General features: G+C 61.6%; 43 protein-coding genes, 2 tRNA genes, 3 rRNA genes and 1 riboswitch (2 of these 49 running past the window's edge). Of the genes, 19 read left to right on the forward strand and 29 right to left on the reverse strand.

Annotated elements, in window-relative coordinates; all coding sequences use genetic code 11:
• The 8 genes from HV822_RS06490 to HV822_RS06525 all read right to left on the reverse strand — a co-directional run.
• A protein-coding gene (locus HV822_RS06490) for an ABC transporter substrate-binding protein (protein ID WP_238872926.1) crosses the window boundary here: on the reverse strand, positions 1 to 232 show its start. It extends 770 nt beyond the left edge of the window; only the first 232 of its 1,002 coding nucleotides appear in the window; it begins with the start codon at positions 230 to 232; the stop codon falls past the left edge of the window.
• Positions 233 to 274: 42 nt separating this feature from the next.
• Positions 275 to 1,123 (reverse strand): creatininase family protein, encoded by an 849-nt coding sequence (locus tag HV822_RS06495; RefSeq protein WP_238872927.1) that lies wholly within the window; start codon positions 1,121 to 1,123, stop codon positions 275 to 277.
• Positions 1,123 to 1,596: a RidA family protein gene (locus HV822_RS06500; RefSeq protein ID WP_238872928.1), complete on the reverse strand. Its 474-nt coding sequence runs from the start codon at positions 1,594 to 1,596 to the stop codon at positions 1,123 to 1,125. Before HV822_RS06500 ends, HV822_RS06495 begins: the two co-directional genes overlap by 1 nt.
• 25 nt (positions 1,597 to 1,621) lie before the next feature.
• Positions 1,622 to 2,557, reverse strand: a complete 936-nt coding sequence (locus HV822_RS06505; RefSeq protein WP_238872929.1) for a PDR/VanB family oxidoreductase — start codon at positions 2,555 to 2,557, stop codon at positions 1,622 to 1,624.
• Between the two features lie 109 nt (positions 2,558 to 2,666).
• Positions 2,667 to 3,290, reverse strand: coding sequence for a TetR family transcriptional regulator C-terminal domain-containing protein (locus HV822_RS06510; protein WP_238872930.1), 624 nt, complete (start codon positions 3,288 to 3,290; stop codon positions 2,667 to 2,669).
• A 181-nt stretch (positions 3,291 to 3,471) separates the two neighbouring features.
• Entirely contained in the window at positions 3,472 to 5,139 is a 1,668-nt protein-coding gene (locus HV822_RS06515) for a BCCT family transporter (RefSeq protein WP_238872931.1), read from the reverse strand.
• 239 nt (positions 5,140 to 5,378) lie between these two features.
• Positions 5,379 to 6,032, reverse strand: coding sequence for a TetR family transcriptional regulator (locus HV822_RS06520; protein ID WP_238872932.1), 654 nt, complete (start codon positions 6,030 to 6,032; stop codon positions 5,379 to 5,381).
• Positions 6,033 to 6,046: 14 nt separating this feature from the next.
• A complete protein-coding gene (locus HV822_RS06525; RefSeq protein WP_318035916.1) occupies positions 6,047 to 6,235 on the reverse strand; it encodes a hypothetical protein in 189 nt (62 codons plus the stop codon).
• Between the two features lie 108 nt (positions 6,236 to 6,343).
• Here HV822_RS06525 and HV822_RS06530 point away from each other — a divergent pair, with 108 nt between their 5' ends.
• The 3 genes from HV822_RS06530 to HV822_RS06540 all read left to right on the forward strand — a co-directional run bounded on the left by HV822_RS06530 (position 6,344) and on the right by HV822_RS06540 (position 8,629).
• Positions 6,344 to 7,339, forward strand: coding sequence for an amidoligase family protein (locus HV822_RS06530; protein WP_238872933.1), 996 nt, complete (start codon positions 6,344 to 6,346; stop codon positions 7,337 to 7,339).
• Positions 7,336 to 8,007 carry a gamma-glutamyl-gamma-aminobutyrate hydrolase family protein gene (locus HV822_RS06535; RefSeq protein WP_238872934.1) on the forward strand — a complete coding sequence of 224 codons (672 nt, stop codon included), beginning with the start codon at positions 7,336 to 7,338 and terminating at the stop codon, positions 8,005 to 8,007. The genes HV822_RS06530 and HV822_RS06535 overlap by 4 nt, the downstream gene beginning before the upstream one ends.
• Before the next feature lie 298 nt (positions 8,008 to 8,305).
• Positions 8,306 to 8,629: a hypothetical protein gene (locus HV822_RS06540; RefSeq protein WP_238872935.1), complete on the forward strand. Its 324-nt coding sequence runs from the start codon at positions 8,306 to 8,308 to the stop codon at positions 8,627 to 8,629.
• 322 nt (positions 8,630 to 8,951) lie between these two features.
• On the opposite strand, the gene recD is transcribed toward HV822_RS06540, so the two are convergent.
• The 6 genes from recD to HV822_RS06570 all read right to left on the reverse strand — a co-directional run bounded on the left by recD (position 8,952) and on the right by HV822_RS06570 (position 22,246).
• A complete protein-coding gene (recD, locus tag HV822_RS06545) occupies positions 8,952 to 11,015 on the reverse strand; it encodes an exodeoxyribonuclease V subunit alpha (protein WP_238872936.1) in 2,064 nt (687 codons plus the stop codon).
• Positions 11,005 to 14,640: an exodeoxyribonuclease V subunit beta gene (gene recB / locus HV822_RS06550; RefSeq protein WP_238872937.1), complete on the reverse strand. Its 3,636-nt coding sequence runs from the start codon at positions 14,638 to 14,640 to the stop codon at positions 11,005 to 11,007. Before recB ends, recD begins: the two co-directional genes overlap by 11 nt.
• Positions 14,637 to 18,119: an exodeoxyribonuclease V subunit gamma gene (recC, locus tag HV822_RS06555; protein ID WP_238872938.1), complete on the reverse strand. Its 3,483-nt coding sequence runs from the start codon at positions 18,117 to 18,119 to the stop codon at positions 14,637 to 14,639. Before recC ends, recB begins: the two co-directional genes overlap by 4 nt.
• 242 nt (positions 18,120 to 18,361) lie before the next feature.
• A complete protein-coding gene (locus HV822_RS06560; RefSeq protein WP_238872939.1) occupies positions 18,362 to 19,711 on the reverse strand; it encodes a glutamine synthetase family protein in 1,350 nt (449 codons plus the stop codon).
• A gap of 151 nt (positions 19,712 to 19,862) precedes the next feature.
• Positions 19,863 to 21,101 (reverse strand): saccharopine dehydrogenase family protein, encoded by a 1,239-nt coding sequence (locus HV822_RS06565; protein WP_238872940.1) that lies wholly within the window; start codon positions 21,099 to 21,101, stop codon positions 19,863 to 19,865.
• A gap of 47 nt (positions 21,102 to 21,148) precedes the next feature.
• Complete coding sequence (locus HV822_RS06570) at positions 21,149 to 22,246, reverse strand: carboxynorspermidine decarboxylase (protein ID WP_238873560.1); 1,098 nt, start codon at positions 22,244 to 22,246, stop codon at positions 21,149 to 21,151.
• A 376-nt stretch (positions 22,247 to 22,622) separates the two neighbouring features.
• Between HV822_RS06570 and HV822_RS06575 the strand changes: the two genes are divergently transcribed.
• Entirely contained in the window at positions 22,623 to 24,587 is a 1,965-nt protein-coding gene (locus tag HV822_RS06575) for an alkyl/aryl-sulfatase (protein WP_238872941.1), read from the forward strand.
• Positions 24,588 to 25,284: 697 nt separating this feature from the next.
• On the opposite strand, the gene HV822_RS06580 is transcribed toward HV822_RS06575, so the two are convergent.
• The 7 genes from HV822_RS06580 to tyrS all read right to left on the reverse strand — a co-directional run bounded on the left by HV822_RS06580 (position 25,285) and on the right by tyrS (position 33,077).
• Positions 25,285 to 25,893: a porin family protein gene (locus HV822_RS06580; protein WP_238872942.1), complete on the reverse strand. Its 609-nt coding sequence runs from the start codon at positions 25,891 to 25,893 to the stop codon at positions 25,285 to 25,287.
• A 248-nt stretch (positions 25,894 to 26,141) separates the two neighbouring features.
• Positions 26,142 to 26,257: ribosomal RNA gene (rrf, locus tag HV822_RS06585) — 5S ribosomal RNA — on the reverse strand.
• A 137-nt stretch (positions 26,258 to 26,394) separates the two neighbouring features.
• Positions 26,395 to 29,283, reverse strand: a 23S ribosomal RNA gene (locus HV822_RS06590).
• A gap of 277 nt (positions 29,284 to 29,560) precedes the next feature.
• A tRNA-Ala gene (locus tag HV822_RS06595) sits at positions 29,561 to 29,636 on the reverse strand.
• 24 nt (positions 29,637 to 29,660) lie between these two features.
• Positions 29,661 to 29,737: transfer RNA gene (locus tag HV822_RS06600), tRNA-Ile, on the reverse strand.
• A gap of 66 nt (positions 29,738 to 29,803) precedes the next feature.
• A 16S ribosomal RNA gene (locus tag HV822_RS06605) occupies positions 29,804 to 31,342 on the reverse strand.
• The 16S, 23S and 5S rRNA genes sit together here with 2 tRNA genes alongside, the layout of an rRNA operon.
• 511 nt (positions 31,343 to 31,853) lie before the next feature.
• Complete coding sequence (gene tyrS / locus HV822_RS06610; RefSeq protein ID WP_238872943.1) at positions 31,854 to 33,077, reverse strand: tyrosine--tRNA ligase; 1,224 nt, start codon at positions 33,075 to 33,077, stop codon at positions 31,854 to 31,856.
• Between the two features lie 231 nt (positions 33,078 to 33,308).
• Here tyrS and HV822_RS06615 point away from each other — a divergent pair, with 231 nt between their 5' ends.
• Both HV822_RS06615 and HV822_RS06620 read left to right on the forward strand, forming a co-directional pair.
• Positions 33,309 to 34,739, forward strand: coding sequence for a peptidoglycan DD-metalloendopeptidase family protein (locus HV822_RS06615; protein WP_238872944.1), 1,431 nt, complete (start codon positions 33,309 to 33,311; stop codon positions 34,737 to 34,739).
• On the forward strand, positions 34,739 to 35,839 hold the full coding sequence (locus tag HV822_RS06620; protein ID WP_238872945.1) for an anhydro-N-acetylmuramic acid kinase: 1,101 nt from the start codon (positions 34,739 to 34,741) through the stop codon (positions 35,837 to 35,839). The genes HV822_RS06615 and HV822_RS06620 overlap by 1 nt, the downstream gene beginning before the upstream one ends.
• Here the strand turns inward: HV822_RS06620 and erpA are convergent, their stop codons facing one another.
• The 4 genes from erpA to argC all read right to left on the reverse strand — a co-directional run bounded on the left by erpA (position 35,840) and on the right by argC (position 38,496).
• Positions 35,840 to 36,193: an iron-sulfur cluster insertion protein ErpA gene (gene erpA, locus HV822_RS06625; RefSeq protein WP_238872946.1), complete on the reverse strand. Its 354-nt coding sequence runs from the start codon at positions 36,191 to 36,193 to the stop codon at positions 35,840 to 35,842. It lies immediately after the preceding gene.
• A 67-nt stretch (positions 36,194 to 36,260) separates the two neighbouring features.
• Complete coding sequence (locus tag HV822_RS06630; protein WP_238872947.1) at positions 36,261 to 36,692, reverse strand: bactofilin family protein; 432 nt, start codon at positions 36,690 to 36,692, stop codon at positions 36,261 to 36,263.
• Positions 36,692 to 37,354, reverse strand: coding sequence for a DUF6776 family protein (locus HV822_RS06635; protein WP_238872948.1), 663 nt, complete (start codon positions 37,352 to 37,354; stop codon positions 36,692 to 36,694). The genes HV822_RS06630 and HV822_RS06635 overlap by 1 nt, the downstream gene beginning before the upstream one ends.
• A gap of 107 nt (positions 37,355 to 37,461) precedes the next feature.
• Complete coding sequence (argC, locus tag HV822_RS06640) at positions 37,462 to 38,496, reverse strand: N-acetyl-gamma-glutamyl-phosphate reductase (RefSeq protein ID WP_238872949.1); 1,035 nt, start codon at positions 38,494 to 38,496, stop codon at positions 37,462 to 37,464.
• Positions 38,497 to 38,668: 172 nt separating this feature from the next.
• Here argC and hemJ point away from each other — a divergent pair, with 172 nt between their 5' ends.
• Positions 38,669 to 39,061, forward strand: coding sequence for a protoporphyrinogen oxidase HemJ (hemJ, locus tag HV822_RS06645; RefSeq protein WP_238873561.1), 393 nt, complete (start codon positions 38,669 to 38,671; stop codon positions 39,059 to 39,061).
• Here the strand turns inward: hemJ and HV822_RS06650 are convergent.
• Positions 39,058 to 40,539 carry an AAA family ATPase gene (locus HV822_RS06650; protein WP_238872950.1) on the reverse strand — a complete coding sequence of 494 codons (1,482 nt, stop codon included), beginning with the start codon at positions 40,537 to 40,539 and terminating at the stop codon, positions 39,058 to 39,060. The genes hemJ and HV822_RS06650 overlap by 4 nt on opposite strands.
• 113 nt (positions 40,540 to 40,652) lie before the next feature.
• Between HV822_RS06650 and HV822_RS06655 the strand changes: the two genes are divergently transcribed.
• Positions 40,653 to 40,991: a histidine triad nucleotide-binding protein gene (locus HV822_RS06655; RefSeq protein WP_238872951.1), complete on the forward strand. Its 339-nt coding sequence runs from the start codon at positions 40,653 to 40,655 to the stop codon at positions 40,989 to 40,991.
• A gap of 35 nt (positions 40,992 to 41,026) precedes the next feature.
• Entirely contained in the window at positions 41,027 to 41,671 is a 645-nt protein-coding gene (gene coq7, locus HV822_RS06660; protein WP_238872952.1) for a 2-polyprenyl-3-methyl-6-methoxy-1,4-benzoquinone monooxygenase, read from the forward strand.
• Here coq7 and HV822_RS06665 read toward each other — a convergent pair.
• Positions 41,659 to 41,934 (reverse strand): DUF1145 domain-containing protein, encoded by a 276-nt coding sequence (locus HV822_RS06665; protein WP_238872953.1) that lies wholly within the window; start codon positions 41,932 to 41,934, stop codon positions 41,659 to 41,661. The genes coq7 and HV822_RS06665 overlap by 13 nt on opposite strands.
• Positions 41,935 to 42,043: 109 nt before the next feature.
• On the reverse strand, positions 42,044 to 42,466 hold the full coding sequence (locus HV822_RS06670; protein WP_083728081.1) for an OsmC family protein: 423 nt from the start codon (positions 42,464 to 42,466) through the stop codon (positions 42,044 to 42,046).
• Between the two features lie 179 nt (positions 42,467 to 42,645).
• On the opposite strand from HV822_RS06670, the gene crp reads away from it, so the two are divergent.
• The 3 genes from crp to HV822_RS06685 all read left to right on the forward strand — a co-directional run bounded on the left by crp (position 42,646) and on the right by HV822_RS06685 (position 45,711).
• Positions 42,646 to 43,290: a cAMP-activated global transcriptional regulator CRP gene (crp, locus tag HV822_RS06675; protein ID WP_238872954.1), complete on the forward strand. Its 645-nt coding sequence runs from the start codon at positions 42,646 to 42,648 to the stop codon at positions 43,288 to 43,290.
• 338 nt (positions 43,291 to 43,628) lie between these two features.
• Complete coding sequence (locus HV822_RS06680; protein WP_238872955.1) at positions 43,629 to 44,981, forward strand: adenosylmethionine--8-amino-7-oxononanoate transaminase; 1,353 nt, start codon at positions 43,629 to 43,631, stop codon at positions 44,979 to 44,981.
• 4 nt (positions 44,982 to 44,985) lie between these two features.
• Positions 44,986 to 45,711: a 16S rRNA (uracil(1498)-N(3))-methyltransferase gene (locus HV822_RS06685; RefSeq protein WP_238872956.1), complete on the forward strand. Its 726-nt coding sequence runs from the start codon at positions 44,986 to 44,988 to the stop codon at positions 45,709 to 45,711.
• Positions 45,712 to 45,714: 3 nt separating this feature from the next.
• Here the strand turns inward: HV822_RS06685 and HV822_RS06690 are convergent, their stop codons facing one another.
• Positions 45,715 to 47,883 carry a putative bifunctional diguanylate cyclase/phosphodiesterase gene (locus HV822_RS06690; protein WP_238872957.1) on the reverse strand — a complete coding sequence of 723 codons (2,169 nt, stop codon included), beginning with the start codon at positions 47,881 to 47,883 and terminating at the stop codon, positions 45,715 to 45,717.
• Between the two features lie 302 nt (positions 47,884 to 48,185).
• Here HV822_RS06690 and HV822_RS06695 point away from each other — a divergent pair, with 302 nt between their 5' ends.
• The 7 genes from HV822_RS06695 to HV822_RS06725 all read left to right on the forward strand — a co-directional run.
• Positions 48,186 to 48,425, forward strand: a complete 240-nt coding sequence (locus tag HV822_RS06695) for an exodeoxyribonuclease VII small subunit (RefSeq protein WP_238872958.1) — start codon at positions 48,186 to 48,188, stop codon at positions 48,423 to 48,425.
• Positions 48,422 to 49,309 (forward strand): polyprenyl synthetase family protein, encoded by an 888-nt coding sequence (locus HV822_RS06700; protein ID WP_238872959.1) that lies wholly within the window; start codon positions 48,422 to 48,424, stop codon positions 49,307 to 49,309. Before HV822_RS06695 ends, HV822_RS06700 begins: the two co-directional genes overlap by 4 nt.
• 93 nt (positions 49,310 to 49,402) lie before the next feature.
• Positions 49,403 to 51,289 (forward strand): 1-deoxy-D-xylulose-5-phosphate synthase, encoded by a 1,887-nt coding sequence (dxs, locus tag HV822_RS06705; protein WP_238872960.1) that lies wholly within the window; start codon positions 49,403 to 49,405, stop codon positions 51,287 to 51,289.
• Between the two features lie 36 nt (positions 51,290 to 51,325).
• Positions 51,326 to 51,522: riboswitch (cobalamin riboswitch) on the forward strand.
• A 126-nt stretch (positions 51,523 to 51,648) separates the two neighbouring features.
• Positions 51,649 to 53,454: a TonB-dependent receptor domain-containing protein gene (locus tag HV822_RS06710; protein WP_238872961.1), complete on the forward strand. Its 1,806-nt coding sequence runs from the start codon at positions 51,649 to 51,651 to the stop codon at positions 53,452 to 53,454.
• A 173-nt stretch (positions 53,455 to 53,627) separates the two neighbouring features.
• Positions 53,628 to 55,067: a Wadjet anti-phage system protein JetA family protein gene (locus HV822_RS06715; protein WP_238872962.1), complete on the forward strand. Its 1,440-nt coding sequence runs from the start codon at positions 53,628 to 53,630 to the stop codon at positions 55,065 to 55,067.
• Positions 55,051 to 55,725 (forward strand): DUF4194 domain-containing protein, encoded by a 675-nt coding sequence (locus HV822_RS06720; RefSeq protein WP_238872963.1) that lies wholly within the window; start codon positions 55,051 to 55,053, stop codon positions 55,723 to 55,725. Before HV822_RS06715 ends, HV822_RS06720 begins: the two co-directional genes overlap by 17 nt.
• Positions 55,725 to 57,671, forward strand: the 5' portion of a protein-coding gene (locus HV822_RS06725; RefSeq protein ID WP_238872964.1) for an ATP-binding protein. The gene runs 1,689 nt beyond the window's last position; the window shows 1,947 of its 3,636 coding nt (coding positions 1-1,947); it begins with the start codon at positions 55,725 to 55,727; the stop codon falls past the right edge of the window. Before HV822_RS06720 ends, HV822_RS06725 begins: the two co-directional genes overlap by 1 nt.

A 57,671-nucleotide genomic window follows, 5' to 3' on the forward strand; every position in this document is an offset into this window, starting at 1 on the left:
CGGAGTTCACCTGCGGCCCGCCCATGCGAATGGTGACATCCAGCCCCTTGTCCGCGTAGAGCCCGTCGGCCAGCGCCTGATAGAAGCCACCGTGCTCGGCCTGGGCGTACCAGTTGGTGATAAAGGTGACCGGGGTCGCCGCCTGCGCGCTGGCGCCGCCTGCGGCTGCCAGCAGCGCGGCCAGCGTTGCGATTCGCTTGGCCCGGTTACGCGTGTTACCTGTTGCTTGCATGACTCATCTCCTGTCGCTTGAACGTTATGAACCTGACAAAACTCAGCTACGTGACTCGATGTGACCGCGGTACTGGCTGCGGCCCCAGGTCTCCACCTCGCGCTCAACCCAGCGCGCCTGATGTACTTCAGTGATGGCCTGTGCCCACTGGCTGCTCAGTTGCTCCAACAACTGCGCGCCCTGCTCCGGGGTCGCGCCGGTCGGGTTGCCAATCACCCCCGACGGCCCAAAGTCACGCGCGGTCCAGGCCGCGGCAGGCCGTGTGGCGGACAGCGTCGGACAGGGGAATGGCGGTGGGTAATGCGCCTCGGCGCGCTCCATGCGCAGGGTCTCGGGCGCCAGCTGCATCAGCAGCGCGGTCTCGCCGTGGCCGGCGTGCATGCCTAGCTGTCGCTCCTGCTCAGGCATGAAGCTGCTATCAAACTTCACGCTCCAGGCCGAGCGCGGTATGACCATAAAATCGCCGTGCCGCAAACGCAGCTCGCGCGCGGCCATCTCCAGCGGCTGCGGCTGGCCACCGTGGGCATTGACCATGATCAGCTTGCGAAAGCCGGCGCGATAAACCGACTCGCCAATTTCCTGAATGGTGTGCAGCAGCAGCTCGCCGGTCAGCGTGACGGTGCCGGGAAAATGCAGGTGCTCATCCGACTTTCCGTAGGTAATAGCCGGCAGCGCGTAGGCCGGAATCTCGGCCGGTAGCCGCTCCAATGCCTTGCCAACCACACCCGCAGCAACAATGGAGTCCACCGCGCAGGGCATGTGCGGCCCGTGCTGCTCAATCGCGCCGACCGGCAGCACGATGACGGTGTTGGCTTTGTCGGGCAGCGCGTCGATATCGGTCCAGCTCAGGTACGGCAGAAAGCGTTCTGCGGGGGTATAACCGTGCAGCATCATGACTCCTTGGTGCCGCCCAGCGGCAGGTAGGCGGTGGCTTCCACTTCGATCAGGATGTCCTCGGTCGGCAGCATCGCGCTGACCTCAACGACCGTCGAGACCGGCGGCTCACCGGGGAAGAAGGTACGACGCACAGCGCTGTACGCCGGAAAGTGGTCGAGGTTGCGGAAGTACTGCACCAGCTTGAACACGTCGCTCATCTGGCCGCCCTCGCGCTCGATGATCTGGCGAATCGCATCCAGCACATACCAGCTCTGCGCCAGAATCGGCCCCTGCTTGATATCGCTGGAAAACTCGCCGGTGCGGCCCAGGCTGTCGGCAATCTCGCCTGGAATATCGTCAAAGCCGCGGACGATCAGTCGGCGCGCCGGATCAACCGCAATCACCCCCGACAGAAAGATAAAATCGCCCACCCGCTTGGCGGCGGCGTAACGCGCCAGCGGCGCGCCGTTGGTTGCATCGTTGCTCATCATTCACTCCTGAAACGCAAAGGGTTCAAAGCGCCAGCGTCATACGCGGCGAGCGGCAACTGCCGCAGCAGACTGCGATGTATTCGCTGCGGTCCTCGTCATCCAGGCACTGGTCGCCGTGCAGCGGCTCGCCGTCGCTCCAGGCCACCACGCAGCTGCCACAAATGCCCTGCTCACAGTTGGTCTCCGGCGCAACGCCAGCCTGGCGCAATGCCGCGAGCATGGAGCCGCCGGCCGGCACGTCGATGTCCAGCCCGCTGTCGCTCAAGTGCAGCTGAAAGCCGGCTTGCACGCTGGTCTCACTGCCGACAAAGGCCTCTTCGTGCCACTGCTCGGCAGGTAGGCCAGCGCACTGTTCGCGTACCCGTGCCATCAGCCCTTGGGGGCCGCAGCAGTAGACGTGGGTCTGAGCCGGTAGCCCCGCCAGCAGAGCATTCATGTCCAATGTCTCGCGGGGGTTGCGCACCAGCTCGACCGGCCAACCAGAAGCAGCCAACTGCTCGATAAAGGGTGAGCTGCCCGTGCTGGATACCGCCACCACGAAGCTGAACGGCAACCCCTGCGCCGCCAGTTGGTGCGCCATGGCCATCAGCGGGGTCAGCCCCACGCCGCCACCCACCAGCAGGTGGTGCGCAGCCTTCGGCGCCAGCGCAAACAGGTTGTTGGGCGCACTGGTCGGCAACTCGACACCAATGCGCGCCAGCGCGTGCAGCGCCTGCGAGCCACCGCGCCCCGACGTCTCGCATTTCACGGCGATCTCGTAATGGCTCAAATCAGCGGGGTTACTGCACAGCGAGTAAGCACGGCAATGCTGCTCGTTGATCTGAATCTGCAGGTGCGCACCGGCCTCGAACGGCGGCAGTGACTCTCCCGTCGGGTGCTGCAGACGCAGACGCATGACATCCGAGGTGAGCATCTCGCAGGCGGCAATGCGCAGCGGGTTGAACTGGACTGAAAACATACATTGACCAAATAGACTGTACACTTGGTCAAACTAACTGCATAACGCATGCCAGCGGAATACCGCAGGGCTATTTCTAACGTTATTCAGGGTCGGAGGATGGGGAAAATCAGGTGCTCAGACCGGCACCGGAGAGCACAAACTGTACAAGCTCCTGCTCGATTTTCTGGCGGGTTTGCGGCGCCGTCAGCGGCGACTCCAGTAGCATCTCTGCCTGCAGGGTGTAGTCGGAGTAATACTGGGTCAACGCCCAGATATGCATGATCAGCAGGCGGCCGTCGAGCGGGCGCAGCGCGCCGTCGGATACCCAGCTGTTGATCTTCGCAACCTTGGCATGCGTTGCCTCCATGGCGCCCGGCCAGTAGTTCTCCAGCCGCGCCCCGCCGCTCAGCACTTCCATGGTGAAGATCCGCGAAAGCTCCGGGTTTTCCAGCGCGTAGTTCAGCTTGACCCGCACAAACTCGCTCAACGCCTCGCGCGGCGTCAGCTCCGGCTCGGCGCCAAACACGAAGAAGTTGCGCCAGCTCTCCAGCACCATGCTCAGCACCTGCGAGTAGAGCGCTTCCTTGTCTTCGATGTAGTAGTGCAGTTGCGACTTCTTGAGCTGCGCACGTTCAGCGATCGCCTGGGTCGATGCCCCCTGAAATCCGTGCTGACTGAACTCGGCAATCGCCGCATCCAGAATCTTGCGCATGATTTCCTGGCGGCTCTGCTTGGAGCGCTCCGTTCGCATATCTACTTTTGCCACAATTGCACCATTTCAGTGAATAACCGTCGCCCGACGCGCCATCAGAAGGCGCGCTCTAGCCGGGGCCGCGCGGGCGAGCCTTATCCTACCCTGCGCGCCTGATACAAACAAAAAAGGCCAGTCTTCCACCTGGAAGACCGGCCTTATGCAAGAGGTTGCCAAGCCCTTAACGCGGCTCGGTCATCAACCCCTTGATGATGGCGATACAGCCCACCAGCAGTACGATGGTGAATGGCAGGCCGGTAGATACCGACATCGCCTGCAAGGCGGCCAGGCCGCCGCCCAGCAACAATGCGATGGCTACCACGCCTTCGATGATCACCCAGAACACCCGCTGCGGCACCGGCGCATTGACCTTGCCGCCAGCGGTGATGGTGTCAATCACCAGCGAGCCGGAGTCCGAGGAGGTTACAAAGAACACGATAACCAGAATGATGCCGACAAAGGAGGTGATCGCCGTCAGCGGCAGCTCACCGAGCATCACGAACAGCTTGAGCTCCAGGGCTGCGTCCTGCACACCGGTGAATCCTTCGGTGATGAACTGGCCGATGGCGGTACCGCCGAACGCGGTCATCCACAGTACCGATACCAGAGACGGCACCAGCAGCACAGCGATCAGGAACTCACGTACAGTGCGACCGCGGCTGACGCGCGCGATAAACATGCCGACGAAGGGCGACCAGCTGATCCACCAGGCCCAGTAGAAGGCGGTCCAGCCCTGGGTAAAGTTGGCGTCTTCACGACCTATCGGGTTGGACAGCGCCGGCAGGTTGGTTACATAGGCCAGCAGGTTGTCGAAGAACCCGGCGGCAATCGCCAGGGTCGGGCCAACAATGATGACAAAGCCCATCAGCAAGATGGCCAGCACCATGTTGATCTCAGACAAACGCTTCACGCCCTTGTCCAGCCCGGCCACAACCGAGAGCAGCGCAATGCCGGTAATGCCGACGATCAGCAGCACCTTGGTGACGTTGCCAGAGCCCAGATCGAACAGATAGTGCAAACCCGCCGTCGCCTGCTCGGCGCCAAACCCCAGAGAGGTCGCCAGACCAAACAGGGTGGCAAACACCGCCAGGGTATCGATCACGTGGCCCGGCCAGCCCCAGACTCGCTCACCCAGGATCGGATAGAAGATCGAGCGAATGGTCAGCGGCAGCCCCTTGTTGAAGGAGAACAGCGCCAGCGCCAGTGCCACTACCGCGTAGATCGCCCAAGGATGCAGACCCCAGTGGAAGATGGTCGCAGCCATGCCAAGACGCTCGGCAGCAGCCACATCCCCCGCAGCGCCGCCCAGCGGCGCCCAGTCGGTGCGCAGTCCGTCCTCACCAACGCTGACGCCACCCAGCGAGGTTGAGAAATGCGACATCGGCTCGGATACGCCGTAAAACATGAGGCCGATGCCCATACCGGCAGCAAACAGCATGGCAAACCAGCCGAGATAGCCGTAATCAGGCTTGGCATCCATACCGCCGATGCGCACCTTACCCAGCGGCGAGACGATCAGCCCCAGACACAGCAGTACAAAGATATTGGCAGCGCCCAGGAAGAACCAGGCCAGGTTGCCGGTCAGCCAGTCGCGCAGCGCAGTGAACAGCGGTGCGACTTCAGCCTGCAGCGCCAGGGTAATCACCACAAACAGCACCACACTCAGCGCCGAGATGGTGAACACCTTGCCGTGGATGTCCAGGTTGAAAACAAAACTGCCAGAAATGTTGTCCTGACCAATAACGTAATCAGTATCGATCAGATTAGCCTCGCCGGTCGGTGCCGGGATGCCGTCGTGGCCGCTCGGGTCGGCCGCTTGGTCGTGATCATGCAATGGTTCTTTCGCCATCTGTATGCTCCGATGCTGCATTGCAGTTGCAGGCTAATGCCCGTTGACGTGCCACCAGCGCCCAGACGCGGTCCGGCGGCAACGATTGAAACCCCCAGGGGGTATTGAAAATGCACCTTGCGGTGCGCGGCGATGACATCGTTTTATGCCTCCGCAATCATGCTGTGGCCGATGTTTTTAGTGTCAAAGCCCGCTAATGATAGCCAGTTGCCGGGTATTAGTGAAATTTCCGGGCCGACTCAGGGCCTTAATTCACCGCGCTGATGCAGCGCCACGGCACCGGTAAAGAGCATCATGACCTGCTCTTCGGCCTGGCTTAGAATCTCGCTGCGCCGGGCCGGCTCACCCAGATAATCGAGCGATTGAAAGAGCATGTTGCGGTTGACCATACCGGCGATACGACGCACCTGCTGCGCCGAGACCTGCAGCGGCATCAGGCCCAGTGCAAGGATGTCTTCGGCCATATCGTCGGCAAACTCGTCCATCTGCCGCTGCAACTCGTTGCGCAACGCCAGCGACGGCCCATGCAGCTCGCGCACCGCAATCAAAACCCGTGAACGGTTGGCGTACGCATAGTCGAAGTACAGGCGCAGCGTTTGCCGACAAACCGCTTGCCCCTTGCTCACGCCGTTTTCACCGGCGCCTTGCTCCACCTCATTGGCGGCCTGGTGCCGGAGCGCCCGCAGCGCGGCACGCAGCTCACCCTCGGACTGGCGCAACAGCTGCAGGCCAAGGTCTTCCATGTCGCGAAAATGGCGGTAGAAGGTATTGGGGTTGAGACCCGCCTCGCGGGCCAGCTCACGCAAGCCCAAGCTGGTCAGACAGCGACTGTTGGCTGCCAGGCGCTCGGCGGCGTCCAGCAGCGCCCGTTTGCCTGGTGGGTCTGCGTGCATGTCCAGGCGGCAGTTTAAGGTGCTGAGCGCAAGATAGTGAGCACTTGGCGCGCGGTCATCCCATAACTGTCCATCAGTGCCTTGAGCTCCTCATTAAAGGCCAGCTCTTGCTGCAAGCCACTGTCCTTCTTGAGTTTTTCAAGGTGTTCCAACTGCGCAGCCAACTCACGTTCAGCAGCGCGAAACTCCGAAAGCTTGCTCATGTCATACCTGTGTGTAAAAAGGAAGTAACGAGGATTCTACACCAGCGGCGCCCAGATCATGCACCGATCACCGCCAGCGCCGCTGCAAACGCCGCAGGAGAGAGGCCCATGCCCACCATCACCATGCCACCGCGCACCCACACCAGCGACGGCGTTCTGCGCCGCGTTGGCATCGAGCTGGAAATGAACGGCATCGATATCGACCGCCTGAGCCAGCTGGTCGCCAGCACAGGTAACTACCAGATTGAGCAACCCGGCCGCTACGAACGCCGCCTGACGGGCGATGACGCCGGCGACTGGGTGGTCGAGCTGGACTCCAGCCTGGTCAAGCGCCTGGGCCGCAAGCCCCGCCCCGACGATCCGCGCTCAGCCGAGCTGATGAGCTCCGCCGAGGACGCCCTGATGTGGGTCGCCGAAGCGCTGGTGCCCGCCGAGCTGGTCAGCCCGCCGCTGCCGTTGGACCGGCTGGATGGCGTCAACGCGCTGATCGCACGACTGCGCGAGGCTGGCGCCAAGGGCACCGGCGACCGCCTGACCAACGCCTTTGGCATGCAGTTCAACCCGGAGATTCCGGACGACCGCGCCGACACCATCACCGCCTATTTGAAAGCCTTCCTGTGTCTGTATGACTGGCTGGCCGAGCGCACCGAGGTGAACCTGGCGCGGCGTATCACCACCTACGTGGACCCGTTCCCGGCCGCCTACGTCAAACGCGTCACCTCGCCCGAATACTGGCCCGAGCAGGCCCAACTGATTGATGACTACCTGGAGCACAACCCGACCCGCAACCGCGCACTGGACATGCTGCCGCTGTTTCGCCACCTTGACGAGGAACGCGTGCTGGCCCGCGCTCCGGACCCGCTGATCAAGGCGCGCCCCACCTTCCACTACCGTCTGCCCGACTGCCGTATCGACGAGCCCGGTTGGGACATGACCCCCGCCTGGAATGACTGGTTGCAGATTGAGCGACTAGCCTGCGATCTGGAACGCCTGCAGCGCTGCTGCGAGGCGTACCAGCAATGGCTAGATCAAGGGCTGGGCAGGCTGTTGGACAGCTGGCCACGGCAGGTTGAACGGGACTGGCTCAGCAGCGACGCGCCATGAACCGCCCGCGCATTGCCATTACCGGCCCCCGACGCGGGGCCTTCGGGCCGCGCTTTCTGGTAGCCCGTGCAATCCGCTACTACGGCGGCGTGCCCATCCAACTGGAACCGGGCGACGAGCGCCGTCTGCCACGCTATGACGGCGTAGTGGTGACCGGCGGTCACGACATCGACCCGGTGTTGTATGCCGCCGAGCCCGAGGTCAAACCGCGCTATGACACCGCCCGCGATGCCCTCGAAACGGCAGTCATCGACGACGCCCTGCACCGCGGCCTGCCGCTGCTGGGCATCTGCCGGGGAGCGCAGTTGCTGAATGTACGCTGCGGCGGCAACCTGTTTCAGGACCTGCGCTCACGTCGCAAGCTGACCTCACACCGGCGCACCATCTTGCCACTGAAAACCCTCTGCGTAGATGCCGGCAGCCACCTCGCGCGCCTGCTGGGGGTGCAGCGCGCGCGCATCAACAGCCTGCACAACCAGGCCATTAACCAGCTTGGCGAGGGTCTGGTGGTCAGCGCGCGCGACCTGGACCAGATCACCCAGGCTATCGAAGCGCCCGGCCGGCACTTTGTCATGGGCGTGCAATGGCATCCGGAGTTTCTGCTGTTTTTGCCGCGCCAACGCCGCTTGTTCAAGGCGCTAGTGTCGGCAGCGCGGGAGCTGGGTTAGCGCTTCAAACCGCAGCAGAAAACGCGAAACCAGCAACAGCGGCGTCGCGCCCCTTGCAACAACAGCCTGCACGATAACCGCTCAATACGAGGCCTCCTCCACGCTACCACGCGGCAACAAAGATATCGACTCGCCAGGGCAACCTGCTCCTGCACGTTTGTCGATATCGGCCAGCCCCCATAAACTGGTCAACCAGGCGCGTCGACGGGCTGAGCAAAAAGGGCGCGGTCGCATCTCTCATCTGCCGCCCCCATCGCCACGCAACTGCGCCGCCTTTTCCCTTTAAACCGGAGTACCCGTGTCTGTCGATCCGTTGAAAACCCTGTCCGACCTGGTCAGCGACGCCCACACACAGATTCAAGCGGCGCATCAGCACATCAACCCTGTGGTGGAGGTGCGCCAGAGCATGCGTGATGTCGGCATCCCCGCTGATGTGCTGACCCTGGACTGCCTGCGAACCCAGCGGCGCATCACCCTTATCCTGCATGACCAACACCCGGGCGTGGTGCTCTACCAGTTCGTCACCCGGGAGGAAGAGGTTGGCGGTGAATTCAAGCAGATGCCGCTAGCAGAGATGCGCAGCCAAACACTGTTTGACTGGATGCAGGATTATTTCGCCTGAATTGAACCAGGGTCTGTTGCCGTTTCGTTTGCCCGCCTGCCGGGAACCCCGTTTTGGCTAGACAAGGCGAAGGGAGTGCAATCGCTCTAGATAAGCGACCGACAGCGCCTGGCCCTGCGGGTGGCGCCGGTGCCTTGTACAGCCGTCCCCTTGAAACCCGAGGTAGCCGAGCGAGCCATCAGATTGCCCTGTTCGAGGGGCAAGTCATCCAGCTACAAGAACTACCGCGCGTGCTATCTGCCGGAACAACTGATCGTGCGTAACCTGGAACAGCTCATGAATCCGGTCGAGCCCGCCAGCAGACTGCATGAACGGCATGTGATCAGTTGGCTGCCGCGCCCAAATCCAGCCCGCTGATGCGCCGCACCGGCGTTTGCACCGCCGCCTCCAATACACCGGGCCGGCTTTCCAGCAAGCTGAAGTGTTTACTGGCGCGGGTAATGGCGGTGTAGACCAGCTCCTTGGTCAGCACCGGGTTACGCGCCTCGGGCAGCACCAGCACAGCGTGCTCGAACTCCGAGCCCTGAGATTTGTGCACGGTCATGGCAAACACGGTTTCCACATCCGGCAGGCGACTGGGCAATACAAAGCGAATGCCGCCCTTGCCATCGTTACGCGGGAAGGCGACGCGCAGCGCCTCAGTCTCCACCTGACCGGCGTGCAAGGCGGGCTCACGAATGCGTAGGGCAATGCCGATATCGCCGTTCATCAAGCCCAGGCTGTAATCGTTGCGGGTGACCAGCACCGGGCGGCCTTCGTACCAAAGCTTGTCGGCACGCAGCAGGCCGCGGCGGGTCAGCAGGTCAGCGACGCGCTGGTTGATCCCCTCAACGCCCCAGTCCCCTCGGCGTACCGCGCAAAGCAACTGAAAGCGATCAAAGGCGCTCAGCACGGCGGCAGCCCAAGCCTCCCAGCACAGATCATCAGCAGGTACATCTGCCCCCGGGCGCTGCGCCCTGAGTGTGCTCAGATAAGCGCCATAGCCCGGCAGCGCGCCTTCACCGCCCAACACCAATGCGCTGAACACCGGGTCGTTGCTGCCATTCAGGCGGCGACTCTGAATGTCGTCAAATTTGCCGCGTTGCAGCAGGTCGCGTGCGGCGGTGGCGTCGCAGCGATTGACCGCGCGGGCCAGCTCACCGATGCCGCTGGCAGCGCCAAAGCGGTGAGAATGACGCAGCATGGCGGTCTGCTGCTCCAGCAGATGGGTCGCCTCATCACCGGCCTGCAAGCCCGCCTCCATCACTGACTGACCAGTGACCTGCTGCAACCACTCCAGCGTAGCCCGCGAGTAGCACCCGGCATCGGCACGTCGACACAGATCGCCCAATACCGCGCCTGCTTCAACCGAGGCGAGCTGATCCTTGTCTCCCAGCAATACCAGTCGCGCCTGCGGCGGCAGCGCGGCCAGCACATTGGCCATCATTTCCAGGTCAATCATCGAGGCTTCGTCCACCACCAGCACATCCAGCGCCAGCGGGTTGCCCGCGTGATGACGAAAATGGCGGCTGTCCGGCAGGCTGCCGAGCAACCGGTGCAGGGTGCTGACCTCGGTCGGAATGGCATTGCGCACCGCGTCGTCGACCGGCAATGCTCCTACTTGCCTGCCGATGGATTCGGTCAGCCGCGCGGCGGCCTTGCCGGTCGGTGCGGCCAGGCGGATACGCAGCGGCTTGCCGGCCTCAACCGCTGGGGTCTGCAGCAGCGCCAGCAGCCGCACCACCGTGGTGGTCTTGCCGGTGCCGGGGCCACCGGTGATGATGCTGAAGCGCCCGCGCGCGGCCAGCGCGCAGGCGATGCGCTGCCAGTCAGGGTTCTGCTGACTGCCGGCAAACAGGGCATCCAGCCGCGCGGGCAGATCCTCAGCCACAGGCAGCGGTTGCTGCAGGCGCTGATGCAGGCTCGAGACCACGTGCCGCTCGTGCTGCCAGTAGCGGCGCAGATACAGGCGTTGGCCAACCAGCACCAGCGGGCAGCTACCCTGCTCCGGCTGCTCGCTATCAACTACCCGGCTGGCCCGCAGCGCCGCGCACCAGCTCTCCAGCGTGACGCCCGCCAGCACCGCCGAGGGTAACGGTGTATCAAGCAGACTTTCGCCCTCCGGCGGCAATGACAGGGCAAAGTCCGGTTCGGCCAGCGTCGCGGCCAGATCCAGGCAAACATGCCCATGGCCCAATTGGTGACTGACCAGCGCCGCCGCCAGCAGCACCGCCGGGCCGGTGTCCGGCGCCTGCTCCAGCAGAAAGCCGGCGAAGGCACGATCCAGCGCCCGCAACCAACCGTTGGCCTGCCAGTCATCCAGTAATTGCAGCAGCGCGGTTGCGCTATCGAGCTGCGCGGCGGAACGGTCGAGTGTGCCGAGCAGATCCAGTTGATCACCCTGCATGGTCAATCTCCTCAACCGGCTGACCGGCAAACAGGCGGTCCAGCGCTTCAATCAATTCGCGCGGCGGGCGCTGGTGGCAGATGCCGCCGTTCTCGGCGTCGACGCCGCGGACAAACCAGTAGAGCGCGCCGCCAATGTGGCGGTCGTAGTCGTAATCGGGCAACCGCGCCCGCAACTGGCGGTGCAGCGCCAGCAGGTAGAACACGTACTGCAGATCGTAGCGGTGCTCCAGCAGCGCACGGCTCATGGCCGCCTCGCTGTAGTCGGCCGGGGTCGCACCCAGCCAGTTGGATTTGTAGTCGAGCACGTAATAACGCCCTTCATGCTCCAGCACCAGATCGATATAGCCCTTGAACAGACCATTCAGACGATCACGCTGCAACGCCGGACGCGGCAGGCCATCCAGCGTCATCGCCGTGACCAGGCGATCGACCTGCTGCACGTCCACTTTGCCCGCCGCAAACATAAAGGCCATCTCGCTCTGGTAGCGCGATTGCGGCAGTTCCCCCAGTGCCAGCGTCGTATCCGGCACCAGTCCAGGACGCTGCAGCAGTTGAACCAGCCAGTCGCTCAGGCATTCACTCCACTCGCCCCAACCACGGCGCTGGCAGCGCGGCGCCAGCCAACGGCGGCAACGCTCGGCATCTTGCAAGGCCGCGAAGCCCTCCTGTGCCGCCAAATCCAGCAGGCCGTGCAAAAAGGTGCCGGGCTGCGGGCCACGCGGGAAGCGGTGAATGGTTGCTTGCTCGCCACGGCGCAGCGGCACAAAGCGACTCTGGCGCTCGTCGTCGGCAATCCACTCGGCCAGCGCACTGTCGGTACTCTCGCCGCTGAGCGCCAGCGCACTGTAGGAGCCGATCCACCAGGAATCAAAACGCCCATGGGATGGGCTGCGGGCATCGACCAGCGCCGGGCCGTCATCCAGCAGCTGCAAGCGGTCGTCACGCGGCCCGGGGGCGGCCTGCAGCGCGACCACCTCGCCGTCCGGCTGCCAGCGCGCCAGCCAGTCTTTCAACTGGCCAGACGATTCCAGCGTCGCGCCGCCACCGAGCAGCCAGGCGATCGCGCTGTGATGCAGTACCGACTGCTTGTTGTTGCCGCTCTTGAGATCGGCCATACCCAACCAGCAGGCGTGGCAGGCGCGCGTCAGCGCTACATAGAGCAGCCGCAGATCTTCACCGAGACGCTCGCGGTCGGCCTCGGCCACCTGATCGGCATCCGGCTTCAGTACCCAGCCGTCGCTCAGGCGCAGCGGCTGATCGGCCCGCACCGGGCGACTCAGGCAAATGAACGGCAGAAATACCAGCGGATACTCCAGACCCTTGGACTTGTGAATGGTCACCACCTTGACCAGCTCGGCGTCGCTTTCCAGCCGCAGCACCTGTTCGTCACCTGCGCCCTCGTCAGCGCGGCGGATCAGCTCGGCCAAGTGGCGGATCAGCGCCTGCTCACCATCCAGCTCGCGGGCCGCGCGTTGCAGCAGTTCGGCCAGATGCAGCAGGTTGGTCAGCGCTCGCTCGCCATCGTCCTGCTGCTGCAACCGGGCAGGCAGCGCAAAGTCGTGCAGCAGCCGGTGCAACATCGGCAGCACACCCTGGCGCTGCCAGATGCGTCGGTAATCGCGAAACTGGTCGACCCGTTGCTCCCACAGGCGCTCGTCCTGGTTCAGCTGATCCAGCGCCTGCCAGTTAAGGTGCAGGCTGTGGCTGGCCAGCGCCGCGCGTAGCAGACGGTCGTTGCCCGGCTCGGCACAGGCGCGTAACCAGCGCAGCACATCCTGCGCCTGCTGGGTGGCCAGCACCGAATCCTTGTCAGACAGATACACACTGCGTACACCGCGCGCGGCCAAGGCATCACGAATCAGCTGCGCCTCGCGGCCGGTACGTACCAGCACCGCCATATCGGCCGGGCGTACCGGCGCAAACGGTTGGTCGCTGCGCGCAAAACCGGCGCTGCCCTGCTGCCCGGCCTGCAGCAAGGCGGTCATCTCGCTGGCACAGCGCTCGGCCATTTCCCGCCGATAGGTATCGCCCGTCAACGGCTCTTCCGACTCCAGCAGCCAGGCGGTCAGGGCCGGCGCCCGTTCCCCCTGGTAGCTCCACACTTCGCTGCGTCCGCGCGCCTGCACCGGCAGAAACGGCATAGGGTTGTCATTGCCCTGGCGGAACAGGAAGGCGCCAGCAGCAAAGTGCTGCTCGGCCTGCTCAAATACCCGGTTCACCGCCGCGACCATCGGCTGGCTGGAGCGGAAGTTGGTATCCAGATTCTCATGCCGCCCGGCGGTGTCGCCACGGGCCCGCAGGTAAGTGTGAATATCCGCGCCGCGGAAGGCGTAGATCGCCTGTTTGGGGTCACCGATCAGCAGCAGCGCGCTGTCCTGGTCATTTTCAGCCACCCGATAGATACGGTCGAAGATGCGGTACTGCAGCGGGTCGGTATCCTGAAACTCGTCGATCAGCGCGACCGGAAACTGCTGCCGGATGACGTCCGCCAGCCGGTCGCCGTTGGGGCCCTGCAGCGCGGCATCGAGCCGGGTCAGCATATCGTCGAAGCCCATCTGCGCACGGCGGCGCTTTTCCGCCTCGAAGCGCACCGACATCCAGTCCGCCGCGTGACGCAGCGCATCACTCTCGGGATTGGGCAACGCCGCCAGTGCCTCGCGCAACTGCGGCAAGCCGCGCAGCGCCGGATGATCGGGCACATCGCCCTTCTTCCAGGCCTCGCCGAGGCCGTCTTCGCTGAGCCGCGCCCAAGCCGCCGCCGGCAACTCCAGCTTCACCTGCTCCGGCGTCAGCGCCCATTGGCGCAGGGTCGCGAACCAGGGTGCGTAATAGCGCTTCTGAATCTTGCGCTTGTCGACCACTCCCTGCTCAACCGCCTGATCCAGCAGCACTTCCAGGCTGTCCGCCCACTCGGCACACGGGGCCTTGAGTTCAGCCAGCTGCGCATCGCGCTGGGCCAGTGCCTGGTCCAGCAGCGCTTGCAACGCCGTTGCCGGTTCTGCGGATGCGGGGTTGAACAGCAGCCGTGTCTTGCCAAGCAGCGTATCGGGCTGCTGCCAAATCTGCTGCACCCAGCTGAGCGCGGCACCGCGCAGGTGATAGCAATGCAAGCGCCAGTAATCACGCGCCACCTCGGCCAGCAGGTCGCGCTGGTCGGTTTCCAGCGTCTGGGTAAACAGGCTGCCGCTGTCAAAGGCGTGTTCGCGCAGCATGCGCTGGCACCAGCTGTGAATGGTCGAGACCGCGGCCTGATCCATCCACTGTGCGGCGATATCCAGCTTGCGCGCGGCGCTGGGGTGCTCGGCTTCGGGGATATCCGCCAGCAGGCCGGAGAGAATCGGGTCCGGCTCACTCAGTTCGCCACGAAACGCCTGCGCGCCCTCGACCAGCCGTGCGCGGATGCGGTCGCGCAGCTCCTGGGTGGCGGCTTCGGTAAAGGTTACGACCAGCACATCCGGCGGCAGCAGTTCACGACTGAAAGCGCTGTCGCCCTCGCCGTGGCCGAGCACCAGCCGCAGGTAGAGAGCTGAGATGGTAAAGGTCTTGCCGGTACCGGCACTGGCCTCAATCAGGCGGCTGCCGCGCAGCGGGCAGCGCAGGGCCAGAGGGCGTTGATTGCTCATGCCTCGCCCTCCCCGGCCACGGTAATCATCAGCCATTGATCCTCAATTGCCTGCGCCAGCGGTTGATAGAGTGACTGCGCCCAGCCGATAAACTCGTCGCTCGCCTGCAGGCTGGCAAAGTCGGGATAGCTGCGCTGCAGGGCCGGGCTGCCGTCCACCTCGCCACTGCTAAAGTCGTTGCCCTCAAAACAGAGTTTGGCAGCACCGAGGCGCTTCTCCTCCTTGCCTTCGGTCAGCCAGGCAAAGGCGGTTTCCACCGCCACCGGCAGCGGTCGCTTCAGGCCTTGGAGGTAGCCAAGCAGCCAGTCATTCACGATGCGCCCGGCACGTTCTTGCTCCAGCGGTAGCAGTTGAATGCTGGCATCGGCGCTGATCAGGCCGGTGGTGAGGCGATGCCCCGAGGCCGCCGCCAGCACATGCTGACACAGCTCACTCAGCAGCTTGCGCCAACGCGGCACGCCTTTTTTTCCGAGCAGCTTGCCGGTCACCAACTGCACCCGCATCAGCCCATCCAGCTGGGCGCAGCGGCGCACGCCAGCGAGCCAGCTGACCACCTCAATCTTCGCTTCCGCCGTACTAGCCGACGCCTGCAACGGCAGTGGATACTCCAGCGGCTGATCCCACAACAGCAGCTGCTCACGGAAGCGCTCCAGCTGACCGCCTAGCGGCTCGACCAACTGGGCCAGCGTCAACGCACCAAAACCGGCCAGCGGCAGGCTGCCGCGCTGCTGCAGACGGCTCGCCTGCTCCAACAGCAACGCTTGCCAGTCATCCTGCAGGTCAGCCTGCTGCACCTGCTCCAGCAGCCACTGGCTGAGCTGATGTTGTTGCAGGCCGTCGAGCGCAAAGGGCTCATCGTCTTCGGTGTTGCTTTGCTGTTCCTGCAACCAGACTTTCAGCCGGGCGGCAAAGAAGTGCTCGACCGGATTACGCAAGAAGCGTTGCAGCGCCAGCAGCTCAATGGGCGCCTCCAGCGTGACCGGCGCCAGCGGCTGGTCTGCATCATCGCCAGCATGGGAGTCGTGCAGCTGACGCCACTCGCTGGCGTAACTGAACAGCGCGGAATCGGCGCTGAAATAGGCGCGACTGAAGGGTTGCAGCGGATGCTCAACGGTCAGCGCGTGCAACAGGTCAGCGCCATCCGCCGTGTGCCAACCAGCGGCCAAATGGTCGCGCAGTTGGCCGATCAGCACCGACGGCGGCCGTTCGCTGTTGTCGCGAATGCTGCGACCCACCCAACTGATATGCAGCGCATCGCGGGCCGAGAGCAGTGCTTCCAACAGCAGGTAACGGTCGTCTTCGCGCCGCGAGCGATCGCCGGGGCGGTAGTCCTTGCCCATCAGGTCGAAATCCAGCGGCGGCTGCGCGCGCGGATAGTCGCCGTCGTTCATGCCCAAGAGGCAGATACGTTTGAACGGAATGGCGCGCATCGGCATCAGCGTGCAGACGTTGACCGCACCGGCGAGAAAACGCTGGCTGAGCTGGCTCTGGCCCACTCCGTCAAGCCAGGCCTCGGCCACCACATTAAGCGGCAGCGCGACATCCAGCGCAACGCTGTCGCACAGCTCCAACCAGTCGGCCAGCCCTTCGTGCAGTTGCGCCAGCAGCAACTGATCACGGTCGCTGTCGGCGACAAAAAAGTCGTCCAGCAACTGTCGCAGGCGTTCGCCCCAGATCGTCGGCAGGGCCGCATCGGCCAGCTGGGTTTCGTGGCGGTCGAGTGCATCCAGCAGGCCGTTAAGCGGACCGATCAGCGCGGCATCCAGCCCGCCGATTTCGTCATAGGGTTCGATTTGCTGCCAGGCATCGGCACCGCCGCTGGCGTAACCCAGCAGCATCCGGCGCAGGCCAAAACGCCAGCTGTTGGCTTCCAGGCCCGCAGGCAAGCCCAACTCAGCGCGGCGTTGCTGGTCCAGCCCCCAGCGGATGCCTGCGCCCTCGATCCAGCGTTGTAGGGTCGGCAGGTCAGCCTCGCTCAGACCAAAACGACTGCGCAGCGCTGGCACGTCGAGCAGATCGAGCACTTCGTTGACCGGCAGTCGGCTGTCGGGCAAACGCAGCAAATGCTCCAGTGCAATCAGCAGCGGTTCCTGACCGCGCTGGCCCTGATCGGCCAGGGTAAAGGGAATCGCCCGCGGGTCGTCACCGCTGTGCTGGCCGAACACTGCCTGAATGTGCGGCGCATACAGATTGACGTCCGGCACCATGACGATGATGTCGCGCGGCTTGAGATCCGGGTCAGCAGCAAAGGCGGCGAGCAGTTGATCATGCAGTACTTCCACTTCGCGCTGGGGGCTGTGCGCCAGATGAAAACGAATGGATTGATCTTGCGAGGTATCAACCGCTGGCCACAATGCGCGAGACTCGACCAGCGGTCGCAGCTGCAGAATGTCCTGCTGCAGTTGCTGCAGCAGCGTATCGCCAGAAGGCGCTTCAAACAGGTCAACCCGGCCACCGGCTATGTCGGCAAAACGCGCCTCGTAAGTGGCGAGCTCATCGTGCTGATCGAGCAGGTTGATGTAGTCGCGGCCCTGCTTGCCCCAGGCGGCCAGCAGCGGATGAGCGTGCTGATGCAGAGTGCTCTCGTCCAACTGCATCGGGCTGCCCGGCCGCCGTTGCTGACGGCGGTATTCGTGGCGCAGCAGGTCCTGATCGGCAACGATATCGCCCCAGTGGTACTCGCAGGGGTTGAGCACGCAAAGCAGTACCTGAGAAAAACGCCCGATCACCGCCAACGCCTCGAGCGTCTGCGCGGGTAGCGATGAAATACCAAATACGATCACCCGTCGCGGCAGGCTGGCCGGTCGGCTGTCACAGTCGAGCAGGTGCTGGACAAAACGCGGATGGATGCCCGCCCGGCTGTCACTCAGGCGCTCAGCCCCCACGTCCGCCAGCACCGCGCGCCAGAGCGCCGGCTGCCAGCGTTCCTCGTCATCCAGCGGTCGCGGACCGGTGCGCGCCAGCCCGATATGGTCGCGCCCGGCGGCCCAGTCGTTCAGCCAGTCGGCGCGGTAGACCTGATACTGGTCGAACAGGTCGGCCAGCCGCACCGCCAGCTGGTAGCGCTTGCGGCAGTCGTGGTCATCGGCGAGAAAGCGTTTGAGCGGGGCAAAATCAGGCTGGTCTTGCAGCGCGGGCAGCAAGCGCATCAGCCGCCAGGTCAGCGGTAGTTTGTCGAGCGGGGATTGCTCGGGCACGCTGTCGCGGCCCAGTACGCCGCGGTAGCTGTCCCAGAGAAAGCGCGCCGGCAACTGCACATCCAGCGCCGCCGCAATGCCGCAGCCGCCCTGCGCAGGGTCGGCGGCCAGCGCCATCTGCAGCCATTGGGCGATGCCGTTGCTCTGCACCAGGATGACTTCGTTTTCCAGCGGCGCCAGCGGGTGCGCCCGCATCCAGTCCACCGCCAGCTCGCGCAACGTCTCCAGGCGGTTGCCGTGGATGATCATCAAACCGGGGGCGAGGCTGTTGGCGTCCTGCATGTGAGCTCCTGCTTTGGAAACAGCCGCCAGTCTATCACCGGGCTGCGACGGTTAGCGTCGCAGCTTACACCGCAAGTGGTTGAGAAGCGTTGGCGAGGCAGGCAGCGCAAGGCAAAGATCGCCGAGAAGCGATCGGAGTCGCGCTCGACTTTACGGATTGTAAATGAGCACTTCGATCGGACTCGCGCCTGAGGCGATTTTTAACGCAGCGATGGCAACGCAGGTAGCTTCTCAGCGACTTGCTAAACCTGGCTGCCGAGGAAGCGCCTCTCCCACGGCGTAATTTCATCCATATAGCTCTGCAGCTCCATCCGCTTGCTGGCAAGGTAGCCGTCGACAAACTCGGCGCCGAACAGCTCGCGCGCCAGGGTGCTGCGATCCAGGCGCTGAATGGCGTCGTGCAAGGTACCAGGCAAGGTCAGCTCATCGGGTGCTTCAAACTCGCCCTGCGCCGGTGCCGACGGCTGGCACTGGTTGTCGATACCGTACAACCCCGCAGCCAGTGACGCAGCCACGCTGAGATAGGGGTTGGCGTCGGCGCCGGGCAGGCGATTTTCAACCCGGCGCGCTTCCGGGCCGCTGGCCGGAATGCGCAGGCCAGCCGAACGGTTGTCGTGCGACCAGCACAGGTTGTTGGGCGAGGCGTAGGCATGGCAGAAGCGCTGGTAGGAATTGACGTAAGGAGCCATCAGCAACGTCAGCTCGCCCATGCAGTGCTGCAGGCCGCCGATAAAGTGCTCAAACGTCGCTGTCGCCTCGCCGCTCGCCGTTTCGGTAAAGATATTGTTGCCGTTGCCCTGCTCCACCACGCTCTGGTGGATGTGCATCGAGCAGCCCGGCACCCGCGCCAGCGGTTTGGCCATGCACACGGCGATCAGGCCGTGCTTGAGGGCGACCTCGTGCAGCGCGTGCTTGAACAGGAAAGTCTGGTCGGCAATCAGCAGCGGATCACCGTGCACAAAGTTGATCTCGTACTGACTGACACCCATCTCGTGCATGAAGGTGTCACGCGGAATACCCAGCGCCGCCATGGTGTCGGTCAGCTCATCAAAGAACGGCCGCAGCCCGCTGCTGGTGCTGACACTGAAGGCGCCGTAGCCGGCTTCCCGGCGGCCGTCTAAACCCACCGGCGGCTGAAACGGCTGGGTGTCGTCACGGTTCGGCTCGAACAGGAAGAACTCCAGCTCGGTCGCCACCACCGGCGCCCAGCCGCGTTCGGCATAACGCTCGACAATGCGACTTAGCAGCGCCCGCGTCGACAGCCCGGACAGCTGGCCGTCCAACTCCACCGCCTCGCAGATCGCCAGTGCACGCGGGCGTGCCGTCCAGGGCAAGCGATGGACCTGCTCCAGCACCGGGCGCAGCACCAGATCACCATCGTCACTGCCGTAGTACCGCGCGTCCGGGTAGCCGCCCATCACGCACTGCAGCAGCACGCCGCGCGCCAGCTGCAAGCGGCGGTCATCCAGAAAACCGTCTGCGGTCATCACCTTGCCACGGGGAATGCCGTTCAGGTCGGGGGTGACACACTCGACGTCGCCAACGCCAGCCAGGCGTTCGGCAAGAGAATCAAGGGATGCGGGGGCGTTCATTGAGCACTACCTGTGTTTGTTCATGCCGATATGGCGATGCCGGATCATACCCCATACAAGCCGCAACGACTCAAGCACCAACACGCACCGTGCCGACCCTGAACGCAAAAAGGCCAGCGCGAACGCTGGCCTTTTTATTTACCGCATCGACTCAGAAACTCAGAGCGCGATCGCCCTGCTCATCCTTGATGCGGGTGGGCAGGCCCATTTCGTTCAGCAGATTGATGAACGGCTTGGGGTCCAGCTCTTCGACGTTGACCATCTTGCCGGCATCCCAGGCGCCCTGCGCGATCAGGATGGCAGCAGCAACCGGCGGCACGCCTGCGGTGTAGGAGATGCCCTGGCTACCGACTTCGGCGTAGGCTTCGGCGTGGTCCGCTACGTTGTAGATGAACACTTCCTTATCCTTGCCGTCCTTCTTGCCCTTGACCACATCACCGATGCAGGTCTTACCGCTGTAGTCGGGAGCCAGCGACGACGGGTCGGGCAGTACCGCCTTGACCACTTTCAGCGGAATCACTTCCAGACCTTCGGCGGTGGTCACCGGCTGCTCGGACAGCAGGCCGAGGTTTTTCAGCACGGTGAACACGTTGATGTAGTGCTCACCAAAGCCCATCCAGAAACGCACGTTCGGCACGCCCAGGTTCTGCGACAGCGAGTGCACTTCATCGTGACCGGTCATGTAGCTGGTCTGTGAGCCGACAACCGGCAGATCGTCGGTGCGCTTGACCTCGAACATCTTGTTGCTGGTCCACTGGCTGTTCTGCCAGGACCACACCTGTCCGGTGAACTCACGGAAGTTGATTTCCGGATCAAAGTTGGTTGCAAAGTACTTGCCGTGGCTGCCGGCGTTGATATCGATGATGTCGATGTCCTCGACGCTATCGAAGTACTCGTTCACAGCCACCGCAGCGTAGGCATTGACCACGCCCGGATCAAACCCCACGCCAAGCACGGCGGTAATGCCCTTCTCAGCGCACAGCTCCTTGCGCTTCCACTCGTAGTTGGCATACCACGGCGGCGTTTCACAGATCTTGTCCGGCTCTTCGTGAATGGCGGTATCCAGGTAAGCCGCACCGGTTTCGATGCAGGCCTGCAGTACCGACATATTGATGAAAGCCGATCCGACATTGATCACCAGTTGCGACTGTGTCTTGTCAATCAACGCCTTGGTGGCCTCGATATCGAGAGCATTCAGGGCGTGGGCTTGCAATTCACCGGCAACCTTGAGGCTGCCCTTTTCCTTTACGCTGTCCACAATCGCCTGACACTTCTCGGCGGTACGCGACGCGATATGGATGTTACCCAGCACGTCATTGTGCTGGGCGCATTTGTGTGCGACCACCTGGGCCACACCACCGGCACCAATAATCAGAACGTTTTTCTTCATTTCTCTTCCTCGAAACGCCTCCTTGGAAAGGCTGGGTAGGTTGTGCCTCAGGAGAGGCTGTCCAGGTAATCCTGGAATCCGAACTCGCGCACCAGTTTCACCGACCCATCAAGTTCCTTGATCGCAATGGCGGGCATGTTCACGCCGTTGAACCAGTTCTTCTTGACCATGGTGTAACCGGCCGCATCAATAAAGGACAGGCGGTCGCCGATCTTCAGCTCGCTGTCAAAATTGAATTCGCCGAAGATGTCGCCAGCCAGGCACGACTTGCCACACACCATGTACTGGTGCGGGCCATCGCAGGGCTCCATCTTGGCCTCCTGACGGTAGATCAGCAGATCGAGCATATGCGCTTCGATCGAACTGTCGACCACGGCCAGCTGCTTGCCGTTATAGAGGGTGTCGAGCACAGTCACTTCGAGGGAAGTGCTCAGGGTAATGGCGGCCTCGCCGGGCTCCAGGTAAACCTGAACGCCGTAGCGCTCGGAGAATGCCTTGAGGCGGGCGCAGAAACGATCCAGCGGGTAACCCTCGCCGGTAAAGTGGATACCGCCGCCCAGACTGACCCAGCTCACCTGTTCAAGCAGGTGGCCGAAACGCTCTTCGATCTGTCCGAGCATCTGGTCAAACAGCCCAAAGTCGCCGTTCTCGCAGTTGTTGTGGATCATAAAGCCGGAAATCAGCGGCAATACCGCCTCAATCTTGGCAGCATCCCACTCGCCTAGACGGCTGAATGGGCGCGCCGGGTCAGCAATCAGAAAGTCCGAGCTGCTGACGCCGGGGTTCAGACGCAAACCACGCACCGTGTTGGCAGACGCCTCACGAAAGCGGGTCAGCTGGCTGATGGAGTTGAAGATAATCTTGTCCGAGTGCGCCAGGACTTCGTCGATCTCGTCATCGGCATAGGCCACACTGTAGGCATGGGTCTCCCCCGGAAACTTGATCTTGCCAAGCTTGACTTCGTTCAGGGAGGAAGAGGTGGTGCCGTCCATGTACTGACTCATGAAGTCGAACACGGACCAGGTAGCAAAGCACTTGAGTGCGAGCAGCGCCTTGGCTCCGGAGTGTTCACGCACGTAAGCGATCTTCTCCATGTTGCGCTCAAGCTTGCTCTTGTCGATGAGATAGTACGGCGTCTTGATCAATTCGGTCATACCCTCCAGCTGTCAGCGCCCGGTGACCGGGCAAGTGAAAGCGCGAAATTATAAATTAACCCACCCTAGGGAAGCACTGATTAATTCCACCTGCCCTCCGGCCGTCCGGCCACGCAGCTGCACGCTTGAGCCCTCGCAGGGGGCGCGCGGGATTAGCCACCGCGCACCTCTATCGATAGAAAAACCACCGACTCAGCCTACAACGGCAATGCTTCAGTTTCACGTCACCAACCAATTACATGCACATTACGCATAGAAATAAGAGTAAAAATGCATTGGAAATATAGGAGCTATGCTTTTTATAGTGACTGCAGCCGCTTAAAGCGGTTTCCGACAACAACAATGCCGCTCCAGCAGGGAGTCTCAAATGCGCTCACGTCATCTAATTACCGGCGCGCTGGCCACCGCCATCAGTCTGGCCGCCAACGCAGCTCAAACCCCCAACCCGGCAACTGCCACCACCGCGAGCGCCAACAAGGCGGTGCTGGAGCAGCTACCCTTTGCCGACCAGCAAGCCTTTGACGATGCACGTCGCGGCTTCATCGCCCAACTGCCCGACGGCAAGGTCACCAACCCCGATGGCTCTGTTTCCTGGGACATGAGCCAGTACGCTTTCCTCGATCAGGACACAGCCCCCGAGACCGTCAACCCCAGCCTATGGCGCCAGGCTCAGCTTAATGCGATTCACGGCCTGTTTGAGGTTACCGAAGGCATGTACCAGATTCGCGGTATGGATCTGGCCAACATGACCATCATCGAGGGTGACACCGGTCTGCTGATTATCGACCCTCTGATGTCGCCCTCAACCGCCAAGGCGGGCCTGGAGCTTTACTACCAGAACCGCCCGCGCAAGCCAGTGGTTGCCGTGCTCTACACCCACAACCACGTCGACCACTGGGGCGGCGTCAAGGGTGTCGCCAGCAACGAAGACGTCGCCGCCGGCAAAACACGCATTTACGCACCGGCCGGCTTCATGGAGCACGCGGTCTCCGAGAACGTCATCGCCGGCGCGGCCATGAGTCGCCGCGCCGTTTACCAGTTTGGCGCCATGCTGCCGCCGGGCGAACGCGGTCACGTCGATACAGGTCTCGGTAAGGCGCTGTCGATGGGTGAGCGTTCGCTGATCGCCCCGACCGACACCGTGCCAGACGATGGCGAGCTGACCATCGACGGTATCCGTGTGCAGTTCCAGATGGCCCACGGCACCGAAGCCGAATCGGAAATGATGATGTATTTCCCCGACTTCAAAGTGTTGAACACGGCGGAAATCACCAGCCAGCACATGCACAACGTCTACACCATCCGCGGCGCCGCCGTACGTGATGCCAGTGCCTGGGCGCGCTACATCGATCTGGTGCTGGCGCGCTTCGGTGACGAAGCCGACATTCTGGTGGCCCAGCATCATTGGCCGGTCTGGAACCAGGACGATATCAAGCGCTTCCTGTCGGTACAGCGTGACATGTACAAATACCTGCACGACCAGTCGGTGCGCATGATCAACAAAGGCTACCTGCCGGGCGATATCGCCGAACAGATTGCCCTGCCGCAAAGTCTGGATCAGCAATGGTATGCGCGTGGCTACTACGGCACCCTGCGCCATAACGCCAAGGCCATCTACCAGCGCTACATGGGCTGGTACGATGCCAACCCGGCCAACCTAAACCCGCTGCCGCCAGTGCAGAATGCCGCCAAAACCATCGAGTACATGGGCGGCGCCGACAAGGTGATTGAACAGGCCCGCAAGGATTACGAGAACGGTGAGTACCGCTGGGTGGCCAGCGTGATGAATCAGGTGGTGTACGCCGATGCCAGCAATCAGGCCGCCCGCGAGCTGGGCGCCGATGCCCTGGAGCAGCTTGGTTACCAGGCAGAAGCAGGCACCTGGCGCGGCGCCTATCTGATGGGTGCTCAGGAACTGCGCAACGGCACCCTGCCTCCTACCGTCGGCTCACTGTCTCCTGACGTTCTGCAGGCGCTCGACACCGGCATGTTCTTCGACCTCATGGCCGTTCGCCTCGACGCCGCCAAGGCCGAAGGCAAGCACCTTGTGATCAACTGGCAGCTGACCGACACCGAGGAGAACTACCGCCTCAACCTGGAACACGCCACGCTGACCTACCGCGCCGACGTGCAGGATGACAACGCGCAGGCCACCGTCAGCATGACGCGCAGCACCCTGGACCAGATCCTGTTGAAACAAACCACCTTCCCCGACGCGGTGAAGGCGGGACAGATCAAGATCAGCGGCGAACCAAACGCCTTCTTCGGCTTGCTGCAAATGGTGGAAGTGCCCTCTGGCGACTTCCCGATCGTGACTCCGGTCAGTAACTGACCTTTCGCCCCGCTCGCCGCCTGGCGCGCGGGGCTTTTTTCAGGGCAACTGCAACGCATGCAGCAGTCGCTCAGCAAAACAAGTTCGCCGCCCATTCAGATCAAACAGGTTAGACGCCAATAGCCAACTTTCCGGCTAGCAGCGCTTCGTGCCGGCCTGCTCGGTTGCCGAGGCTTCGCCCAGGCAACAGGCACCGTCTGCCCCTCCTCGCCATCGCTGCCATTGGCATGATCGTCCGCGACCAGTGCCGCAGTATCAACGCCGCACGACAGCGCATCCATACTGGCCACCACAACTCGATCACAGCGCCCGACGCTATACTGGTTGATCAACTCTATATCATCGTTGACCTGCACAACCAGGACACTGATGCGGTACTTGTCGCCCCACCTATTCATCCGCTTGGATGCATCTATATATCCACGAAATCCGGGCGGCGTAGATGCGGCAGGTGAGCTTGAAACCGTCCTTGTAAGCAGGCTAGAACCCTACCTCTACCGCACCGCCGAAGGCACGCGCTGCAGCCGCGTACATATCTGACGTTCGCTTTCAGCCGCTAGTCTCTGACTCAAGCACTGTGCGGGTGCGCCTGGCCGGCAACCACTACGCTGAGGCGTTAAGCCAACGGATGCGCAGGCCTGAAAGCAAACAGGGGAAGCCGAAGCTTCCCCTGCTGTTGGCCAGCCCTACAAGATACTCAGAAGCTGTAGCGCAGCCCTGCCGACATCAGGTCAAGGTCGTAGTAGTCGGCGACATCGCGATAGCGTTCAAACTCGGCAACCACAGCGAGGCTTTCGGTGAAGTTGTAACCCGCACCCACACCCCAGGACCAAATCCACTCCTGATCAGAGGTGCTTTGGACGTCTACTCCACTGAAAGTGAAGTCGCCTTCCGTTTCCAAGCGATGATAGCCAAGCTTGGCAAACAGGCTAAACGCATCCAGCGGCAGCGTGAGCACGCCATTCAAGCCATAACCTTCGGTTGCCACAGTTGTCCGCGCCACATCAACACCATCGGTTGCCGTGTATACCGCTTCACCTAAATCCAGGTACTCGGCTTCAAACGCGAAATACTGGTTGAGCTTGAGGCCTGCGCCAATCTTCCAGGCAGTGTCCTTAGTGTCTAGAGAAGACGTCGCCACACCCGGGGCTACGCCCCAGTAGTTATCAATATCACTTTTCGGCAGGTCCGCATCAGATTGCCCAACACTGGCAAAAATATAAGGCTGAGCCTCCTGAGCCAGAATTACCGGTGACACAGAGGAAAAGCCAACCAAAGCCGCTGCCAGCCATGTTTTTTTAAACATCTTCGAGTTTCCTTTTGCAACGCGCCGCCCTCATGGCGGCAGTCCTTTAGCCGAGGCAGTCCTGCCCCGGACGGCGCATCCTAAAGCGGAAACCATTAATGCGCCATCGCCCATCTGTGCAGGAAATGGCGTTTGCATCACAACGCCGGAGAAGAATGGAGGGCCGCAGTAGAGCCGCTCGGCAATACGTTTCTTGCGCACAAAGAAAAACACCCTGATCATTACTGATCAGGGTGTTTGGTATAGGTGCTTGACGATGACCTACTCTCACATGGGGAAGCCCCACACTACCATCGGCGATGCATCGTTTCACTTCTGAGTTCGGGATGGGATCAGGTGGTTCCAATGCTCTATAGTCGTCAAGCAATTTGTTGCTGCCCGCAGTGCGTGCAGCTTAAAAAGCTTGGATGTGTGACAGAAGCTAAGGTATTTGCAATCTCGCAAGTTCGCGAAGTTGTTTGATTCTGTTGGCTCGATAACACCAGATTGCTTGGGTGTTATATGGTCAAGCCACACGGGCAATTAGTATTGGTTAGCTCAACGCCTCACAGCGCTTACACACCCAACCTATCAACGTCGTAGTCTTCGACGGCCCTTTAGGGGAGTCAAGCTCCCGGTGAGATCTCATCTTGAGGCAAGTTTCCCGCTTAGATGCTTTCAGCGGTTATCTTTTCCGAACGTAGCTACCCGGCAATGCGTCTGGCGACACAACCGGAACACCAGAGGTTCGTCCAACCCGGTCCTCTCGTACTAAGGTCAGCCCCTCTCAAATCTCAAACGTCCACGGCAGATAGGGACCGAACTGTCTCACGACGTTCTAAACCCAGCTCGCGTACCACTTTAAATGGCGAACAGCCATACCCTTGGGACCGGCTTCAGCCCCAGGATGTGATGAGCCGACATCGAGGTGCCAAACACCGCCGTCGATATGAACTCTTGGGCGGTATCAGCCTGTTATCCCCGGAGTACCTTTTATCCGTTGAGCGATGGCCCTTCCATACAGAACCACCGGATCACTAAGACCTACTTTCGTACCTGCTCGACGTGTTGGTCTCGCAGTCAAGCGCGCTTTTGCCTTTATACTCTACGCACGATTTCCGACCGTGCTGAGCGCACCTTCGTACTCCTCCGTTACTCTTTGGGAGGAGACCGCCCCAGTCAAACTACCCACCATACACTGTCCTCGATCCGGATAACGGACCAGAGTTAGAACCTCAAAGTTGCCAGGGTGGTATTTCAAGGTTGGCTCCACGCAGACTGGCGTCCACGCTTCAAAGCCTCCCACCTATCCTACACAAACAAATTCAAAGTCCAGTGCAAAGCTATAGTAAAGGTTCACGGGGTCTTTCCGTCTAGCCGCGGATACACTGCATCTTCACAGCGATTTCAATTTCACTGAGTCTCGGGTGGAGACAGCGCCGCCATCATTACGCCATTCGTGCAGGTCGGAACTTACCCGACAAGGAATTTCGCTACCTTAGGACCGTTATAGTTACGGCCGCCGTTTACCGGGGCTTCGATCAAGAGCTTCGCCGAAGCTAACCCCATCAATTAACCTTCCGGCACCGGGCAGGCGTCACACCCTATACGTCCACTTTCGTGTTTGCAGAGTGCTATGTTTTTAATAAACAGTTGCAGCGGCCTGGTATCTTCGACCGACATGGGCTTACGCAGTAAATGCTTCACCCTCATCGGCGCACCTTCTCCCGAAGTTACGGTGCCATTTTGCCTAGTTCCTTCACCCGAGTTCTCTCAAGCGCCTTGGTATTCTCTACCTGACCACCTGTGTCGGTTTGGGGTACGATTTCTAGTTACCTGAAGCTTAGAAGCTTTTCCTGGAAGCATGGCATCAACCACTTCGCGTTCAAAAGAACACTCGTCATCAGCTCTCGGCCTTAAGCGCCCGGATTTACCTAAGCACTCAGCCTACAACCTTAAACACGGACAACCAACGCCGTGCTGGCCTAGCCTTCTCCGTCCCTCCATCGCAGTAACTAGAAGTACGGGAATATTAACCCGTTTCCCATCGACTACGCCTTTCGGCCTCGCCTTAGGGGTCGACTCACCCTGCGTCGATTAACGTTGCGCAGGAACCCTTGGTCTTCCGGCGAGGGAGTTTTTCACTCCCTTTGTCGTTACTCATGTCAGCATTCGCACTTCTGATACCTCCAGCCAACTTCTCAATTGACCTTCACAGGCTTACAGAACGCTCCTCTACCGCTCATCATAAGATGAACCCGTAGCTTCGGTGTATGGTTTGAGCCCCGTTACATCTTCCGCGCAGGCCGACTCGACTAGTGAGCTATTACGCTTTCTTTAAAGGATGGCTGCTTCTAAGCCAACCTCCTAGCTGTCTAAGCCTTCCCACATCGTTTCCCACTTAACCATAACTTTGGGACCTTAGCTGACGGTCTGGGTTGTTTCCCTTTTCACGACGGACGTTAGCACCCGCCGTGTGTCTCCCGTGCTGACACTCACTGGTATTCGGAGTTTGCATCGGTTTGGTAAGTCGGGATGACCCCCTAGCCGAAACAGTGCTCTACCCCCAGTGGTGATACACGAGGCGCTACCTAAATAGCTTTCGAGGAGAACCAGCTATCTCCGAGCTTGATTAGCCTTTCACTCCTATCCACAAGTCATCCGCTAACTTTTCAACGGTAGTCGGTTCGGTCCTCCAGTGCCTGTTACGGCACCTTCAACCTGCCCATGGATAGATCGCCCGGTTTCGGGTCTATACCCAGCGACTAAACGCCCTATTAAGACTCGGTTTCCCTACGCCTCCCCTAGACGGTTAAGCTCGCCACTGAATATAAGTCGCTGACCCATTATACAAAAGGTACGCAGTCACAGAACAAGTCTGCTCCCACTGCTTGTACGCATACGGTTTCAGGTTCTATTTCACTCCCCTCACAGGGGTTCTTTTCGCCTTTCCCTCACGGTACTGGTTCACTATCGGTCAGTCAGGAGTATTTAGCCTTGGAGGATGGTCCCCCCATGTTCAGTCAACGTTTCACGTGCGCCGACCTACTCGATTTCACAGCTAAGAGCCTTTCGTATACGGGGCTATCACCCACTATGGCCGCACTTTCCAGAGCGTTCTACTAAACTCAAAACTGCTTAAGGGCTGGTCCCCGTTCGCTCGCCACTACTTGGGGAATCTCGGTTGATTTCTTTTCCTCAGGGTACTTAGATGTTTCAGTTCCCCTGGTTCGCCTCACACACCTATGTATTCAGTGTGTGATACCCAGCTTATGCTGGGTGGGTTTCCCCATTCAGAGATCTCCGGATCAAAGGTCATTTGCCACCTCCCCGAAGCTTATCGCAGGCTATCACGTCTTTCATCGCCTCTGACTGCCAAGGCATCCACCGTATGCGCTTATTCACTTGACCATATAACCCCAAACAATCTTACGTTAATTGCTTAACTCAGATTATTCAGTGATATCGGTTTAAAACAGAATTAACGACAATTCCGGAACTTGCACTTGAGATTACAAGTTTACCTTAGCCACATTGCATGCAGTGAAACATGCCATGTGTCTGTACTTCTATCACATATCCAAATTTTTAAAGAGCGTCTGGTTCAGAGACCAGATATCAACAATCAGTGCCTGATTGTTCATATATGAACTCTGAGTTCCATTCTTGGCGTTGTGCTGCGTCGACCTGGTGGAGCCAAGCGGGATCGAACCGCTGACCTCCTGCGTGCAAGGCAGGCGCTCTCCCAGCTGAGCTATGGCCCCGTTCAGACCTGACACCTCGACAATTGGTGGGTCTGGGCAGATTCGAACTGCCGACCTCACCCTTATCAGGGGTGCGCTCTAACCAACTGAGCTACAGACCCAATCGCCTTTCTCTATGAATCAAGTAATTCGTGTGAGTGCTTGAAGAAGCGCTGAGATCTGTCGATTAAGGAGGTGATCCAGCCGCAGGTTCCCCTACGGCTACCTTGTTACGACTTCACCCCAGTCATGAATCACACCGTGGTAACCGTCCTCCCGAAGGTTAGACTAGCTACTTCTGGTGCAACCCACTCCCATGGTGTGACGGGCGGTGTGTACAAGGCCCGGGAACGTATTCACCGTGGCATTCTGATCCACGATTACTAGCGATTCCGACTTCATGGAGTCGAGTTGCAGACTCCAATCCGGACTACGATCGGTTTTATGGGATTAGCTCCACCTCGCGGCTTGGCAACCCTCTGTACCGACCATTGTAGCACGTGTGTAGCCCTGGCCGTAAGGGCCATGATGACTTGACGTCATCCCCACCTTCCTCCGGTTTGTCACCGGCAGTCTCCTTAGAGTGCCCACCATAACGTGCTGGTAACTAAGGACAAGGGTTGCGCTCGTTACGGGACTTAACCCAACATCTCACGACACGAGCTGACGACAGCCATGCAGCACCTGTGTCAGAGTTCCCGAAGGCACCAATCCATCTCTGGAAAGTTCTCTGCATGTCAAGGCCAGGTAAGGTTCTTCGCGTTGCTTCGAATTAAACCACATGCTCCACCGCTTGTGCGGGCCCCCGTCAATTCATTTGAGTTTTAATCTTGCGACCGTACTCCCCAGGCGGTCAACTTAGTGCGTTAGCTGCGCCACTAAAATCTCAAGGATTCCAACGGCTAGTTGACATCGTTTACGGCGTGGACTACCAGGGTATCTAATCCTGTTTGCTCCCCACGCTTTCGCACCTCAGCGTCAGTATCAGTCCAGGTGGTCGCCTTCGCCACTGGTGTTCCTTCCTATATCTACGCATTTCACCGCTACACAGGAAATTCCACCACCCTCTACTGTACTCTAGCCAGACAGTTATGGATGCAGTTCCCAGGTTAAGCCCGGGGATTTCACACCCATCTTATCAAGCCGCCTACGCGCGCTTTACGCCCAGTAATTCCGATTAACGCTTGCACCCTCTGTATTACCGCGGCTGCTGGCACAGAGTTAGCCGGTGCTTATTCTGTTGGTAACGTCAAAGTTGCAGCGTATTAAGCTACAACCCTTCCTCCCAACTTAAAGTGCTTTACAATCCGAAGACCTTCTTCACACACGCGGCATGGCTGGATCAGGCTTTCGCCCATTGTCCAATATTCCCCACTGCTGCCTCCCGTAGGAGTCTGGACCGTGTCTCAGTTCCAGTGTGACTGATCATCCTCTCAGACCAGTTACGGATCGTTGCCTAGGTGAGCCATTACCTCACCTACAAGCTAATCCGACCTAGGCTCATCTGATAGCGTGAGGTCCGAAGATCCCCCACTTTCTCCCGTAGGACGTATGCGGTATTAGCGTTCCTTTCGAAACGTTGCCCCCCACTACCAGGCAGATTCCTAGGCATTACTCACCCGTCCGCCGCTCTCAAGAAGAAGCAAGCTCCTTCTCTACCGCTCGACTTGCATGTGTTAGGCCTGCCGCCAGCGTTCAATCTGAGCCATGATCAAACTCTTCAGTTAAATACTGATTGGGTTTTGATAAAACCCTAAACTTGGCTCAGCTTTTGCAAAAAACTCGTGAATTCACAGAGTAACTTGCTAGGCTGATAATCTTTCTGATCATCGAGCACATTCAGCAAGCACCCACACGAATTACTTGATTCAAATTGTTAAAGAGCGATTCGGTCAGCGCTTCCGCTCAACCAAGGCCGCGCATTTTACGCTAACCTTCTGTTCTGTCAAGCATTTTTTTGAAGTTTTTTAGAAGCTTCAAAACCTGCTTGAGCGACCTGAAACGCTGCTTCCGTTCCGGGTCAGGGAGGCGCATTCTACAGGATCAAACCCCGCTGTCAACACCTTCCAAACAACCTGATGAGAACCTCTCATCTCACTCGATTCGGGCTCTTTCGAAGCGCCGTTCCGAGGTGGCGCATTCTACGCCGTCTCGCTGGGCTGTCAAGCTTTATTTTCAAGCTAACTCATTGATTAATAAGCGCTTTCGAATGAGCGTCCTGCCCTGCGAGAGCGCGAATTATAGAGACCTCAGCGGGCGCGTCAAGCCTTTTTTCAACACAATGCGCGCAAATTTCTTCTTGCCCGCCTGGCAGACGTAGGCAACGCCTGGCTGGAACACGAAATCACGATCTACAACCTCGCCATCTACCTTGACCGAGCCGGCATTCAGCAGGTCACGTGCAGCCGCAGCATTCTTGGTCATGCCGGCGCGGTTAAGCACAGCAGACACCGGCAGCTCGCTATCCACTTCAATCTCTACTTCCGGCAGGTCATCAGGCAGTTCGCCATCCTTCAGGCGGTTGCCGGCAGACCGGTGGGCGTTGGCCGCCGCTTCCTCACCGTGGAAACGCGCGACCAGCTCCTCAGCCAGCTTGATTTTGATATCACGCGGATTGGCGCCGCCTTCGATATCAACCTTGAACTGCTCGATTTCGTCCATGCTGCGGAAGCTAAGCAACTCAAAGTAGCGCCACATCAGGCTGTCGGGCATCGACACCAGCTTGTTGTACATCTCGCCCGGGGCGTCATTGATACCTATATAGTTATTCAGCGACTTGGACATCTTCTTCACACCGTCCAGGCCTTCCAGAATCGGCATGGTCAGAATGATCTGGGGCTCCTGCCCATACTGACGCTGCAGTTCACGCCCCATCAGCAGATTGAACTTTTGATCTGTCCCGCCCAGCTCGACATCCGCCTGCATGGCGACCGAGTCGTAGCCCTGAACCAGCGGGTAGAGAAACTCGTGAACAGCAATCGACTGCCCACCTTTGTAGCGCTTGTCGAAGTCATCGCGCTCTAGCATTCGCGCCACGGTGTACTTGCCAGCGAGCTGAATCATATCGGCCGAGGTCATCTTGTCCATCCAGGTGGAATTGAACATCACCTGGGTCTTGGCTGGATCAAGAATCTTGAACACCTGCTCTTTATAGGTCTCAGCGTTGGCCAGCACCTGCTCACGCGTCAGCGGTTGGCGCGTGACATTCTTACCGGACGGATCGCCGATCATGCCGGTGAAGTCCCCTATAAGGAACAGCACCTGGTGGCCGAGCTCCTGAAACTGACGCAGCTTGTTGATCAGCACCGTGTGACCAAGGTGCAGATCCGGCGCGGTTGGGTCGAAGCCGGCCTTGATACGCAGCGCAGTGCCGCGCTCCAGCTTGGCGCGCAATTCGCTTTCAACCAAAATCTCATCCGCGCCGCGCTTGATCAGCGCCAACTGCTCGTCAACCGACTTCATACGTCCAGATTTCCTGTAGGTTCAAGGTGGGTGGGTAAACCGGGGAACAAACCATACAACATTGCCTATCAATTACAAGCAAGGCGGGGTAGCAGGCGATCTGCACCCTAACAAGAATTGACGGTAGAAATCTGACAGACGGGACGAGCAAAAACTTGCCACGCACGCTTTTCAATTATAATTTAGCAAGTTAGTCCACTTTATCTAGAATACTTCTACACAAGAGCGCTTATGGGATCTCCAGATAAAAAGTCACCGCGATACCCCAAAAGCCACCTCGTGGCCGCCAGCGGAATCGCTGCAGCGCTGAGCATCATTCTGCTCGTTGTCCCCACTACTGACGTAGAAGCCAAGAAAACCTTCGTTCAACTTGAGCTTCCAGCCCCCGAATCCGAGACTGGTGACGCAGGCGCATCACTAGCCCAGTCGCCTGAACAACTGGACGCACTGGTCAGCGACGCAGTCACATTGCCAAAACCACTGGACATCGCCAAGCAGGCAACCGATGCCGCCAAGGGCGCGCCGATGGTCGCAGTAGAGCCGCCGACTCCGACTGAACCGCAGTGGCAGCAACTGACCGTCGCCAGCGGCGATACGCTTTCGACCCTGTTTGATCAGGCTGACCTGGGTGCCAGCACGCTGCACGCCGTACTCAATAGCAGCCAGGAAGCCCGCCGCTTTACTCGTCTGAATGTAGGCCAGGTGCTGGAGTATCAGACCGATGCAGAGGGTCAGTTGCTGGCCATGCGCTCCAAACTCAACGATCTGGAAAGCATCAGCATCGAGCGAACGGACGATGGCTTTGCCTTCAGCAAAGACGTCATCGAGCCTGAGGTCCGCGAACGCTACGTCCAAGGCACCATCAACTCCTCGCTGTTCCTCGCTGCACAGAACGCCGGCCTCAATCACAACCTCACCATGCAAATGGCCAACATCTTTGGTTACGACGTGGATTTTGCCCGCGACATTCGCCAGGGCGACAGCTTTGAGGTGTTGTTTGAGGAGCTGCACGTTGGCGACAAGAACGTCGGCAACAAGAACATTCTGGCGGCGCGCTTCACCAACCGCGGCAAGACCTACACTGCCGTGCGCTACACCGACAGCAATGGCTACGCCAGCTACTACCGCGCCGATGGCACCAGCATGCGCAAAGCCTTCATCCGCACACCGGTTGACTTTGCCCGCATCAGCTCGCGCTTCAATCCGGGCCGCCTGCATCCCGTGCTTAACCGCATTCGCGCACACAAAGGTGTCGACTACGCCGCCGCGACAGGCACCCCCATCAAGGCTACCGGTGACGGCCGCGTGGTCTCCGCTGGCCGCAAGGGCGGTTACGGCAACGCTGTTGTCATCCAGCATGGTCGCACATACCAGACCCTCTACGCTCACATGAGTCGCTTTGCCAGCGGGGTTCGCGCCGGCAGCAATGTGACCCAGGGTCAGGTCATCGGCTACGTTGGCATGACCGGCCTGGCAACCGGCCCGCACCTGCATTACGAGTTCCGTGTTGACGGTCGCCACGTTGACCCGCTTGGCGTCAAGCTGCCCGCCTCTGACCCGATCCCGGCCAGCGAGCGCACGGCCTTTCTGGCCAGCAGCCAGCAGCTGATGGCCTCCATGGATCAGAACCGCACCACTCAGCTAGCCGCCCTGGATCAGTAATGTCCCTTCTGTATGTCGGTATCATGTCAGGCACCAGCCTGGATGGTATCGACATCGCCCTCTCCCGCTTTAACGACGGCCAGCAAGCCGACTGCCTGGATGCACTCTGCCTCCCCCTGCCAGCCGCACTGCGCCAGCAATTGCTTGACCTGTGCAGCCCCAGTAACGACGAGTTGTACCAGGCCGGCGTTGCCGGCAACGCCTGGGCACGGCTTGCTGCAGAGGGCGTCAACCAGCTACTGGCGCGCCAAGGGCTCAGCCCCAGGCAGATCTGCGCCATTGGCAGCCACGGCCAGACGGTGCGTCACCACCCCGAGCAGGGCTTCAGCTTGCAGATCGGCAGTCCGGCGCTGCTGGCGGAGCTGACGGGCATCAAGGTCATTGCCGACTTCCGCAGCCGTGACCTCGCCGCCGGCGGCGAAGGTGCACCCCTGGTGCCCGCCTTCCATCACTGGCTGCTGAGCAGCCCGGCACTGACTCGCACACTGGTCAACATCGGCGGCTTCGCCAATCTCACAGTACTGCGGCCCGGCGAGGCAGCGTCGGGTTTTGACTCTGGCCCCGGCAACGCCTTGATGGACAACTGGGCACTGCGCCATATCGGCACCCCCTTTGACGCCGATGGACAGTGGGCCAGCCAAGGCCAGGTACATCAGGGGCTACTTGCGCGCATGCTGGCTGACCCCTACTTTGCCCGCCGCGGCCCGAAGAGCACTGGGCGCGAGTACTTCCACGAGGCCTGGCTGGCCGCGCATCTGCAGCAGGTTCCGGGCGTGTCGGCGGTGGACGTGCAGGCCAGCCTGACGATGCTGACTGCACAAAGCATCGCCGACAGCCTGCAGCAGGCCGCAAGCGATACCGCAGAGCTCTATATCTGTGGGGGTGGCGCGCGCAATTCGCACCTGATGCGGCAACTACAAATGCTGCTGCCGCGTCAGCGCGTACTCTCGACGCAAGCGCTGGGCGTAAACCCGGACTGGATGGAGGCGATGGCCTTCGCGTGGCTAGCGTGGCGGTTTGAGCAGCGACTGGCCGGCAACCTGCCTAACGTCACCGGCGCAAAGGGCGAGCGCGTTCTAGGTGCACTCTACCCAGCCTGATCAGATCGAGAAGGATGAGCCGCAGCCGCAGGTGGTGCTGGCATTGGGGTTGTTGATGACGAAGCGCGAGCCTTCGAGCCCCTCCTGGTAATCCACCTCGGAGCCTGCCAGGTACTGAAAGCTCATGGGGTCGACAATCAGACGTACGCCATCACGCTCAACGATGGTGTCGTCTTCGGCCAGCTCATCATCGAAGGTGAAGCCGTACTGAAAGCCTGAACAACCGCCGCCGGTGACAAACACCCGCAAACTTAGCTGCTCGTTACCCTCTTCCTCAATCAACGAACGCACCTTGCTGACGGCGTTGTCGCTGAAAATAAGCGGGGTGGGAATATAGACCTCAGGACTCGACATACAACCTCCAGCGGCCAGGGCCGCAGCACAACAGGGCCGCCATTATCCGTTTTCCCGAGGTTTTTGGTCAACTATTGTGCGCACCTTCGCTATCTGGAGCGTGCTCGGTGAAGGTCAACAGCTCCACACTCCCGCTCATGCAGTTGAGCTGGCCGCTGATCTGCGCGCCCATGACCATCTCCATCGAACGGTAATGCAGGTCACCACTGATACGCGCCTTGGCGTCCAGCTCCAGGTGCTCCAGCGCCTGAACGTCGCCACAGACCTGGCCATTGATGACCACGTGCGGCGCCTTGATGCTGCCCTCGACATAGCCGTGCTCACTGATACGCACCAGCCCTTGCTCAGCTTCAATATTGCCGACCACCCGACCATCTACCTGCACGGCGCCGACAAAGCGCAAATCCCCGGCGACCTCAGCGTCGTGGGCGATAATAGTGGTCTTGCCGCTAAAGCGGCTGATATCCGCTTTTTTCTGCTTGTCCGACGATCCCCACATCAGGGTACTACTCCTGTGACTGTCCAATCGAAAGACTGCTCAACCAGGGTGTCGTCCCCATCGCTGGCAGTCAACGTGACCTGCTTCGGCACAAAACCGTCCGGCAACCTCAACTGCGCCTGCTCACTGCGCGCCGGCACCACTTGAAAGTAACGGAAGTTCAGCGCCAGCACATCAGCTTCAGCGTCCGGCGCCAACTCGGCAAGCGGCAGGGTTGCCGCCTCACCGTCGCGTTCGCCACTGATTGCCAGGTCCAGCCCGGCCTGCAGCATGTCGCTCTCGTCGCCAACCCGGCTGACCATGATCTTGTAAGCAAACACCTGCGGATCATCAGTGGCGTGCAATTCAAACGCCTGAATGCGCAGCCCCGGACTCATAGCATCCGGCGCCAATACGCCCTGATACTGCGCCAGACTCTGCTGCTGACGGAACAGCTGGGCTTCCAGCTCACGAATGACCTGCTGCCCCTCGGCAACCGACTCGCGGGCAACCAGCAGGTCAACCTCCATCTGATGATACTGTTGACGCTGGCTTTCCAGCTCCTGAACCAGCTGCCCTTGGTGCTCAAGCAACTGCTCGCGCTCCTGGGCAACCGGTGCCAGGCGGCGCATGGCGGACTCCCAGCCCAGCCAGGCACTGACCGGAATTGCGGTCAGCAGCATGATCAGTACGGCACGCCGCCAGCGTCGTCGCGCCCGGCTTTCCCGCGGCGTGATGCTGACTTGGTGGTCCCGATACGACTGGGGTCGGGGCCGCTTGAGCTCTGTCATCAGGGCATCAGTGCCGGCTGCGCTAGCCCTGCGCGTTCATCCAGGCCGAACAGGATATTCATGTTCTGCACCGCCTGCCCCGAGGCCCCCTTGGTCAGGTTGTCGATCACCGACAGCACCACGACGGTATCGCCGCCCTGCGGCCGGTGCACCGCGATGCGGCAGACATTGGCGCCACGTACGCTGCGTGTTTCCGGGTGGCTACCGGCCGGCATCACATCAACAAAAGGCTCATCGGCGTAGCGCTGCTCAAACAGTGCCTGCAGGTCTACGCTGGTATCGGCCACGGTCGCGTAGAGCGACGCGTGAATGCCGCGAATCATCGGCGTCAGGTGCGGTACAAAGGTCAGCCCGACCGGCTGACCAGCGGCCAGTTGCAAGCCCTGGCGAATTTCCGGCAGGTGACGGTGACCGGCCACACCGTAGGCTTTCATGCTTTCAGTCGCCTCGCAGAACAGCGACGGCACGCTGGCTCCGCGACCAGCGCCACTGACCCCGGACTTGCAGTCGGCAACCAGACGCGCCGGATCAGCCAGGCCCGCCTCAAGCAGCGGAATAAAACCGAGCTGGGTCGCAGTCGGGTAGCAGCCGGGCACGGCGATCAGGCGAGCACCGCGAATGGCCTCACGATTGACTTCGGGCAACCCGTATACCGCCTCGCCCAGCAGCTCCGGCGCGCCGTGCGGCTGGTGGTACCAGCGGCTCCACTCCTCCGCGTCGCGCAGCCGGAAGTCCGCCGACAGGTCGATGATCTTCACCCCGGTCGCCAGCAGCTCTCCGGCCAGCGAGTGGGCAACGCCATGCGGCGTAGCGAAAAACACCACGTCACAGGCGCCCAAGGTCGTGACATCCGGCACACTGAAACGCAGATTGTCGTAGTGACCACGCAGGTTGGGGTACATATCGGCGACACAGAGCCCCTCCTCGGATCGCGACGTAATGACCTCGACATGCGCTTCGGGGTGCTGGGCCAACAGCCGCAGCAACTCAACACCGGTGTAGCCGGTTCCGCCTACAATGCCTACTTTGATCATTATTACGTCCTGATTCTCTGTGTCTTGTTTGAACAGTGGGTGCGACGTCAGCGTAGCTGACGCTCCGAGCTCCCTATGATAAAAGCGCTGACAGAAATTACCAGCACTGGCCCGGCGCCAGCGCCGCCAACAGGAGACTCGTGTGTACCTCTGGATAAAAGCCTTTCACATCATGGCCGTGATTACCTGGTTCGCCGGCCTGTTCTACCTGCCGCGCCTGTTCGTCTATCACGCCCAGGCCGAGGATGAGATCAGTCGCGAGCGCTTCAAGATCATGGAGCGCAAACTGCTGCGCGGCATCATGAATCCGTCGATGGTGGTCACCCTGCTGCTCGGCGGCTGGATGCTGTACCTCAACCCGGGCTGGCTTAGCCAGGGCTGGATGCACGCCAAGCTGACGCTGGTTGCGCTGCTGGTGGTGTATCACCACCTGTGCGGGCGCATCCGCGCCCGCTTTGCTGCAGACGTTAACACCCGCTCCCACGTCTACTACCGCTGGTTCAACGAGGCACCAGTGCTCGCTCTGGTCGGCATTGTGATTCTGGTGGTGGTTAAGCCCTTCTAGTCCGCCCTCACCGCCCGGTCCTGCGCCCATAGCCGCAGGGCCTGCAGTTTCTCGGCCATGACCACCGACAGCGGCGCCGTGCGGCTGATGGCATTGAGGATATGTACGCTGCCGAGTCGGCCGTCACCGGCGGCGTTGGCATACACAGCCGATACCACCGCCTGCTCGATCTCCGCCCCAGAAAAGCCCTCGCTGGCCTGCGCCAGCTGCTGCAGATCGAACTGACTGGCGTCGAACCCGCGCTTGGCCAGGTGAATACCGAAGATATCGGCACGTACAGACTCATCCGGCAGGTCGACAAAGAACAGCTCATCAATGCGACCCTTGCGAATGAGCTCTGGCGGCAACTGGCTGACGTCGTTGGCCGTGGCAACCAGAAATACCCGCGACTGGCGCTCGGCCATCCAGGTCAGCAACGTGCCGAGCATACGTCGCGACACGCCGCTGTCGCTCTGATCGCCGGCCACGCCTTTCTCGATTTCATCGATCCAGAGCACGCAGGGCTCCAGCGCATCGGCCATTTGCAACGCATCGCGCAAGTTCTTTTCCGTCTCGCCGATGTATTTGTTGTACAGCCCGGCCATGTCCAGGCGCAGTAGCGGCAGCCCCCAGAGCCCGGCCACAGCCTTGGCCGCCAGGCTCTTGCCGGCGCCCTGCACGCCCACCAGCAGCACACCCCGCGGGCGGTCCTGAGCGAGATCAGCCTGGGTGAAGGCGCTCTGCCGTTCGGCCAGCCACTCTTTCAAACGCTGCAGGCCACCCACATCGCCGAAGCGGGCGGTTTCCTGTTCGAAGTGCAATACACCATCCATGCCCAGCAGCTCGAACTTGGCCTTGTTCAGCGCCGGCAGGTCGGTCTGGTCGATAGCGCCATCGTCAATGATCAGATTGCGCGCCAGGCGCCGCGCCTCATCGTGCGTGGTGCCGCGCAGGTTGCGCACCACCTGCTGCAGGGTGCTGTTGTCCGTGCGCACCCGCTGCCCCTGGTTGGCGGCGCTCCAACGCACGGCCTCCTCGCGAACGATGGCGCTGAGTTCTTCCTCGCTCGGCATGTTCAGCTGTAGCCGCACAGCCAGGCGCGTCAGTTCGGGCGGCAGCGTCAGCCCGTGGCTGATCAGCAGCAGCGTAGGGGCACTGGTGGCACTGCTTTGCGCCAGGCTTTTCAACTGCCGCACGATGCGCGGCGAATCGAGGAACGGGTGCAGGTCGCAGAACACGTAAAGCGCATCATCCGCGGCGCGGCGCACCATCTCCAACGCGACCTCGGGGTCGCGCGAGTCTTGCTCGTCATCCACATCGGTACCAAAACCGAGACGGCTGAGGCCATCAAGATGATTCCAGGTGTACCAGGTTTGCGCCCGCTGCACCGCCAGAGAGCCGATGGTTTCCAGCACGCGCAGCTCCTGCCAAGACTCGATAACGATCAGCCGCACCCGCGATTCAAGCAGCAACCCCAGATCATGAATATCGTTTTTCAACCCACGCCTCCGCTGTGTTCTCTCTATCCTGATAGTGCCAATCCGGCTGCCTGCGGTACACTGCCAGGCATGCGGTTATCGACCGCGCCCCCCAGCCAACCAAGGAGCGCAGCGTGGATTGTCTGTTCTGCAAGATCATCGACGGCAAGATTCCGTCCAAAAAGATATACGAAGACGATCAGGTCTTCGCCTTTCACGATATCAACCCACAGGCGCCAGTGCACTTTCTGGTGATTCCGAAAAAGCACATCGCCACCCTCAACGATGTAACCGAGGATGACCGCGCGGTTGTCGGCCACATGGTGTACACCGCCCAGAAGCTGGCGAATGAGCTAGGCTGCGAGGCGGGCTTTCGTACCGTATTCAACTGCAACGAAATGGGCGGCCAGACGGTCTACCATATTCACCTGCATGTTCTCGGCCAGCGCCAACTGACCTGGCCGCCGGGCTGAGACCACGCAGCACCCACTCTGACGCCGGAGCAAACATGAGCACACGTCATTACAGTTTTCTGGATCGTCTGTTGAATCAGGCTGACCAGTCGCTACGCACCCTGGTGCCGGGTGCAGCGCAGCCTCAACGCCCCTCGCCGGCACAGCATCTGGCCAACGTGCCACTGGATGCCGAGGAGCGCCGCCATATCGCCGGCCTGATGCGCATCAACCACACCGGCGAGGTCTGCGCCCAGGCGCTTTATCAGGGCCAGGCGCTGACCGCCAAGCTGCCGGAGGTGCGCGAAAAGATGGAGCACGCCGCCGCCGAGGAAGTCGACCACCTGGCCTGGTGCGAGCAGCGGCTGGTTGAATTGGGCAGCCGCACCAGCGTGTTCAACCCGCTGTTCTACGGCATGTCCTTTGGGATGGGAGCAGCGGCAGGACTGATCAGCGATCGCATCAGCCTGGGCTTTGTCGCCGCCACCGAGCAACTGGTCGAGCGTCATCTGGATGACCACCTGACCCAGCTGCCGGAGGAAGACATCAAGTCACGCGCCATTCTGGAGCAAATGCGCGAAGACGAGATTGAGCATGGTCACGCCGCGCTGGAGGCTGGCGGCGCGGTCTTTCCCGCGCCGGTCAAACAGGCCATGGTGCTGCTGTCCAAGGTAATGACCAAGGCGACCTACAAGGCCTGATTGATTGCTCTCACGGTATCGGGGTGACGCAGGTGCAGCACCCCGAACAGCATTACCTGCAACAGATGGCTGCCGGTGGAGCCCAGCTTTTTGAACTTGCGGTACATCAGCAGGCACTCCAGCACGTGCACCCCCAGCACCACCAGCGCGATCAGATGCAACCGCTGCGGATTGGGCACCTCAATCAGGCCCGCCAGGCTAAGCAATACCGTCAGCCAGAACGCCAGCATCATCAGCTTGGCGAGTAACATGAATGCGCGCATCACAACTCCCTGTCTTTTGTTATCGGAGTCTGGATAGTAGCGGTCAGCGGGGCACTGCCAAGGGCCTGCCCAGCCAAACGGCTGACCGAAGGCGCCAGCAGCAGGGCACTCAGTCGATTTCGACGATCTCGTAATCGTGGGTCACTTCAACGCCGGCGCGGCCCATCAGGATGGACGCCGAGCAGTACTTTTCAGCCGACAGCTCTACCGCACGTTTTACGTGTGCTTCCTTGAGGTTCTTGCCGGTCACCACAAAGTGCAGATGGATCTTGGTGAACACCTTGGGTTCAACATCGGCGCGCTCGGCAGCCAGCTCGGTATGCACATCGCGGATGTCCTGCCGGGCCTTCTTCAGAATGCTGACCACATCAAAGCTGGCGCAGCCACCCAGGCCTACCAGCACGGTTTCCATCGGGCGGATACCCATATTGCGGCCACCGGCCTCCGGCGGGCCGTCCATGACCACGGTGTGACCACTGCCGGACTCACCCAGAAACATGACCCCATCGACCCACTTGATCGTCGCTTTCATTACTTGCTCCCGCCGCAAAATCGCTCGAAGGCCGGGAGAATACCACAGCCACCTGCGACAGATGCCCGCACTGGTCAGGATGGCAAAAACTGGACATAATCCGGTTTGGTCTCACGCTGAGGCTGACACGGAGGCGCCGCATTTTCCGCCGGCGCAATGACGGCCAGGACACGCTTTTAATGGTTTCAATCAACCTGACTCCTAAAATAAAAAACATCGACGCTTTTCTTGCCCACTGCCATCGCCGCCGCTTTGCGGCACGCAGCACACTGATCCACGCAGGCGACAGCTCAGACAGCCTGTTTTATATCGTCAAGGGCTCGGTCACCATTCTGATCGAGGACGAGCAAGGGCGTGAAATGATCATCGCCTACCTCAATCAGGGCGACTTCTTTGGCGAAATGGGGTTGTTTGATCTCACCCCGGCCCAACACGACCGCAGCGCCTGGGTGCGCGCCAAGACCGAGTGCGAGGTGGCCGAGGTCAGCTATGCCAAGTTCCGCGAACTCACCCAGCGCGACCCCGAGCTGCTCTACGCCGTCGGCCGCCAGATGGCCGAACGTCTGCGCAAGACCACCCGCAAGGTAGGCGATCTGGCCTTCCTGGATGTTACCGGCCGCGTCGCCGGCACCCTGCTGGAGCTGTGCAAGTTGCCGGACGCCATGACCCACCCCGACGGTATGCAGATCAAGATCACCCGCCAGGAGATCGGCCGCATTGTTGGTTGCTCACGGGAAATGGTTGGCCGCGTGCTCAAAAGCCTGGAAGAGCAAGGGCTGATTGAGGTGAAGGGTAAAACCATGGTGGTCTACGGCACGCGCTGACCAGGGTCTGTTGCCAGGGAAGCGCTGATTAATTCCACACGCCCTCTGCGAGTGCTCAAGCGCGCAGATGAAAGGCGCGATGTGCAGCCAATAGTAGCTCTATTGGCAAGCAGCGCAACGCAGCAGATGTATGCTTGAGCGCTCGCCCTAAGGGGCGTTCAGGTTGGGCCGCATCCGGCAGGGCTGCACTCTGCGTTGTAATTTCTCGACAGGTTCCGACATGCCTTCAAAATCACGCCTTGATTGCAGCCCAGGCTGAACGCCAGAGGGCTGCGGAATCAATCAGCGCTTCCCCAGTGTACAATCGCTCCCCAGGCCACTTCTGGAGGAGCTGAAACATGGGTTTGAATAACGACTGGATGCAGCGCGACATTTCCGTGCTCTGGCATCCCTGCACCCAGATGAAAGACCACGAGCACATGCCGGTCATCCCGATCCAGCGCGGGGAAGGCATCTGGCTGCACGACTTTGAGGGCAACCGCTACATGGATGCGGTCAGCTCCTGGTGGGTCAATATCCTTGGCCACGCCAACCCCTACATCAACGAGCGCGTGAAACAACAGCTCGACACCCTGGAGCACGTGATTCTGGCCGGCTTCAGCCACCCCCCGGTGGTCGAGCTGTCCGAGCGACTGGTGCAGATGACGCCAGCGCCGCTGACCCGCTGCTTCTACGCCGACAACGGCTCCTCTTGTATCGAAGTGGCGCTGAAAATGAGCTTTCATTACTGGCTCAACACCGGCAAGCCGCAGAAAAAACGCTTTATCACCCTGTCCAACAGCTACCACGGCGAAACCCTGGCAGCGCTGGCGGTGGGCGATGTCGCGCTCTACAAGGAAACCTATCAGCCGCTGCTGATGGACGTCATCACCGTCCCCTCCCCTGACTGCTACTACCGCGAAGACGGCGTCAGCTGGGAGGAGCACAGCCGGCAGATGTTTGCGCACATGGAGCAGGCGCTGGCCGACAACCATGAAGAAGTGGCCGCCGTGATCGTCGAGCCGCTGATTCAGTGCGCTGGCGGCATGCGCATGTATCACCCGGTGTACCTCAAGCTGCTGCGCGAGGCCTGCGACCGCTACGGCGTACACCTGATTCACGACGAGATCGCTGTTGGCTTTGGCCGCACCGGCAGCCTGTTTGCCTGCGAGCAGGCCGACATTGCACCGGACTTTCTCTGCCTGTCCAAGGCACTGACCGCCGGCTATCTGCCGATGGCGGTGTGCATGACGAACGACCGCATCTACCAGGCGTTCTACGACGACTACGAAAGCATGCGCGCCTTCCTGCACTCGCACAGCTACACCGGCAACCCGCTGGCCTGCGCTGCCGCGTTGGCAACGCTGGACCTGCTGGAGCGCGATAACGTGATCGAGGCCAACAAGGCCCTGTCCGCGCACATGGCCAAGGCCACCGCGCATTTTGTCGACCACCCGCACGTAGCCGAAGTCCGCCAGACCGGCATGGTGCTGGCCATCGAGATGGTGAAAGACAAAGCGACAAAAGAGGCCTACCCCTGGCAGGAACGGCGCGGCATTCGCGTCTATCAGCACGCACTGAAGAATCAGGCCATGCTGCGCCCGCTCGGCAGCGTGGTGTACTTCATGCCGCCCTATGTGATTACGCCGGAGCAGATCGACCATCTGGCCAGCGTCGCCTGGGAAGGCATTCAGCTGGCCACCCGGGACTGACGCCATGCGGGTATCGCGCTTTTATCTGGATCGCCCGCTGAGCGCCGGCGAGGTGCTGCTCGACGGCGATGTCGCCCACTACATCGGCCGGGTGCTGCGTCTGGCCCCCGGCGCGCCCGTGCAGATTTTCAACGGCAGCGGCCAGGAGTGGCCCGGGGAGATCAGCGCGGTCAGCAAGCGCGAGGTCAGCGTACAGCTGCAGGCACCGATCGAAGGTACGCCCGAGTCACCCCTGCACACCCATCTGGGACAGGCGCTGTCCCGCGGTGAGCGCATGGACTGGGCGATTCAGAAGGCGGTCGAGCTGGGCGTGAGTGAAATCACCCCGCTGTTTACCGAGCGCTGCGAAGTAAAGCTGCAGGGCGAGCGCGCCGACAAACGCCAGAGCCACTGGCAGCAGGTTGCGATCAGCGCGTGCGAGCAATGCGGGCGCAGCGTGGTGCCGGTTATTCACCCGCCAGCGGCGCTGCAGGACTGGATGTCCGACCTGCAGGCCGAGGTCAAACTGGTGCTGCATCACCGTACCGCGCAGGATCTGGGCAGTCTTAGCCAGCCCGCATCTGCAGCGCTGCTGATTGGCCCGGAGGGTGGGCTCAGCGCCAATGAAATAGAACAGGCCGAGCGCGCCGGCTTTCATGCCGCCTGCTTCGGCCCGCGCGTGCTGCGCACGGAAACTGCGCCGATTGTGGCGCTAACCCTGCTACAGCACCTGTGGGGCGACTTTCGCTAGGGCTCAACCAAACCGCAGTTGCTCAGCCGGCTGCGGCCGCCCCAGCAGATAGCCCTGCCCCAGGGTGCAGTGCTCCCGGAGCAATAACGCTACCTGCTCATCACGCTCAATGCCTTCGGCCACCACCGCCAGGTCAAGCGCTCGGCTTAGCGCGATCAACGCCTGGCAGACCTTCAGCTGCCGCTCATCCTGGTGGGCATCGTGGAGGAAGCTGCGATCCAGCTTGATGATGTGTAGCGGAAAGCGGTTGAGGTAACCGAGGGAACAGTAACCGGTACCAAAATCGTCCAGGGCGATGCGCACGCCCATGCCGGCCAGCTCACGCAGGGTACTGAGTACCAGCGCATCCTGATCAATCAGCAGGCTTTCGGTAATCTCCAGCACCAAACTCTGGGGCGCCAGGTCGCTGCTGCGCAGAATTTCGCGCAGGCGCGCAGGAAAGTCCCGCTCTTGCAGCTGTCGGCCGGACAGGTTGACCGAGCAGTGCAGCTGGCTGGCGCCGGCAAGCTGCCAGGCCCGCACCTGGCGGCAGGCCTGCTGCAGTACCCAGTCGCCCACCGCAACGATCTCGCCCAGTTCCTCCAGTAGCGGCACAAAAACGGCGGGCGAAATTGCCTCGCCCTCATGCTGCCAGCGCAGCAGGGCCTCAACGGCCGTCGCCCGCCGGCTGTGCAAATCAACCAGCGGCTGGTAATGCAGACTGAACTCACCGCGCTGCAGCGCCTGCAGCAGGTCGCTCTCCAACTGCAACCGACGCCGCACATTCACCTGCATGGAGTGATCAAAACGCTCATAGCGCGCCTTACCGGCGTCCTTGGCGCTATACAGAGCCAGGTCCGCAGCCTGCAAGGCTTCCTCAAGCCCCTGCCCCGGCGACAGCGGCGCAACCCCGATACTGGCGCTCACCACCACACAGCGTTCACCCAGCCGCAGGGGCTCGCGTAGCGCGACCAGCGCACGTGCGGCGACCTTATCGGCATCCGCCGGGCAGGCCAGATCATCAAGCAGCATGACAAACTCATCGCCGCCAAAGCGCGCCAGCTGATCACCGGGGCGCAGGCAGTCGCGCAACCGTTCGGCAACCCACACCAGCACCCGATCTCCGGCGGCATGCCCGAGGCTATCGTTGATCAGTTTGAAACGATCAAGGTCAATAAACAGCACCGCCGCGTGACGCGCACCCGGCAGTTGCAAGCGCTCAACCGCAGCCTGCAGCTGGTGATTGAGCTGATCACGGTTGATCAACCCGGTCAGCGCGTCGTGGCCGGCGGCATGCTCGAGCTGACGCTGTATGCGCCGTCGCTCGCTGATGTCGGTTTGCGAACCCGCCAGGCGGCGATGCCCACTGGCATCCAGCTCGACCACCCCGCGTGTCAGTACCCACATATAACTGCCGTCGGCGCGGCGCATGCGATATTCATGGCGCACCCAGGGCGTGCGCCCCTGCAAGTGCTGGTCAAACGCCGCTCGCAGTGCCGACAAATCCGCTGGGTGTACGCGCGCAAACCAGCTGGCAGCCTGCCCACCCAGCTGGGCCGGCGTCATGCCCAGCATGCTGGCCCAGCGCGCCGAGACATACAGTCGATCGGTGGTTACATTCCAGTCCCAGATGCCGTCGTTGGCGCCGCGCAGAGCATGGGCATAGCGCCCTTCGCTGGCTTCCAACGCCTGGTGCTCCGCCTGCACGTAGGCGTCGGCAGCCACGCCCATATCAAAGAAAACGATTTTCAGCAGGCTATCGACACGATCCAGCTGCTCAGCCAGGCGATCCGGTGCGTGAGCCAGGAGCTGACGCAGTGCGCGGGCCAGAAACAGCCGGTAGGCGCCCAGGTACCATCGCAGCTCCACGCCAGCCCGCTCGTGGTTCTGACCGATGCGTACGCGCTCCCGCAGGTAATCATCATCAATGTGGCCGGCAAACAGCCGTCGATAGTAGTGCAGCTGGCGCTGCTTGAGCTGGCTAACTCGGGCCGGATCAGACAGGATGGCTGCGGTTTCCGGGTAGCCCGCCAGGCGATCGTACAGCTCGTCGAGAAAGGCGTGACTAATCGCGTCACCGTCCGCCGCGAGCTGGCGCAGGCGCTCGCCGTCAGCCTCAGCCCAATCCAGAAAATCAAGGCGTTGCCGCAAGCCTGCGGCATCCAGCCCCAACTGATCGAGTAACGGCCTCATTACGGTAACTCCTTTCCTACCGCACGCTGCCAATAACCGGCTACCGGCTTGATTCACTCGCGTGCTTTACGTTGGTCAACCCACACACGAGCGACACAGGTGCAGCAACATCGGCGCAACCGCTTGATGTGAAAGCGACATCATTCTAGCGCAGCTCCCCCTGCCTGTTTAGGAGCGGTCAAGCCAGAATGCGCATTCACTGACCTGGGTCAAAAGCCAGCCTCCCAGCGCCTTGCCAATTGACCCATCCCGGCCCCTTGGGTAATGTTCAGCCGTTTAATTCACCCCCAGCTGAGGTAACCATGGCCCGGAAGAAAACCGCAGTGGACTTTGAGCAGTCCCTTGGCTCGCTGCAGGCACTGGTAGAGCGCCTGGAAAGCGGCGATCTCAGCCTGGAAGAATCACTCGCTGCCTTCGAACAGGGCGTGGCCCTGACCCGCGACTGCCAACAGGCACTGAGCCAGGCCGAGCAGAAGGTGCAGCAGTTGATGGAAAACAACGGTGAGCTGCGCACCGAGCCGTTTGACGGCGCCCGCGAATGAGCGAGTTTGCTGATTACCTGAGCCTGTGCCAACAGCGCATCAACGCCTACCTCGGCAGCCAACTGAACACCCCGCAGCCCCGCCTTGAGCGCTTGTACAGTGCCATGCGCTACAGCGTGGTCAACGGTGGCAAGCGGGTACGCCCCCTGCTGGCCTACGCCAGCTGCGAGGCGCTTGGCGGGCAGCCGCAGCAAGCCGACCCGGCAGCCGCTGCGGTAGAGCTGATCCACGCCTACTCGCTGATTCACGACGACCTGCCGGCCATGGATGACGACGACCTGCGCCGCGGCCAGCCCACCTGCCACCGCGCCTTTGACGAAGCGACCGCGATTCTGGCCGGCGACGGCCTGCAGGCACTGGCCTTTGAGTTGCTGGCTGGCGCCGCCCACTGGCAGAGCGCCACACGCCTGCAGATGGTGCAACTGCTGGGCCGCGCCGCCGGCCCGCAGGGCATGGTTGGCGGCCAGGCCATCGACCTGGGCGCGGTGGGCGAACAGCTGGATCTGGCAACGCTGGAATCCATGCACCAACACAAGACCGGCGCCCTGATCCGCGCCGCCGTGCAGCTGGGCGCACTGGCCAGCGAACAGGTAGACGACGCCCAGCTGGCCGCGCTCGGACAGTACGCCGACAGTATCGGCCTGGCTTTTCAGGTGCAGGACGACATCCTCGATATCGAAAGCGACACCAGCGTCCTCGGCAAACAGCAGGGCGCCGATATGGCCCGCGACAAGCCCACCTACCCGGCGCTGCTCGGGCTGGATGGCGCGCATCGCCTGGCCGATCAGCTGCGTGACCAGGCCATCAGCGCGGTCGACGGTTTCGGCCCTGCTGCCCAGCGCCTGCGCCAGCTGGCGGACTACATTGTGCAGCGGCGCTTCTGAAACAACCCTACGCGCAGTTGGGCTATTGCACCGCATCAGTTAAACTGCGCACTTGTTTTCCGGCCACTGCGGTGGCAATCAGAGCCTTGTTTGATGCCCACCACTTTCCACGACATTCCGCCACAACGCCCCGCTACCCCTCTGCTGGACAGTCTCGAGGACACCGCGCAGCTGCGCGCGCTGGACGAGAGCCGGCTAGGAGAGCTTGCGGATGAGCTGCGGGCCTTCCTGCTGTGGAGCGTCGGCCAGACTGGCGGGCATTTTGGCGCCGGCCTGGGTGTGATCGAGCTGACCATTGCCCTGCACTACGTCTACCACACCCCGGACGACCGGCTGCTGTGGGATGTCGGCCATCAGGCCTACCCGCACAAGATTCTCACCGGGCGCCGCGAACAAATGGCCAGCCTGCGCCAGAAAGGCGGCCTGGCAGCCTTTCCGCGCCGTAGTGAAAGCCCCTACGACACCTTTGGCGTTGGCCATTCCAGCACCTCCATCAGCGCCGGCCTGGGCATGGCCATCGCCGCCGGGCTGCAGGGACTGGACCGCCGCACCGTGGCGGTCATTGGCGACGGCGCGCTGACCGCCGGCATGGCCTTCGAGGCACTGAACCACGCCGCCGACGTAGAAGCCAACATGCTGGTAGTGCTGAACGACAACGACATGTCGATCTCGCGCAACGTGGGCGGGCTATCCAATTATCTGGCCAAGATTCTCTCCAGCCGTACCTACTCGCACATGCGCGAAGGCAGCAAGAAGATGCTGTCCAAGATCCCGCCGGCCTGGGAGCTGGCGCGCAAGACCGAAGAGCACGCCAAAGGCATGCTGGTGCCCGGCACCCTGTTCGAGGAGCTGGGCTGGAACTACATCGGCCCCATCGACGGCCACGACCTGCCTACGCTGGTACGCACTCTGACCAACATGCGCGAGCTCAAGGGCCCGCAGTTTCTGCACGTCGTCACGCAAAAAGGCCACGGTTTCTCCCCCGCCGAGGCCGACCCCATCGGCTACCACGCCATTACCAAGCTGGAACCCAAGCCGGCTGCCCCTGCTGGCGCCAGCAAGCCGAAGTTTTCCAATATTTTTGGCCAGTGGCTGTGCGACATGGCCGAGCAGGACGAGCGCCTGATCGGTATTACCCCGGCCATGAAGGAAGGCTCCGACCTGATCGCCTTCAGCGAGCGTTTCCCCAAACGCTACTTTGATGTCGCGATTGCCGAGCAGCACGCCGTCACCCTGGCAGCCGGCATGGCCTGCGAGGGCGCCAAACCGGTGGTCGCTATCTACTCGACCTTCCTGCAGCGCGGCTATGACCAGCTGATCCATGACGTCGACGTGCAGAACCTGGACGTGCTCTTTGCCATCGACCGCGCCGGCCTGGTGGGCGAAGACGGCCCGACCCACGCCGGCAGTTTTGACCTGTCGTACCTGCGTTGCCTGCCAAACATGCTGATCATGGCCCCGGCAGATGAAAACGAAACCCGGCAGATGCTGACCACCGGCTACCTGCATAAAGGCCCGGCGGCCGTGCGTTATCCGCGCGGCACCGGCCCGGGCGTAGCCATCGACCCGGCGCTGGAGCCCCTGCCCATCGGCAAGGGCCTGGTCACCCGCCAGGGCGAAAAGGTCGCCATTCTCTGCTTTGGCACCCTGCACCAGCACGCCATGAAGGCCGCCGACGCGCTGAACGCCACCGTTGCCAACATGCGCTTCGTCAAACCGCTGGACCACGCCCTGATCGCCGAGCTGAGCGCCAGCCACGATCTGCTGGTTACCGTGGAAGAGAACGCCGTGATGGGCGGCGCCGGCAGCGCCGTCAACGAATGGCTGCTGGCCGAGGGCATCAGCCTGCCGGTACTCAACCTCGGCCTGCCCGATATCTACGTTGAACACGCCAAGCCGGCCCAGATGCTGGCCGAGTGCGGGCTGGATGCTGCCGGCATCGAAAACGCCATCCGCGAACGCCTTGGCCGCCTCGGCTAAGGCTTGACCGCTCCCGGCGAAACGCCTAGAGTCCGCCCCGATTACAACGCGTCAGGTGCCTGCCCTGTGATAGGGCGGGTGAAACGGGAAGTCGGTTCAAGTCCGACACTGCCCCCGCAACGGTAAGAAGTCGCAGGCTAGCCCTGCAGCCGCAATCAACCGCCACTGTATCCACGGGAAGGCGATTGCGACTGACTTCAAGTCCGGAGACCGGCCTGTCGCCCGATAGCACCCCTAGAGGTGCTGTCTGCCAACGTGACGCGGAGGGCGCCACCGGTCAGCACGGTCGCCGGTGTCACGCCTCGACCACTGCCCGCTATTGTCCTCGGCTCAGACTGATCCAGCCCCGAGGACATACCATGAAGAACGCCCTGCTCCTGCTACCCGGCCTGCTCGCCTGCGCCGTTGCCCAGGCCAACGATGCACTCGACCTGCCTGACACCCTGATTACCGCCTCCCGCCAGGTAGAAGAGCGCAGCGCCTCCAGCGCCGCCAGCACCGTCTTTACTCGGGATGACATTGACCGGCTGCAGCCCTACAGCGTGAGTGACCTTCTGCGCCGTGTGCCGGGCCTGTCGATCACCACCAACGGCGGTCTCGGCAGCCTGACCGGCATCTCCCTGCGCGGCACCAGCGTGACCCAAACCCTGGTACTGGTTGACGGCCAGCGCATCGCCAGCGCCAGCGCCGGCCAACCCAGCCTGGAGTTCATCAACCTAGACCAGATTGAGCGTGTTGAGGTCATCCGTGGCCCGCGCTCCGCCATCTACGGCTCCGACGCCATTGGTGGTGTGGTGCAGATTTTCACTCGTCAGGGCAGCCAAGGCCTGGACGCGCGCGTCAAACTCGGCGTGGGCAGTAATCAGACCTTCACCCGAGACCTGGCTCTGTCCGGCGGCAACGGCCAGACCCGTTTTGCTCTGGGTGCCAGCCTGAACGAAACCGACGGCATCAACCGCACCACCAACAGCGTGGGTGGTGACCGCGACGATGATGGCTATCGCAACCGGGCCTTCAATGCGAGCCTGACCCACAACTTTACTGATGACCTGGAAGTTGGCGTACGCCTGCTGGAGCAGACCGGCAACACCGAGTACGACCTGATGGGCGACCCGGAAGACGACTTCAGCCTCAGCACCGCTGCCGCGCACGTTCAATGGCAGGTCAACACCCTGTGGCGCACCCGCCTGGAAGTTGGGCACGCGGAAGACCGCCGCGACACCTTGTCCAGCACCTTCCCGTCGTCCTACGACACCTACCGCGACTCCGCCAGCTGGCTGAACAATCTGAGTTTCAGCGATGCCCACAACCTGCAGCTGGGGCTGGACTGGTACGAAGACCGTCTGCGCACCGACGGCGCCTTCACCGACGACGAGCGCTACAACCAGGCCGCCTTTGCCCAATACCGCTTCAGCGGCGAGCAGATCAGTGCAGAGCTGGGTATGCGTCATGACGACAACGAGCAGTTCGGCAGCGAGAACACCTTCAACGGAGCGCTGATCTTTGCCCTGAGCGACAGCCAGCAACTGGTCGCATCCTACAGCGAAGGCTTCCGCGCGCCGACCTTCAACGACCTGTACAACGCCTGGGGCTCCAACCCGAACCTGCGTCCGGAAAGCTCCAAGAGCTATGAGCTGCAGTGGCGTGGACGCTTTGCCGAGACCGTGTTCGAGGCCTCTGCCTACCGAATGGACATCGACGACCTGATCACGCTGGATGCCACATGGACTCCGCAGAACATCAGCGAAGTACGTATCAACGGGCTGGAGCTGACGGCCGAGCGCGACATCCTCGGCTGGTATACCGTAGCGTCTGCAACCTGGCTCGACCCGCGTGACCGCGCCACCGGCAAGCTGCTGCCACGCCGCCCCAAACGCCTGCTGAGCATCGACACTGATCGCCAGTTCGGCGACGTTGGCGTCGGTTTCAGCGTTGTGGCCAACAGCACCCGCTACAACGATGCTGCCAACACCCAGGAGCTGGCCGGTTTCGGCACCCTGGAGGCACGCGCCAACTGGCTGATGAGCGACACCACGCGCTGGGACCTGGCCGTCAGCAACGTACTGGAAAAAGAGTACGCGCTGTCCAACGACTTTGCCGGCAACCCCTACCAGAACGAGGAGCTTAATGCGCGCCTGTCACTGACCTGGACACCCCAGCTCTAAGCCAAGCACCAACAGGCAACACCACCAAGCCCCGCCACCGTGCGGGGCTTGTTTTTTTGGCGCCCAGCTTGACCGCAACGTGCGCCGTATCCCGCGCTCGTCGCCCCAATTTGCCGCCCGGCACCGGGGTTCAGGCATAATGCGTCTTTGTCTGAACCGGAATTCGACGCCAGATGTTTTTTACCAACGAGCGACTGCAGTTTTTCCGCCCGCTCACCAGCAAATACCGCGAACAGATAGTCGAGTGCCTGCGCCTGCTGCACGAACGGCTGTACAGCGCCCGCGCCGACTACGGCGAATCGCTCAAGCGCGAGCAAGTGCTGGATATCTTCAGTGAAGCGCTGGAACGTGCCCCCCTTTTGGAAGGCGACGACGAAGATGCCAGCCGCTTCAAAAGCAATCGCGAACAGGCCAGCTGGATTCTCACCAGTCTGATCGAGAACGGCTGGCTGGAGCGCCAGGTGGACCAGGCGACCTTCCAGTCGACCTACCCCTTCAGCCGCATGGGTCGCCTGTTCGCCCAGTCGCTGGCCGAGGCTGATGGCCGCAACACCCGCACCCGCCACCGCAATACGCGCAACACCCTCAACGCGCTGTCGGCGTTTGCCGAGCACGGCGAGGTGTATGACCTGCTCGACGCCCACGAGTACGCCGAGCGCATCATTGCCGATTTCACCGACATCATCGCCGAGCTGGAAGAGCGTAAGCGCCAGCTGGTACGTGAGGTCGAGGCGCAGCAACTGGTGCAGCAGGCCAGCGATCAGTTCTTCGACTTTATGGAGCGTCGCTTCCAGCCCGACTTGGCCGTGCGCCTGTCGGCCGACAGCGTCGAGAAGCACCGCGAACGCATTCAGGATGTGATTGCCCGCATTCGCCGCAAGCCGCGCGAATGGAAGGCCGAAGCCGAACGCGAACTGCGCCGCCTAGCGCCAGACCTGCTCGTTGACGAGCGCAGCTCGATTCTCTGGCAGTTGCTCGATGGTATCGAAAGCTGCCTGCGCAACGCCGCCGACATCATGCTGCCGGCCCTGCGCCGCACGCTGCAGAGCTTCACCCAGCGCGCCGACATCATCATCCGTCAGCTCAGCTACCTACACAGCCAGAAGCACAGCGACATCGTTGGCCTGTGCCGCGAGCTGTCGGCCCTGCCCGCCGAGGAGCAGGCCAAGCGCCTGAGCGCTGCGGGTGACGAGATGGCGGTAGTCAATCTGGCGCTGGTCGATCCGGGCCAGGTGAAACTGCGCGAGCGCCGCGAACGCCCGCCGGTGCACAGCCTGATGGAAACCCTCGACGCACCGGAAGACGACACCCTGCGCACGCTGGCGGTCAATCAGCTGCTCGACAAGGCCTTCAACGTCAACGCCAGCGGCCTGCGCAACTACCTGCGCGCCGCCCTCGGCAACGGCAGCCAACTCAATACCCGCGACCTGCCGATCAACAGCGCCACCGACCTGCTTGCCCTCAGCCACGTGATCGCGCTGGCCAGCGCCGAGCATGCCGCCAGCGGCCTGCGCGTGCGCATCGAGCCGAGCGGCGAAACCATCAGCAACGAAACCTATTTTGATCGCCGTGACGGCTTCATCATCGATCTGGAACATGACGAACATGCGTGACGCGCTGGACCACCACCTCAACGAACGCGGCCTGAGTGCCGAGGACTTTTCCGAGCTGATGATCCGCCTGCTCGACCGCGGCGTACTCTGCCGTGACGAAAGCAACCGCGAGGCCGAGCTCTACGACCGCTACTTGCAGGCCGCCGAACTGGTCGAGGACTATCTCTCGGTACTGCGCATTCGCGTGCTGCACGAGCCGCGCTTTAATCTGGTCCGAGTGTTCCCGCCGGGTGCGGAAGTGCCCGGTCTGGTCGATGCCGACGACAGTTTTGGCAGCGGCCTGCGCGAGCGCCTCAACCAACAGGAAGTGGCGCTGATTCTGGTGTTGCGTGCCGAGTACGACAAGGCTCTGCGCGAAGGTCAGGTCGACGAGTTCGGGCAGGTCATGCTGTCGCTCGAAGCGCTCAACCTGAGCAGTCGCAACCTGCTGGGCCGCTCGCTGCCGGAACAGCAGAGCGAACGTCGCAACCTGCTGCGTCGCCTGCGCCAGCTCAGGTTGATCCGCAGCCCCAGCGACGCCGAACTGGACAGCGGTGAAGCCTGGCTGACCATTCGCCCGGGCATCATCAGCCTGGTGACCGACAGCGCGCTGGCCCAGCTCGCCAGCCCCGAGATTGAAAACCCAGAAGACCAGCCGTCCGCCGAGGAGAACAACTGATGTATCTGAAGCGTTCGATTACCGTCAACTGGGGCAACCTGCCGGTCGAAGAACTGGAGTACGGCCCGGTCAACCTGTTCTCCGGCGGCAACGGCTCCGGCAAGACCACCGCAGCGGATGCCCTGCAAACGCTGATGACCGCCGCCCACGACAACCTGTTCAACTACAACCCGGGGCAGGACGAAACCACCCAGCGTGGCCGCGGCGGCAAGCAGGTGCGCACCCTCGCCTCCTACGTGCTCGGCTGTGACGACGGCGCCTACGCCCGCCCCTGGGATACCGACGGCTATATCGCCGGCGTGTTCCACCCGACCCGTGGCGAGACCGCCGAACCCTTTACCGCGGTGATCGGCGTGCGCGCCCATCTGGATGCTGCCGGCAGCAGCCGGCAGGCGCGGCAGGACGAACTGCTGCTGATGATCATCCCCGGTGAAATGCTGTCGCTGTCGCACTTTCTGCGCGAGCAGGAAGACGGCCGCCACGTGATCGCCGTCACCGAACTGCCGGGCCTGTTGCGCAAGCAGTTCAGCGCCCAGCAGATCGAAGTCTACGACCGCAAGAGCGCCTATCTGGCCCGCCTGTACGCCGCCCTGCGCGGCCGCCGCGATGCGCTGTCGACCCGCGAAGCCAAGAACGCCGCGCGCACCTTTGCCAACTTCATGGCCTACAAACCGGTCAAGTCCATCGACCAGTTTGTTGCCGAGGAAGTGCTGGAGCCGCGCGAATTTGGCGACACCATCAAGCGTATCCGCGAGTTGCTGCGCACCGTCCACGGCATGGAGCAGGAAGCCGCGCGGGTACGTCAGGCCGTCGAGCTGCTGTCGCTAACCACTAGCCAGACCACCCAGTATCTGGACAGCTGGCTGGAGCGCACCGGGCTGGAATACGCCGCCGCTGCGCAAGCCTGGCAGAACAACCAGCAAGGCTATCTGGCCGCCAAGCAGGAACAGCAGCAACTCGCCAGCCAGCTCGAAGCCCTGCAGGAAGACCAGCGCCTGACCACCGAGCGCCTCGGCCAGGCCCACCATGAACTGGTACAGCTGGAAGCCCGCCGCCAAGGCATTCCGGCGCTGCAGAACAAAGACCAGCTGGAGCAGCGTCAGCGCCAGCTGAGCGAACAACTGCGCAACGCCGTGCCCGGCCTGTTGACCCAGGCCCATCAGCGCGACCGTAATCTGGTTGCCCTGCAATCCGCCGGCGCCCTGTTGTCGCAACACAGTCTCAGCCAGTCGATTCCGCAGCTCGCCAGCCGTGGCTGGCGCGACGCCAGCGCTGCGGTGCTGGCCGCCGAGCGCGAACCGGTCGCCGACCTCAACCAACTGCTGGCCCGCGACTGGATCGACCTGACTCCGCTGGACGCTGGCCTGGACGCCATCCGCAGCCAGCAACGCGCCCACAACCTGCTGGCCGAGCGCCTGCGCGAGCAGGACAGCGAAGGCGCCAGCCTGCTGCAGCGCGTCGACCGCCTGGTGCAGGACCGCACCGGCGCGCTGAACAACCTGGACCGTCAGGTCAGCCAGATTCGCCACCAGATCAGCACCCTGCAGAGCAGCCGCGTCACCTACCCCGCGTACGTCGAAGAAGCGCTGCTGGCGATCCGCAAGCAATGCCCGCAGGCCGACCCGCGCGTACTGTGCGACCACGTAGAAGTGCTCGACCCGGATTGGCAGATGGCTATCGAGGGCTATATCGGCGGCAGCCGCTACGCCATTCTGGTTGAGCCGGAATACGAAGCAGAAGCCATCCGTATCGTGCGCCAGATGAACAGCCGCGAGCGCAACCGCGCGCGGGTGATTCAGGGCAGCAAGGCCAAGCAGGACGCCGAGCGCATCAACCTGCCGAATGACTCGATTCTGCAGGTCATGCGCTTCAGCCATCGCGTTGCCGAGTACTACCTGCAGGCGTCCTACGCCACGGTCGCCCGGGTGGCCGACGCCGGCGCCCTG

The sequence above is a fragment of the Halopseudomonas maritima genome (assembly GCF_021545785.1).
Lineage (GTDB): Bacteria > Pseudomonadota > Gammaproteobacteria > Pseudomonadales > Pseudomonadaceae > Halopseudomonas > Halopseudomonas maritima.

Bases quoted from the DNA above. Each gene is read 5' to 3' on its own strand.
- HV822_RS06495 (WP_238872927.1), bottom strand. From the start codon at position 1,123: ATGCTGCACGGTTATACCCCCGCAGAACGCTTTCTGCCGTACCTGAGC.
- HV822_RS06500 (WP_238872928.1), bottom strand. From the start codon at position 1,596: ATGAGCAACGATGCAACCAACGGCGCGCCGCTGGCGCGTTACGCCGCC.
- HV822_RS06505 (WP_238872929.1), bottom strand. From the start codon at position 2,557: ATGTTTTCAGTCCAGTTCAACCCGCTGCGCATTGCCGCCTGCGAGATG.
- HV822_RS06510 (WP_238872930.1), bottom strand. From the start codon at position 3,290: ATGCGAACGGAGCGCTCCAAGCAGAGCCGCCAGGAAATCATGCGCAAG.
- HV822_RS06515 (WP_238872931.1), bottom strand. From the start codon at position 5,139: ATGGCGAAAGAACCATTGCATGATCACGACCAAGCGGCCGACCCGAGC.
- HV822_RS06520 (WP_238872932.1), bottom strand. From the start codon at position 6,032: ATGCACGCAGACCCACCAGGCAAACGGGCGCTGCTGGACGCCGCCGAG.
- HV822_RS06525 (WP_318035916.1), bottom strand. From the start codon at position 6,235: ATGAGCAAGCTTTCGGAGTTTCGCGCTGCTGAACGTGAGTTGGCTGCG.
- HV822_RS06530 (WP_238872933.1), top strand. From the start codon at position 6,344: ATGCCCACCATCACCATGCCACCGCGCACCCACACCAGCGACGGCGTT.
- HV822_RS06535 (WP_238872934.1), top strand. From the start codon at position 7,336: ATGAACCGCCCGCGCATTGCCATTACCGGCCCCCGACGCGGGGCCTTC.
- recD (WP_238872936.1), bottom strand. From the start codon at position 11,015: ATGCAGGGTGATCAACTGGATCTGCTCGGCACACTCGACCGTTCCGCC.
- recB (WP_238872937.1), bottom strand. From the start codon at position 14,640: ATGAGCAATCAACGCCCTCTGGCCCTGCGCTGCCCGCTGCGCGGCAGC.
- recC (WP_238872938.1), bottom strand. From the start codon at position 18,119: ATGCAGGACGCCAACAGCCTCGCCCCCGGTTTGATGATCATCCACGGC.
- HV822_RS06560 (WP_238872939.1), bottom strand. From the start codon at position 19,711: ATGAACGCCCCCGCATCCCTTGATTCTCTTGCCGAACGCCTGGCTGGC.
- HV822_RS06565 (WP_238872940.1), bottom strand. From the start codon at position 21,101: ATGAAGAAAAACGTTCTGATTATTGGTGCCGGTGGTGTGGCCCAGGTG.
- HV822_RS06575 (WP_238872941.1), top strand. From the start codon at position 22,623: ATGCGCTCACGTCATCTAATTACCGGCGCGCTGGCCACCGCCATCAGT.
- HV822_RS06580 (WP_238872942.1), bottom strand. From the start codon at position 25,893: ATGTTTAAAAAAACATGGCTGGCAGCGGCTTTGGTTGGCTTTTCCTCT.
- tyrS (WP_238872943.1), bottom strand. From the start codon at position 33,077: ATGAAGTCGGTTGACGAGCAGTTGGCGCTGATCAAGCGCGGCGCGGAT.
- HV822_RS06615 (WP_238872944.1), top strand. From the start codon at position 33,309: ATGGGATCTCCAGATAAAAAGTCACCGCGATACCCCAAAAGCCACCTC.
- HV822_RS06620 (WP_238872945.1), top strand. From the start codon at position 34,739: ATGTCCCTTCTGTATGTCGGTATCATGTCAGGCACCAGCCTGGATGGT.
- erpA (WP_238872946.1), bottom strand. From the start codon at position 36,193: ATGTCGAGTCCTGAGGTCTATATTCCCACCCCGCTTATTTTCAGCGAC.
- HV822_RS06630 (WP_238872947.1), bottom strand. From the start codon at position 36,692: ATGTGGGGATCGTCGGACAAGCAGAAAAAAGCGGATATCAGCCGCTTT.
- HV822_RS06635 (WP_238872948.1), bottom strand. From the start codon at position 37,354: ATGCTGCTGACCGCAATTCCGGTCAGTGCCTGGCTGGGCTGGGAGTCC.
- argC (WP_238872949.1), bottom strand. From the start codon at position 38,496: ATGATCAAAGTAGGCATTGTAGGCGGAACCGGCTACACCGGTGTTGAG.
- hemJ (WP_238873561.1), top strand. From the start codon at position 38,669: ATGGCCGTGATTACCTGGTTCGCCGGCCTGTTCTACCTGCCGCGCCTG.
- coq7 (WP_238872952.1), top strand. From the start codon at position 41,027: ATGAGCACACGTCATTACAGTTTTCTGGATCGTCTGTTGAATCAGGCT.
- HV822_RS06665 (WP_238872953.1), bottom strand. From the start codon at position 41,934: ATGCGCGCATTCATGTTACTCGCCAAGCTGATGATGCTGGCGTTCTGG.
- HV822_RS06670 (WP_083728081.1), bottom strand. From the start codon at position 42,466: ATGAAAGCGACGATCAAGTGGGTCGATGGGGTCATGTTTCTGGGTGAG.
- crp (WP_238872954.1), top strand. From the start codon at position 42,646: ATGGTTTCAATCAACCTGACTCCTAAAATAAAAAACATCGACGCTTTT.
- HV822_RS06680 (WP_238872955.1), top strand. From the start codon at position 43,629: ATGGGTTTGAATAACGACTGGATGCAGCGCGACATTTCCGTGCTCTGG.
- HV822_RS06685 (WP_238872956.1), top strand. From the start codon at position 44,986: ATGCGGGTATCGCGCTTTTATCTGGATCGCCCGCTGAGCGCCGGCGAG.
- HV822_RS06690 (WP_238872957.1), bottom strand. From the start codon at position 47,883: ATGAGGCCGTTACTCGATCAGTTGGGGCTGGATGCCGCAGGCTTGCGG.
- HV822_RS06695 (WP_238872958.1), top strand. From the start codon at position 48,186: ATGGCCCGGAAGAAAACCGCAGTGGACTTTGAGCAGTCCCTTGGCTCG.
- HV822_RS06700 (WP_238872959.1), top strand. From the start codon at position 48,422: ATGAGCGAGTTTGCTGATTACCTGAGCCTGTGCCAACAGCGCATCAAC.
- dxs (WP_238872960.1), top strand. From the start codon at position 49,403: ATGCCCACCACTTTCCACGACATTCCGCCACAACGCCCCGCTACCCCT.
- HV822_RS06710 (WP_238872961.1), top strand. From the start codon at position 51,649: ATGAAGAACGCCCTGCTCCTGCTACCCGGCCTGCTCGCCTGCGCCGTT.
- HV822_RS06715 (WP_238872962.1), top strand. From the start codon at position 53,628: ATGTTTTTTACCAACGAGCGACTGCAGTTTTTCCGCCCGCTCACCAGC.
- HV822_RS06720 (WP_238872963.1), top strand. From the start codon at position 55,051: ATGACGAACATGCGTGACGCGCTGGACCACCACCTCAACGAACGCGGC.